We start from the raw sequence: 57,671 nt of genomic DNA on the forward strand, positions 1-57,671 counted from the left end.
GTTGTAGATCAAGGCCAGCGCCAGAATTTTAATGGCCGGAAACGCACAGAGGAACAAGATAATAATGACACCTGTCAATCCGATTGCATTTTTGACAAGCAACGATGCCGTGATCACGGTATCCGTTGCATCTGCAAATGTCCTCCCTACAACGGGTACAAAGTTTCCTGCAATATATTTGGCTGCCTTCAAACTGACACCATCCGCAACCGACCCCGAAGCTCCCTGTACCGAAATAACCCCCAGAAACATCGTCAGCAGAATGCCCAGCAAGGCTACACTGATGTTTCGCAACAGGTCAGCCATTTGTGTCAATTTGTATTTATCCGAAAGCGAGCTCACCAGATGCAGCACAGCCGAGAAGAAAAGAAGCGGGAACACCAGCAGATGGATCAGCGTACTTACGAGATGAATCATGAAAATAATTAGCGGGTGCGTCACCGAAACGGTAACGACATTACCCATCGAAGCGAGCAGTGTGAACAGAAGTGGAACCATCGCCATCATAAAGTTGATCATGCCGGATATAGCCTCTTTTGCATAACCAATCGCTACGCTGAAGCTGTTGATTGCGATGATAATGATGACCAGATAACAGATGGCATATGCAATTTTGCTAATATTGTTCTTCTCAAAAGCAGTCTGAAGTGTCTCCAGAATCATGCTCAGCACTGTTAACATCACGATCGTGACCAAAAGTTTGCCGTTATATAAAATTTCATGCAACATAAACGTGCCAATCGCCGAAAATACCGATTTCAGACTGAATCCTTCATTCCCGGGAATTAACATATCCATGAACGATGGCGTTTTGCCTTCTGGAAAAAAACCACCGTACTGTTTCATCAGTTGATCCCAATATTTCTCGACCTGATCCTTCGGAAGCTCATCAGCCTGCTGCTTTATCCACTCGTTTGAAGGTGTGGTGGCTACAACCTGTCCAATTACACCGAACATGAAACATATCATCAGCACAATGATGAGGCGCCAGCGCGGCTTGTTATGCATCAATTTCATCAGTTATCCGCCCGCCCTTTCTACACTGGCATCAGTTTCATCACGGTTTCGATAATGATGCTAATGATCGGAATCGCGAGTACAAGAATCAGCACTTTGCCAGCGAGTTCAATCTTGGAGGCGATGCTCTCTTGCCCTGCATCTCTGACAATCTGTGCACCGAATTCAGCAATGTAAGCAATGCCGATAATCTTCAATACCGTTTTCAGATAGATGCTCTCCATACCGGAATTTTCAGCAAGTCGCTTCAGCACTTCGATGACTGTGCCAATTTTGCCAATCAACAGCATAAAGATCACTACACCAGTGGCTGCCGCAATCAGAAAGGCAAACATCGGCTTTTGTTCCTTAATGACTAAAATCAATACGGTTGCAATGAGTGCCAGACCAACAACTTGAATAATCTCCACGGGTCACCACCATCCGGCTTCATGACCGATTTCATTGAAAAAGAAATATGGATTTAATCTCTTGTAGCAGGCTGTCCAGCATTCGAACAACCATGAACAGTACAACGACAAATCCGATTACGGTCACCCAGTGAGCCATATCTTCCTTTCCCATTTGTTTCAATACGGTATGAATCATCGCTATAATGATTCCAATGCCCGCAATTTGAAAGATTGCGTTCACTTCTAAATTCATGACCTTGGCACCTCGCTATCCCGGCTATTTCAGAAGATCAGTATGACGATTAACGCTCCGACAAGCATCCCCAGGCTGCGGCTCATTCGTTCGTACTTCACTTGATCGGCCTGAGCGCGGGATTCCTCATGCATAAGTTGCTGAATGGCTAACGAAATATGTTTGGTCTGATCTTGACGATCACTGGTGCCAAGGCTGTAACTCAACTGTAGCATGACCTCCCGCTCGTCTGATTTCATCGCTGATTTCCCCCATGCCTCCTCGACACCGGCTTGCAGACTCTCCCTGGCTGTAAGGCCATGTGGGGGTTCCATCTGTGTGGAGGCGTGTAAAAAAAGAGTTCTCACCGGCTCTTTGGTCTGGGCCCCCATCTTGTTCATCGCATCAGGCAGCGGCGTTAAGCCGTAATTAATCTCTGTCATCAGCCGCTGTAGGGCCGCAATCAACTCACGTAGCTGCCTTGGCCGTAATGCATATTGCCTCGCCTTGTGAAAACCAGCGAGAGTACTTGCTAGCAGAATCAGCAAGGCGCCAAGCATATTAAGCAAAGGCTTCACCTCCTGACCCGGTCTGTTGCAGTCCTCTCATCTTGCCATCGGACAGTCGAAAGCTCATGCCTCTGCCTGTTCGCTGTAGCTGCACATAACGCTGAAACATCTGCTCGGCAATCAGTGTTTTCAAGGCAGGTCTTGCAGCTAGTTCAGACAGATCCCTTGCGTGAGCCGTGGCAATGACAGAAACTCCTGCATGCAGAGCCTCCATAACTGCCTCCGCATCCTCTGGCCGACCAATCTCGTCCACAATCAGAACGTCCGGTGACATGGAACGAAGCATCATCATCATGCCTTCAGCCTTGGGGCATCCATCCATTACGTCTGTGCGCGGCCCTACATCGAAGCTAGGCACACCTTTATAGCTTCCCGCTATCTCAGAACGTTCATCTACAATGCCCACTTTTAGTCGCGGACGTATCCCATGCCTCAGTTCACCACCGGCTGTCAGTTTCGTGCCGTTACTGATCTGCCTTGCCAAATCTCGCAACAAGGTCGTTTTGCCTTGCTGCGGTGGAGATAGTATCAGGGTATGCATCACCTGTCCGTTCCTCATATCTAGCAGGTATGGAAGAATCGGGTCAGCCACGCCCTGCACTTCCCGCGCAACACGGACGTTAAATCCGTTGATATCCCGTAAATATTCTACACGCCCTCCACTGAGCACCGTCCGGCCAGCAAGTCCGATTCGATGCCCTCCCGGGATGGTGATGAATCCTTTTCGTAATTCTTCTTCCAAGGTATAGAGCGAATGATTGCTTATGAGATCAAGCAGTCTGTGCGTTACTTCTTTCAGAGGAACATATGCTTCCTCTGGTTTTCCCGTTGGTATACCTTCTGGGGTGAGAAAGTGATAGTTGTTGCCTGCATTAATTTCCAGCGGCCTGCCTTCTCGAATACGGATTTCCTCTACTTGTTCCAATAAGGCGGGCGGCATTCTGCCCAGAATGGTTCGGATGGGTTCCGGAAAAAGATCCCTCCATTTCACTTTCATGAGTAGGCTCCTCCAACTTGATTAATTTCATCTCTGATGCTTGTTCATATCTCAAGTTTATGCCTGTACATTCATTTTATGACGCTGAAATCTATCAATTCTTCAAGGACGATGAATGAGAGCCAAAACTCATAGACATCTCTTGTTCTAGGCACCTGTCTAGACATTCATGCATATAGTGCTTGCAGACAGATGGACTGTTCCACTGATAAACCAATGCTCGATCCCGAGGAACAAAAAGGAGTTGTGGGGTGTGCGTGTCGACGTTGTAGGTAATGTAAATGAAGTACGAACGATAGATATTGAAGGGCGAAGTGTGGTTGTCATTGATGTTTTGCGAACAACAAGCACAATTGTGACCGCGCTTGCTCATCATGCTGCGGGAGTTATTGCTACGGAGACTGTTCCGCAAGCCAAACAGATGTTGGTAGGAAACAGTATTCGGGGCGGGGAACGTTTTGACAAACAAATAACCGGATTCGATGCGGGTAATTCTCCCTATGAATATATGAGTGGTGACATTGCGGAAAAAGTCATTATCCTCACCACAACAGATGGTACAAGAGCTCTGATTAAAGCATCCAGAGCCAGACATATACTTGCGGGAGCATTCTTAAATGTTAGAGCGGTTGCTTCCGCTCTACTGGAATTACAACGGGATATTTTGTTATTATGTGCCGGTGAGCAGGATGAGTTTGCTCTCGAGGACGGCCTGTGTGCCGGATGTATTATTGAAGAGTTGTATCGTCAGACCCGTTCGCCACTGCAACTGAACGATCTTGGTATTATTCTGCATCAGGCTGTGTCTCAGTGTCATGACCAGCTTACAGATCTGGTTCGCACATCATCCAGTGCACGCAGACTGGATAAACTAGGGAAAATGCATGATGTTACCTATTGTTCACAATTGAATCTGCTGGATTGTGTACCAGAGATGAGGGAAGGGAACGAGCTAAAACCTTACCGTAAAGTAAGAGGAGGCAACATGTGCAAACGACTATAGTCACAGCTAAAAGAGGTGTACTGCTGCCTAGTGGCAACGGTACACCTCTTCCTAATTATACGTTTATTCTACGCATCATTTGCAATCTTATCTGCGAACTTGCGGTCCACCGATTACGGCTTGCTCAGCTGTATCCAGATCGTAAGCCGTGTGCAGAGCTTTAATCACGTCATGAAGCTTCTCTCCATCGATAACGCAGGAGACCTTGATCTCGGAAGTGCTGACCATTTTGATGCTTACGCCTTCACCTGAGATCACTTTGAACATTTTAGCAGCTACACCTGGATGGCTCACCATACCTGCACCAACAATCGAGATTTTAACCAGGTTCTCTTCGGAGGTAACTTCACGGTAAGGCAACCGGCTGTGCAGACCTTCAATGACACGAAGTGCTTTCTCGCGATCAGACAGTGCAACCGAGAAGGAGAAGTCCGCTTTGCCGTCCTGAACCCCGCTCTGCACGATAATATCGACGTCCAGTTGCTCACTAGCCAGTTCGCCAAATACTTCGGCAAGGACGCCCGGGACATCCGGAACACCCAAAATACTGATGCGAGCTACGTTTTTGTCATACGCGATTCCACTTACCACTACTCCTTGTTCCATTGCCGCTTCCTCCTTCACAACCGTTCCTTCATTATGGTTAAAGCTTGATCTTACAATCAAAGGTACACCGGAATGCTTTGCGTACTCAACAGCACGTGGATGCAATACCGCCGCTCCCAGATTCGCAAGCTCCAGCATTTCGTCGTAGGATATTTCTTTCAGTTTGCGCGCTACCTTGACGATCCTCGGATCTGTGGAATAAATTCCGTCCACATCCGTATAGATCTCGCAAGCGTCCGCTTGAATTGCTGCTGCGAGCGCAACAGCTGTTGTATCCGAACCACCGCGGCCCAGTGTAGTGATCTCGCCGTCTTCCGTCATGCCTTGGAAACCAGCGACAATAACGATATTGCCTTCAGCAAGCGCAGATTTGACACGTTCAGGACGGATATCCTGAATCCGGGCTTTACCGTGAACCGGTTCTGTTCGGAAACCGGCTTGCCATCCTGTAAAGGATACGGCCTTGCGTCCAAGTGCCTGAATGGCCATGGATAATAAGGAGATCGAAATTTGTTCCCCTGTTGTCAACAACATATCCATTTCACGAGCAGGCAAATCACTGTTTAGCAGCTTCGCCTGATCAATCAAATCATCTGTAGTATCTCCCATGGCCGAAACCACGACGACACATTGATGTCCTTCATCCGCTTTTTCTACAACACGTCCGGCTACACGCTTCATGCGTTCTGTATCTCCGACCGAGCTGCCCCCAAATTTCATGACGTACAATGACAACGCAAATCCACTCCCTACCTTGTGCAGTATGCATCAATTGATATCTTTCGTCATTATTCTCTACGAGAAATGACTTTAACCCAGTATATTACGAAAGCGTCTGATAGGCTAATCTTTTTTCAAAAAAACCCTCTGCCATATTCATGGCAAAGGGTTTTCATTCTTGCATTAAAGCTTACAGCAAGTGAAAGTTACGCACGGGAAGAGTATTTACCTTCACGTGTATCAATCAGAAGCACGTCGCCTTCATTGATGAACAAAGGAACTTGTACATTCAGACCTGTTTCCACTTTTGCGTTCTTCGTAGCGCCTTGTGCTGTGTTACCTTTAACGCTTGGCTCTGTTTCAATAACTTTCAGCTCAACGCTTGTAGGCAAGTCGATACCCAGGATTTCACCTTGGTAACTAACGATCTTCACGTTCATGTTTTCTTTAAGGAAGTTCAGTTCCCACTCCAGTTGATCACTAGTCAGTGTGAATTGATCGTATGTTTCATTGTCCATAAACGTATGCTCAGAACCACTTGCATACAGGTAAGATACTCCACGGTTTTCGATAATTGCACGGCCAATCGTTTCACCTGCACGAAATGTTTTTTCAACCGTATTACCATTACGAAGGTTTTTTAACTTGGAACGTACAAAAGCTGCGCCTTTACCTGGTTTTACGTGTTGGAAATCAAGCACGGTATAGATATCGTTGTCTACTTGCACGGTCAAACCTGTTTTAAAATCGTTAACTGAAATCACAAAAGATCCCTCCTGATATAAGTAAAAAGTGTTTGGGTATGTTAGCCAATAACGGTGAACTTTTTGTCCGATTTCGTAAGAATATGAATACCTGACTCGGTAATCACAACGTCATCCTCAATTCGTACGCCGCCAAGTCCATCAATATAAATTCCCGGCTCAACTGTAACCACCATTCCCGGTTTCAACACATCATCGCTAAGCTTGGACAGACGCGGAGCTTCATGAACCTCCATACCCAGACCATGGCCCGTGCTGTGTCCAAACTGTTCTCCATATCCATAGCCTGCAATGATATCCCGAGCAAGTGCATCCGCTTCCCGTCCGGTCATACCTGGTTTCAGGTTCTCCAGCGTATGTAATTGTGCTTCCAGTACGATGTCGTAAATCTTGCGCAGTTCAGGTACAGGATTACCTGTTGCAATCGTACGTGTCAGATCTGAACAGTATCCGTCCAGCAACGCACCAAAGTCAAACGTAATCAGTTCGTCCTGTCCAATTACTTTGCTACTTGCAACACCGTGAGGCATAGCAGAACGTTCGCCTGAAGCGACAATGGTGTCAAAGGAGGAGCTGGTCGCCCCATGCTTGCGCATGAAGAACTCCATTTCAAGATCCACTTCACGTTCAGTCATACCCGGTTTCGCAAATTGCAAAACGTGGCTGAATGTGGCATCTGCCAAATCTGCAGCACGCTGCATCACTGCAATTTCGTCAGCATCCTTGAACATCCGAAGCTGCTCAACAATGCCGGATACTGCTGTAAGTTTAACCGATTGCAACGATTCCGCATAAGAAGCGTGCGTACCAAATGTAACCGAATCCTGTTCGAAGCCAACTTCGTTGATGTTCGCTGCAACCAGCAAATCACGTACAGAATCCATCGGTTTTACACCGTGCTCCACCACGTTGAAGCCTTGCGCTTGCGTGGATGCCTGTGCCATATAACGGAAATCAGTAAGCAAATAAGCTTCCTGTTCAGTAATAAGCACATATCCTGCCGAACCCGTAAATCCCGTCATATAACGGCGGTTAATCGGATTCGTAATCAGCATTGCTTTGAGTTCACGCTCGGCCATGGCCTCACGTAACTTGTGTACTCGTTTGTTTTCCATCGGTAACCCTTCTTTCTCTCACATTCCCGGGTTCCCGGCTCAGGTTTGTTTGTCCAGATGACGCACGAGAGCCAGCAATCCCAGTTCATAGCTTACTTCGCCAAATCCGGCAATCTGCCCGATCGTTTCTGCTGCTAGCACTGAATGATGTCTGAACGCTTCGCGTGCATGAATGTTGGATAGATGAACCTCCACGGTAGGAACTTTCACGGCATTGATTGCATCCCGTATCGCATAACTGTAATGAGTAAAAGCCCCGGCATTCAGCATGATCCCGTCTGCCTCACCCATTGCGGCATGAATGCGGTCAATAATGTCTCCTTCATGGTTGGATTGATAAAAAGCGATGGAGACGCCCAATTCTTCAGCCTGTCTGCGAATTTTGTCTTCAATATCCTTCAGACTAAGCGTTCCATAGATACCTGGTTCACGAACACCAAGCATGTTCAGGTTCGGGCCATTGATCACAATAATTCGTTTCATCGCTGCTCCACCCTCTCTGCAAATAACCATCTGCTATTTTAACACAGCCGTTACCGGATTGAGAAGCTTTTTTGCGTCTAGGCTCCTGCGTGCTCTGGCTCCCGTTTCCTTTCGTCGGTGTACTCCATCGCTACGGTGTAACCTATGAACAGCCCCCAGAGGAGAAAGAAACAGATTTCTGTGAAAATTGAATCCCATGTCAATTGATTTAACGGTTTCATCATTCCGAGTTTAGGTCCAAGCAGAATAAAGAGGATCACCCACCAGACGATCCCATACACCATACCGGGAAACGGCCCTTTTAATTTGCGGATGGTAAAGGTATATAACAGTGACGCAAAGATGGAAAACACGATAAAACACAACCAACCTGTCAAGTGACCTGCCGGCGTATAAATATATTTATGCTTGAAAAAAGGCTCCGCCAGAAAACCCACGGGTACAACGGTAAAATGCAGAAAATGAAATAGCCAGTGGATTCCTCCCCAGATTAGCCCGGCAAAGAACCCCAGTTCCAGCGCAAAGGAAAACGGATTTGTGAAATAGTGCGCATCTCCCTGCCTTGGCACGGAACGCCGTTTCGTCACGTTTTCGTCACGTTCTCGCGGTCGTTGCCGATTTGTGCGCTGATCCGTTTTACCTTCGTGATTATGATTCGTTAATACGTCCTCATGAGTATGATCTGTCATCATAAACGTCCCCTTCTTCGCAAGATGATCTCGCAGGCGTGCTAGATATTTTCTCACAGTTCTAGGGCGTAGTATGTTCAAAACAGGACAATCTTAACAGCAGCACTTGCCTTTTCTCTCGTAAACTAGAAATTGCTCTCAAAATTCGATACAATAAGGATATTAAACTGCCTTTGATTGTAAAGGCTTAGAACAGAATAGGAAGGTGAATAATTTGCCTCAACAATCCAAGCCTGTCAGCTACGGGGGGCAAGCTGTCATCGAGGGCGTAATGTTTGGCGGTAAACACGTCAATGTTACGGCCGTTCGTAGAAAAGACGGCGAAATTACGTATCTGGAAGTTCCCAAGCAAGACAAGACCTGGGTCATGAAATTGCGGCGGATTCCTTTATTACGCGGAATTGTCAGCATTATAGATTCAAGTGTCAAAGGTAGCAAACATCTTAATTACTCTGCTGACGCTTATGCTGATGATGAGCTCGAACCTGAAGAAAAAGCCAAACAACAAGAGAAACAAGGAACTGGCTGGAGCCTTAGCATGATAATCGGTGTTACTGCGGTAGCCATACTTTCCTTCCTTTTCGGCAAAATTGTACTGACGTTGCTGCCTGTCGTGATCGAGGACTTCTTATTTAAAAATGTATTCGACAATCAATTTCTGCATAATGTATTGGAAGGTGTCATCAAACTGATCCTGTTACTCGCTTATCTGTGGCTAATCTCACAGACACCAATGATTAAACGCCTGTTTCAATACCACGGGGCAGAGCACAAAGTCATAAGCGCATACGAAGCTGGCGAAGAACTTACACCAGAAAATGTTCAGAAGTACAGCAGGCTACATTACCGCTGTGGTAGTAGCTTTATCATGTTGACTGTCATCATCGGTATTTTCTTATACTCCGTATTCACATACGATAATTTATGGGAACGGATGGGACAGCGTTTGCTCTTGTTGCCAGTCGTACTAGGTATTTCGTTCGAGCTACTCAAGATTACGAATTCGCTTCGTGATATTCCTGTCTTACGTTATCTGGGATACCCTGGCCTGTGGTTGCAATTGCTTACGACCAAAGAACCTACGAACGCCCAAGTGGAAGTATCCATTGCGTCTTTCAATCGCATGCTTGAACTGGACGCGAAACTTGCCAACGTTTCGACCGCAACGGAAGTTCCTGTAGCAACACTTGATCCTGTGAAAGGGTGAATGAAATGAATAAGCAGGCTATTGTATTTTGGGCATTCATTGTACTGGCTGCTCTTGGGGTTATCAGTTTTATAACTAGAGCTTCGTTGTCCAGTATTCTCATCCCTCTGATCGTGTTCGGAGTTGTGTTCCTGCTGTACAAATTCCCGCCTGCCCGTTGGTCACGAAAAGCCAAAACACCAAAGATCAAACCTTCGGCAAAAACGATGGCTAAAGTGAACGCACAGAATAATGTCAATGCAAGAAAGAGCAGTTCGTCCAAGAAACGCAAGGACTATCCTTTTCAGGTCATTCAGGGCCAGAAAGGCAAAAGCAACGAAGAGGACGTTCCCAAATATCACTGATTTGTCATTCCGGTGATGTCTCTGTTTTCTTCTCACAGTAAAATGTAAAATAAAACCCAAAAAGCAATTCTCCATCATCCGGAGAATTGCTTTTTTCACGTTTCTATATGGGAACCAGCGGCGGCGAATCCGCCTGTTTCTTCCGCATTTCTTTTCGCTGCTTTTCCAATTGCTCGTTGTACATCTTCGTATTCCATGTGGTGAAAAATTCCAGACCAGAGGCCACACCTGAGCGATATAAGTTCGTACTGTCTTGAACGGAGAGATTAAATTGTGTCGGTTTAATACCCAGCGTAGGAATTTTGACCGTACGGAATCGGTTAATCTGCTCAATGTAACGCTCATCGTGAGCTGTTAACATGGTCTCGACAAGCGCTTGCAACATGGTCAAAGGTCCTTTAATTCGTGCAGGTTCTACTTCTGTCTTACCTACCATTTTAAAACCGACTACTGGAATGATCTCTCCCCCTGATTCAGAGCGTTCTCCATCGAACAACCACAGTGGGAAGTTACTCAGTAGCCCTCCGTCCACGACATACACAAACTGATCTTGGAAAGGTAGCCCCTTGGACATCATCGGTGATTTCCGAATAATGACAGGATCGAAAAAATACGGAATGCTACAACTCATACGTACAGCTTTAGCAACCTCAAGCTTCGCCGGCTCAATACCAAAGCGCCGAATATCGTCGGGCAAGACGAGAATGTTTCCGTTAGAAATATCCGATGCGGTAATGAGCAACTTTCCAGGTGGCAAATCAGCGAAGGTTCGGATTCCTTTTTGTGCCAGCATTTTGCGTATCCATGATTCCAGTGCTTCACCTGAATATAAACCTTTTTTCAAAAACAATCTTGTTGCTGGACCAATCCAGCGTGTATTAAATATAGGCGACCGTTGCAGAAGCGAAGCAAACGGCGTACTCTCAATGATTTCTTTCATCTCCTCGGCCCGGTAACCCGCAGCCAGTAGGGCAGCAACAATCGAACCGGATGATGTGCCAGCAACTCGGTTGAATTGCACTCCGCAGTCCTGTGCTCCCTGTACAGCTCCTGCAAGGGAAACCCCTTTTACGCCTCCACCTTCAAAAACGCCATTAATTAACACAACGAAAAACCCCCGTTCTCCAGGCAGCCATACTTCTACTGCCACTGTATGAGAACAGGGGTTGGTCATATAACTATGAGTTGAAGAATCCGTGATCATTAACATAGAAAAATTAACGTTAGACTAGACCCTACAATCCATAGTAAGCTTTCAGTCGTTCAATCAAACCGAGTGGGTTTTTCGTAAGATACTGGGAACTGAAATAAATGTCTCCGCCAATAGATGGATACTTCTGATTATATGTCAATTGATCAATGATTTCTTGTGATGTCTGCCACCCAATCTCTGGCGTTCCGAGTTTATAAGGAGAATGGCCGATGTACAATTTTACATTGGTATTGGCTACCTCATTAACCCACCAATCGACGACCTTATCGTATCTTGCTGCACTTAGCGTCATGCTCCAGTATACCTGTGGTGCAACGTAGTCGATCCACCCTTGTTTGATCCATGTCCGAACATCTGCATTCATGCTGTCATAAGCAGTTACGCCTGCTTTGGTATCTGAGCCAGTCAGATCATTTGCTTTGTTACGCCATACACCAAATGGACTGATCCCATACTCTACATTAGCTTTCGCTTGATGAATACGTTGTCCAAGTTGCTGTACAAACTGATTAATGTTGTCACGGCGCCAAGCTGCACGGTCTGTTGAACCTGACGTGTTATACATTTTGTAAGCAACATCATCATTAAAGGTCACATTGGAAGGATAGAAGTAGTCGTCCAGATGCACTCCATCCACGTTATAGTTATTCACAACTTCCATAATGGTATCCATAATATGCTGCCTTGCTTCTGGAACACCTGGATTAATATATAGTTTACCCGATGCATTTACAATCCAGTCCGGATGTAGCTTGGATACATGGTTAGTCGCCAGATTGGCTGTTGTTGCTGAGTTCGTTGCCCGAAACGGATTGAACCAGGCATGAAATTCAAGCCCGCGTTTGTGCGCTTCCTCAATCATAAAAGCCAGTGGGTCATAACCTGGATCTTTCCCCTGGGTTCCTGTCAGAACACTATTCCAAGGCACCAGACTGGATGGATAAATGGCGTCTGCATTTGCTCTAACTTGTACAAATACAGCATTGATCCCCATGTCTTTTAACTGATCCAGTTGACTTGTGTACTCCTGCTTCTGTTTATCTACATTGCCTTTCGCGCCAGAAGATGGCCAGTCACCATTAACTGTAGATATCCAGGCTCCGCGCATCTCATTCGTTGCTGGTGGGGTTACACTTCCTCCTGGTTCTGCAGGAGTTGGTTCCGGTGTTGGCGTTGGTTCTGCTCCGGTGTACAGATCAATGGTTTGAGCCGCCTGATTCCAGTTCACTTGAATCCCCAAATTTTCACTTACAAAACGAATTGGAACCATCACGCGACCTTGTTTGAGTTGCACGGAAGCATCCAGATCAACCACGGTATTGTCCACTGTCGCTTGCTGACGTCCACTCGTCATCGTAATCGTTGAATCCGATTTCTGAATCGTCACCGTCCGGGTTGCCTGGGACCATAACACAGAAGCCCCCAGTCCTTCACTGATGACCCGTAACGGCACCATCGTTACGTTCACCTTGGGCATGATATAGGGTGACACATCTGATTCCAGACGCTGACCATCCAGAAAAATAGTAATCTGCTTTGAACTTGCTGCCTGAGCGGTCATACCGACTGACTGTAATCCAAGAACAAAAATGAGCAGTAGCAACAATCCTTTACGCAATTTCATCAATACAATCCTCCAACATCATTAAATTTGCGGTAAATTCTACTAGTTTAATAGACGCTTGGCATACGGGTTTAGTTGCGCAATTGACCAAATGTTGGTTGGAATTAAAATATCGAAATTAAAAATGCTCCTCGCCATTCCATTGGCAAGAAGCATCCTTTATTTATCAACATATGAATTCAAGGCTCAAGAGTCCGTGTTACTCATGATTTCCTGAATGTTTTTTAGGTCTTGCAGACGGCTCTCATCCTGACGGAAATATTCCACAAGAGACTCAATACATGTAATGGAGTCCCAGCTTAAGTGATGTTCAATACCTTCTACGTCGTTATATATGTTCTCTTCCTGAACACCGATCGTCGTTAGAAACTGCTCAAGCAGATGATGGCGCTCCATCAACCGTTTGCCCATTTTTTTCCCTTTTGGCGTTAGTACCAGCCCGCGGTACTTCTCATAGATCAGGTACTCGTCTTTGTCCAGCTTTTGGATCATCTTCGTCACGGATGAAGGATGTACTTCCAGTCCTTCAGCTATATCAGACACACGAGCATAGCCCTTTTCATCAATCAATTTGTATATACGCTCCAAATAATCTTCCATACTGGGCGTTGGCATCTGCTTCCCTCTCTTCTCTCTGACCGGTTCTACGTACCTGGTCCCTATCTTCTAATGATACATGTTATCAATGCGCATTGGCAAGTCCTACCCGATTCCGATCCGCCTTACACAAGGATTGGCAGGCGTGACTTCTCTTCATTTGAGGCAAACTAAGTCCAGTTTCGTATTGAAAGGAGTGATTCTGTGAGCACAAGCGTGGCCCAGCCCCCTGTTAGAAAAGTAAAGGGTACTAAACCCTTTATTCCCGATTTGGTGTATTTTGAACCAGGTGCGCTTGAATATGAAAAAGGAAAACGAATTATGGAATGGGTAACCTCCCAAAACATTCCTTATCAGATGACCACTTCACACAATCGAATCACCAACCTCCCCGGTGAGACAGAGCAAGAAAAATACCGGATGGCCAAGCGAACTCTGGTTGTAGGGGTACGTAAAACCTTGAAATTTGACCAGTCCAAACCATCAGCAGAGTATGCAATCCCTATCTCGACAGGTTGTATGGGGCATTGCCATTATTGTTATCTTCAAACCACATTAGGTGCAAAACCATACGTTCGCGTGTACGTAAACACGGAAGAAATCATTGAAGCTGCCAAAGGTTACATCGAGGAACGCAAACCCGAAATTACCCGTTTCGAAGCAGCCTGTACCTCCGACCCCGTCGGTCTGGAACATATCACGGAAAACCTGAGTGACCTAATTCGTTTTATGGCTGATGAAGAATACGGGCGTTTACGCTTTGTGACAAAATATCATCACGTTGATCCACTACTTAACATCAAGCATAATGGCCATACGCGTATCCGGTTCAGCGTGAACTCGGATTATGTTATCAAAAACTTTGAACCCGCAACTTCCCGCTTTGAAGAGAGAATTGAAGCTGCAGGTAAAATAGCCCATGCCGGATATCCACTCGGTTTCATTATTGCTCCGATTATTTGGTACGATGGCTGGCAAGAAGGTTATGCTGAGCTACTGCAAAAGCTGGCAGATACCTTGCCTGAAGAGGCTACCAAAGACCTGACGTTTGAAATGATTCAGCACCGTTTCACCAAAACGGCTAAAGCGACCATTGAGAAAAGATATCCAAAAACCAAGCTGGAGATGGATATTGAGAAACGGAAAATGAAATGGGGTCGCTGGGGTCAGTACAAATATGTGTATAAAGATGACCAGCAAGATGCCCTGCGCGAATTCATTACAGAACGCATTTTCGAACATTTTCCTTTAGCCAACATTGACTATTTTACCTAATTCAACTCGTATATCATCAGATCAAAAAGCAGGTTGCATGTTCCAGAAAAGTTCTGGTTCCTGCAGCCTGCTTTCAATTATTTATTCTGCTGAAGAAGAAAAATGCTTCACGTTAAGTTGATCATCCAATCGGGTGTAATTTGCTGCAGCCAGATTGTTATTTGGGTCATCTGATCCGTGAATAGCAAAATACCCATTAAGAGCATTAAAGCTCCGCCAATCTTCATCATGAGGTTTGAATAACGCAAAATCCAGCGTGTCGAACCTATAAAGAATGCTAGAACAAAAAAGGGTAAAGCAAAGCCTACCGTATAACCTGTAATCAGTGTCAGCCAAGTTGAAGGTTCGCTCGCTGCCATGGCGATAATCGCCGTCAGAATCGGTCCGATGCAAGGCGACCAGCCTGCCGAAAAACCAATCCCAAAAACAAAGGAACCTAAATACCCCGCCGGCTTCCATTTCATATCCAGTTTGCGTTCCTTCATTAAAAATTGCGGCTTGAAGATACCTAACAAAAACAGTCCCATCAACATAATTAAAATCGCGGACAGTTGACGAATCAAATCCCGGTTATCATTGAAAAATTGTCCAAATAATCCTGCACCCAGACCCAGCGAATAAAATACTGCAGAGAATCCGAGAATAAACGCCAGTGTATGCGTTAACGTCTTCAAGCGCACCTCTCGCTGATTCCGATCCTCTTTCAACTGTTGTACAGTCATTCCCGTGATGTATGAGAGATACGAAGGATATAGCGGAAGACAACACGGTGATATAAAAGAAGCGAGGCCAGCAACAAAAGCCAGCCATACATTAACATCAGGCATGAAGCAATGTCTCCCTTCCTGGTGCTCACTTGCTCTTAAGTACTTGTTTTCAAACGATAAGTGTAGTAGTCAGAGATCAGGCTCGGAACCCTTTTTTGGCAATCATCGTTAGGATCAGCATACCAATGAGCAGTAACACAATGGTTGCTCCAGGTGCCAGGTTCCAGATCCCCGCTGTAACTAGTCCAATCACAACCGCAATCTCTCCGATGACCACCGACAGAATGATGGCTGATTTGAAGCTTCGAGCCATGAGCAGGCTGACGGCGACAGGAATGGTCAACAAGGCGGATACAAGCAGAGCACCCACGATCTTGATCGCCGTACTGATCACCAATGCTGTCATCACTGTAATTAACATATTCAGCATTTTGACTGGTAATCCAGTCACTGCAGCTGCGTCCTCCTCAAAGCTGAGCAGGAAAAACTCTTTATGTAGGAAGCCCACTACAATAACAACGATTAGGGTCACGATACCCACCAGCTTCAGATCCGCCACGTCCAATGTGTAGATGCTGCCAAACAAATAGCTCATCACATCCGCATTGTACCCTTTTCCCAGTGTGAAAAACAGTGAAGCCAGCGCTACGCCTCCAGACATAATGATCGCAATGGACAACTCAGCATAGCTCTTGTAAGCTTTACGCAACTTTTCAATAGCAAACGATGCGAGTACCGCAAAGATCAAACCAACGCCGATCGGGTATACCTCAATCAGAAAACCAAGCGCCACACCTGCGATCGTTACGTGTGACAAGGTGTCTCCGATCATCGAGAGTCTGCGCAGTACAAGAAAAAGTCCAATCAGCGGAGCAGTGATACCGATAAGCAAACCACCTGCAAGTGCACGCTGAAAAAAATCACTCCATAATATTTCCAAAACTAACACGACTCCTTCGGCCTATCATCTAATGGCCCACATACATAGCTAGCGTACCTGCGCGGTAGTATGCTGCAGGTTGGTTTCTGCACAATCCTCGATCTCATGCGAATGACGCACATGGAAATGAATCTTGCCATTCGTGAGCGCCGCTTCCGCGCCAAGATAACTCTCCATGCGATCCATATCATGTGACACCATGAGAAACGTCATCCGATGATGTTCATGCATATGGGTAATCAGTTCGAAAAAACTGGCTTGTGACTCTGCATCAATCCCCACGGTAGGTTCATCGAGAATCAATAGATCCGGGTGATTAATTAACGCACGGGCCAAAAAAACACGTTGCTGCTGACCGCCGGACAGTTGTCCAATACGTTTGTTTGCGATATCCTCGATTCTCATAACCTTCATTGCATCGATGCATTGTTGCTGACCTTGACGAGAGATGCGGCGGAACATGTTTTTGTTGTTATACAGCCCGGACATAACAACCTCACGAACGGTAGCCGGGAACAACGGATTAAATGCATTTTTTTGTGGCACGTACCCGATCCGGTTCCAATCCTTGAATTTACGAATCGACTCTCCAAACAACTTGATATCCCCCTGCGCAGGAGGAAGTAGTCCTACCAGCATACGAAGCAACGTTGTTTTCCCTGCTCCGTTTGAACCGATAATACCTACAAAGTCACGTTGTTGAACCATAAAATTGAGATCTTGAATCACGCGCTGATCCCCGTAGGAAAAAGACAAATTCTCGATCTGGATAATCGGATCATGACATAATGGCATGATTTGCTGCATGGCAAAACCGCCCTTCATAATAAATAAAAATACGTAAATATCGTGCTTAACATTCCAAAAGTCTTCGCCGATGGAACAGCAAAGACTTCTGGATGTTTACCTTCATTCTTCTTATTTTAATGCGATCAGCAGATTTTGCAAATTTTTCTCCATCAAGGTGAAATAATCATCTTTGTTCTTCACCTGTTCCTGCGTCAGACCCTCAACCGGGTTCAACACCATCGTTTCTACCCCTGCTTCGCTGGCAAGTGTTTTGGCTAATTTGTCGGATACAAGCTCTTCAAAGAAAATGTACTTGATACCTTCATCTTTAACCAGTTTAGCCAGTTTTACAATATCCTGTCCAGTTGGTTCTGCATCCGGGGACAGTCCCATGATGGCATGTTGCTTCAAACCATAATCACGTGCAAGATAACCGAACGCTTGGTGTGACACTACAATTTCCTTCTTTGCTACGGATGCTAATTCATTCGTGAAACGCTGATCCAGTGCTTCAAGTTTGGTATGAAGCTCCTTATAACGTTGCTCGTAACCTGCTTTATGTGTAGGGTCAACTTCAACTAAACTGTTCTTGATATTTTCCGCCATGATCATTGCGGATTTGGGGCTAACCCATGTATGAGGATCGATATGATGGTCGGCTACTTGTTCCTCATTGCCACTCTCGTCTGCATGGTCATCGGCATGTTCATCCTCATGCTCTTCACCATGTCCGTGACCATCGTCTCCTTCTGCTGTTAACAACTTGACACCTTCGCTGACAGCCACGGATTTCACTTTTGTATCACTGTTCAGTGATTTCAAAAAGTTCGGCACCCATCCTTCCAGACCCGCACCATTGTATAAGAAAAGCTGTGCCTTGGACGTATTCACAATATCCTGGCTCTTCGGTGTCCAATCGTGCGGCTCTACTCCCGTAGGCAGCAAGTTAATAACATTGGCATCCTCTCCGCCAATCGCTGCAGTAAACGCATATACCGGATAAAATGTGGTCACCACATTAACTTTGCCTTCAACAATTTTGGCTGTATTCTCGTTGTTTTGCCCACATGCAGACAATACAAGCAAACTAAGTATGAGCAGACCGCTCCAAAGTAGCTTCATTATACTCCGTTTGCCAAGTTTGCTAGATCGATCTAATCGTGCCTGTCTCTTCTTTTGAATAAATGTCATATATAATTCACTCCGCATCACTTAATCGTAAATATTACTGAAAGAATTATAGGTAACCTGCTCCTAATTGTCAAGGCTCATGTCCTATTCATTCTTTCCCGAAGTGCGGAGTTCATAACAATATATGCTTGTTCTTCAGTTATCAGCTCTTTTTTCAGCATAAAAAAGCGGTCCGAATCACTTCGGACCACCCTTGGTTCAAACTTGTGACAATCTCTGTACGATTGAACACCCTAGTTGCTTGTCTTACACTTAAAAACTGTTTATTTCACTTGCGCGCCATTTGGCATACTGTCCGGTACGGTTGCCAGGGTTAGCTGATCCCCATGAGAAGCTGCCAGGATCATGCCTTGGGACAGCTCTCCACGCAGTTTTACTGGTTTGAGGTTGGTCACACAAATGACTTTACGTCCAACCATCTCTTCTGGCGAATAAAACTTTGCGATACCAGATACAACCTGACGTTGCTCATAACCAAGATCCAGTTGCAGCTTAAGCAATTTATCTGCTTTTTTAACAGGCTCACAAGCGATGACTTGTGCCACACGTAGCTCAACTTTGGCAAAATCATCAATACCGATCTCTTCCTTGCCTTCAGGTGCTGTTACCGTTTCTGCTGAAGCTGGAGTAGCGGCTCCTGCTTCTGCCTGGCTTGCATCGGACTGTGCTGCTTTTTGTCCACCTGTCATCGCTTCAGAAATATAAGCAATTTCCTGTTCCGCATCCAAACGCGGGAAGATCGGCTCGCCTTTGTGCAATGCGTTACCAGCAGGCACGATGCCCCATTGTTTCGCTGAATCCCAAGCTGTCAGCTCACCTTCTTGAATACCCAGCTGTTCCCAGATTTTGCGCGGCGCACGAGTCAGGAACGGCTGTAGAAGAATGGAGGCAATACGCAAGCTTTCAATCAGATGGGACATTACAGATGCCAGCTCATCCCGGTTCGCTTCATCACGAGCAAGAGCCCATGGTTGTGTTTCGTCGATATATTTGTTGCTACGGCTAACAAATTGACTGATCGCTGTAAGCGCCACAGAAAACTGCAAGTTCTCCATTGCTTGCTCTACTTTTTCCACCGTTGCATGCCCTGCTTCTTCCAGCGAAGCATCAAATTCCGTTACATTGGAAGCAAACGCAGGCGCTTTGCCTTCAAAGTATTTGTCGACCATCGCAACGGTACGGTTCAGCAGGTTGCCCAGATCGTTCGCCAGATCAGAGTTTACACGCTCTACGAAGCTTTCCGGTGTAAATGTACCATCGGAACCAAACGGTACTTCACGCAGCAAATAGTAACGAAGCGAATCCAGGCCGTAACGATCGATCAGGGTTACAGGATCTACTACATTTCCTTTGGATTTGGACATTTTTCCATCTTTCATCAACAGCCAGCCATGTGCAAATACCTTTTTCGGTAATGGCAGATCCAGCGCCATGAGCATAATTGGCCAATAAATCGTATGGAAACGAACAATTTCTTTACCCACCAGATGAACATCCGCTGGCCAGAACTTGTCGTACAATGAAGCATCCGAAGAGCCGTAGCCCAGTGCTGTAATGTAGTTGGACAACGCGTCAATCCATACGTAAACGACGTGTTTCGGATCGCCTTTAACTTTGACACCCCACTCAAATGTGGTACGGGATACCGCCAAATCCTCAAGACCCGGCTTGATAAAGTTGTTGATCATCTCGTTTTTGCGGGATTCCGGTTGGATAAAACCAGGATTCTCTTCGTAATATTTCAACAAACGATCTGCATATTTACTCATACGGAAGAAGTAAGATTCTTCTTTGACGAGTTCAACCGGGTGTCCGCTATCCGGACTTTTAGCCGAGATAATCTCGCCTTTCTCATTTTTTTCAACATCCACCAGCTGTGTTTCAGTGTAATAAGTTTCATCCGGGATGCTGTACCAGCCTTCGTACTCACCCTTGTAGATATCACCCTGCTTCAGCAAACGATCAAAGATATCTTGTACGACGGTTTTGTGACGCTCCTCAGTTGTGCGAATGAAGTCATCATTGGAGATGTCCAGCTTGTTCCACAGTTCCTTGATGCCTACGACAATCTCATCGATAAAGGCCTGTGGAGACAATCCTTTCTCCTGAGCCTTGCGCTCAATCTTCTGGCCATGCTCATCGGTACCTGTCAGATAGCGCACCTCGTATCCACGCAAGCGTTTGTAACGAGACATTGCATCACCTGCTACTGTTGTGTACGCATGCCCAATATGTAGCTTGTCGCTTGGATAATAAATCGGCGTTGTTAAATAAAATGTTTTTTGATCCGTCATGAATGACTTCTCCTCCTTCAATTGTTCTAACGAATACATACCAATCGCTCGAATGGAACCATCTTCCTGATCCGAAAATGAACACAAAAAAACTCCCGCCCTGTATGGGACGAGAGTATCTCTCACGTGTTACCACCCAATTTCCCCGCATTTTTCACAAAACGCAGGCTCTTCCGGTCCTTCGACCGCCCATTAACGCTGGATCACGCCTCAGGCTTACGACAATAGCGACAAGTCGCTGATTGCACGCTCGAAAGAGGTTCCTCCGGGACCATCTTCCATCCTCCTCCCAGACCGGTTCTCAGCTTCTCCGGCTCTCTGCACTGGGGGTGTGTCTGTACTTATCCCTTCACTGGAAAATCATATACAAAAAATATACTGAAATGCTGACCTTGTTGTCAAGTATACCACCGAATAGAACCAAGCTTCTGGGTTCCAGCTACCTGCTCTATAACACTTTGATCAGCAAAAATGAACATCAGCTCTTCTGCACATTACGGTTCGGATATCACTACATTTTTCTCCACCTTAGGCGGAACCAAATCTACACCGCCCGGATGAAACGGATGACATTTGGCAATCCGTTTCGCCGCTAGAAGGGAACCTTTGAGTGCACCATGCACTTCAATTGCTTCCATCGCATACGCCGAACACGTAGGATAGAATCGGCAGGTCGGCGGTTTTAATGGAGAGATATAATTGCGGTATACCCGGATTGGAGCTTGCACGATTCTACGCGAAAGTTTCATCTTCAATTCTTCCCGTGGCTGTGTGCATGCTGATGTGTAGATGACTTCTTCGCTGGAGCATGTTCAGCACAATCCTTGCAATATCCGAATACTTCAAACTTGTGATCCACGACCTGAAATTGCTCGGGAGCATCAGCAAGTTGCATCGGACAAAAAACGATCGGGTAGGTCTTCTGACACTTCAGGCAGATCATATGATGATGATGGTGGCCTTCGCTGCAATGTGCTCTGAACTTCACTCCATCTTCAAATATAACTTGCTCCAGCACGCCTAGTTCCTGCATTACACGCAAGTTTCGGTACACCGTGTCAAAGCTTAATCCGCTGTAAGTCTTACCCATATATTCGTAGACGTCCTTGGGTGTAAGATACCCCGGAGACTCGGCAAATAACCGTGCAAGTGTCTTGCGCTGATCAGTTATACGAAGTCCCTGTGAGGACATAGTTGATATAATCTCTTCCGTCGACAGCATGATTTACAGCACCTCCTGTCATACAAACCTTTTGCATTTTCATCATGCGACAAAATCTTTTGGCAAAAACCGTTGCTTCTGCTCTTTTTGTATACCTCTAATAATGCATGAAATGAAGAACAGAGTCAACGGAACCCTACACGCAAGTATAGGCGTTTTGCTTAAACTAAAAACTTAAACTAAAGACAAAGGACCCCATAAGTATGGAGTCCTTCGGTTGACGGTTCAGAATATAGGTCATACAGGTGACTTTTGGGGTGAACGGGTATATAAAATATAAGCTTTCACTCCAAACCGTACGGTTTGATTCACTAGAATATTACTTCTCAGCTGGAAGTGGGGTAAACAGAATGTTTACCGGCAAGTTGCTACCAGGGGCAGCAGAGAAAACAATGGTAACACTCTCACCGTAAGAACCTGTGCGATACAGCACATTTTGTTCATTCGGCGCACTTAGAGACTGGCTGTTATTCGACAACTGTACCAGCTGTCCATTCACAAGTGCTGAACCGTAATACTTTCCTCCGCGAGGATTAAACGAAATCAGTGTACGCGGAGCAACATTGTTCAGGGTGATTTTGTACAGTACACCGAAGTTACCAGCGTTAGAAGCGCTTGTGAAGGCCATCGGGTCTGTGCCGTCGAGATTCGGATCACTTGCATTATCCCCGAGTGGCAAACGGGAAGGCTTCGTGCCAACTTCCTGATCGTACGTAATGATTCGTGTTGCGTTTGGATAAGTCCCACGGTTATGAACGCCGTCACGGTCCAGAACTGGCAATGAGGACAACACGGCCATCGGATCTTTATTTTCTTCGATCATTACAATGTTGTAGTCAAGAGTATAATCACTGAAAGCGTCGGAATAAAGGGAGATGACCTGCCCTTCTTTCATCGGAATTTTGTTCAGTTCCGTCAGAATCAATTTACTTTCTCCTGGCTGGATGTATACTCTCTTCGAATCTGCTCCTGTTTGTATGGATTTGAACCAGTTATCGATGGACAATTTACCCGCAACGGTTGCAAATGGCGTCGGTCCTGCAAAGCCCATATTTTGCTGGTCGAATACTGCTGTGTATGGATTGTTATTGGTAGCAATCACGTACATTTTCACTCTTTTGCCCGTATTATTGACATGGTGAATCATGAAACGCGTCTGTCCAAAGGAAGATTCCTTGTAGACGATGCCTTCCTGGTTAACTGTCTCCGGACTGTTACTACGAATAAGCAAGCTTGGCTCATCCGTGTACGTAAACGGTACTTTTTCCATAGCAGGAACTTCCCCGCCGTTGAATGTAAATTTGTCCCCTACCGGTACGAACAATTTGTTGAAATCAGACTGATTATACAGCGTTTCGCTTGTGATCATAATCTCTTTCGTATAGGTGTTGCTCAGACCATGCTGATCTGTGACCGTAAGTGATACCGTCTTCGGTCCCGGAAGGAAAAATGCGAGTGCATTGTTGCTCCAGTCTCTTTTGATGATCGCATCCTCATCATCTGTACTTTGGTCGGTGTAGGAGATTTTTTCACCCATTTTGTATTCTTCCTTGTCTGTAGTAAACATCGCTACTGGGGGAAGATTCGGACGCTCCACTTTGATCGTAAGCGTATAAGGGTTACTCCACTGGCCACTGGAATCTTGAACCGTATAAGTCACCGTATAAACGCCTGGCTGATCAAAGGAATCTTGACGTCCAGTCCACTGCTCATCCACAATCGGAAGGCCGTTCGGCGAACTGTTTTTAGTCGTGTAGATCACTTGATCTCCTGCAAAAATTTCCTTTTGTACCGTAAAGCTGGCTACAGGTTTAGTGTTAAGCTTCAATACTACCGTCTTCGCAGGCTGATTAACGGTATATGTGATGTTCAGCGCTTGTGTAATGGACGTCAATGGAATCATGAACGTGTTTTTTTCTTGATAAGCGGGGCCTTTCATCGTTCTGGATTCTCCGTTAACGGTATACACTTTGCTGTTTGTTTTGAAACGAAGTTCGTCCGTACCGCTTAGAATGATCGTTTCTTTGGTTTTGTTATCATATTTTACGTCGTAACCTACCCGATCAACCAGAGCACGAATGGCTACATAGGAGACACCATTTTTTACAGCCATTGGCTGTCCAGCCAGATACGTTTTCCCATCCTGAACCATCTTGTTGCTATTCATATAAAGTGTCAGGTCTCCGGCAGATCGCACAGTCGCAGCTGTTCCACCAGTCGTTGGTTGCTCTACTTCAGCAGGTGTTGGTGTGTTTGGTGTGTTTGTTTCTTCACCTGTTCCTTGTTCCCCGTTTGCTCCTGTTGCCGGATTTACAGGTGTAGCTTCTGTTCCAGAAGGATCTGTTGTTCCCTGATTGGGTTCTATGGCGCTTTCATTGTTGGCAGGTTGTGAGTTGTTTGATGGATTGTTAGCAGGATCAGTCGTTGCTCCTGATTTTACTTCAGACTCAGCAATTGGCTGTTCTTTCTTTACAACCTCAACGGATTTCACTTTTGCGGTATTCACTGGCGTAGCTTCGCTTGAATCTGCTGCTTGTGCATTCGCAGGAATAACTGCAAAGGCCTGAAAAACAGCAAAAGCGGTGAGTATGGACAACTTCTTTTTCAAATTCATTCTTTGTCTTTGGCTCCTTCTGCTCCCATTTTATTAATATCCCCTCTAAAAGTCATATGATTAGACGCTCACAAACGGGAAAAGTTGCTAAAAATAATGAATAAGAATTGTAAACTTTTAATAGAAGTGAAAAACTATGAAAATAGTTATCTGTTAAAATAAACAAGCTGTATGGGTTAATCTAAAGATTTACCTAGCTCCAGTTGCAGAAGCATTTGTTCTAACCGTTGAGAGTAAAAAATAAAAAAAACAACCTCTACGAAATAATATTCGTAAAGGTTGCTTGTGAATAGATGTTCGCTTACCGCTTACTTTCCTGAACAAATGACGCTGGCTGTTTCTGCACGACCTTGCTCAATCAGGCGATATGCCCGTTCAACTTCTTCTTCGGTTGGAGAAGGTACGCCATCCAGCGGATAAACTTTACCCAGTGCTTCCCATTTGTAAATTCCCATTTGATGATAAGGAAGAATTTCGAACTTCTCTACTCCATTTAGCGTACCTATGAAACGCCCGAGATTTAACAAATCCTCTTCCTGATCATGAATACCAGGCACGTATACATGTCTGATCCACATTTTTCGACCATGATCGGATAACCATCTTGCTGTCTTCAACGTACGTTCATTGGATTTACCTGTGAGTTTGATGTGTTTCTCGTCATCGATATGTTTCAGGTCGAGTAATACAAGATCGGTATGGTCAAGCAGATCATGAATACGATCCGGTTCATTAAACCCGTTACTATCCAGTGTCGTATGAAGTCCCCAGCGACGTTTGACTTCCTTGAATATTTCTGCGACAAAGTGAGCTTGCAGGGTAGGTTCTCCGCCAGATATGGTAAGTCCACCGCCAGAGCTACGATAGTAGGACAGGTACGGCTGTATTTCAGCCAGTACCTCCTCTAATGTCATCTCTTTTCCACCATCCAGTGCCCACGTGTCAGGATTGTGACAATACTGACATTTGAGCAGGCATCCTTGCATAAAAAGCACGAAGCGGATACCTGGGCCGTCAACCGTCCCGAAAGTTTCGAGTGAATGAATATGTCCGTTAACCATGTTGCCTCTTCCTTTCTTTTCGCATCCGCTATGCGTTCATTTTTATGTTGAATCAGAATACTTGACTGGACTACTGGAAAAGTAACTTACATCGAACCGTGGAACGTACGATTGATAACATCCAGTTGTTGCTCACGCGTCAGTTTAATAAAGTTAACTGCGTAACCCGACACCCGTACAGTTAATTGCGGATATTGTTCCGGGTGATCCATTGCATCAATCAGTTGCTGACGATCAAATACGTTTACGTTCAAGTGATGTGCATTTTGACCAAAATATCCATCCATCATCGCAGTCAGATTGGATTTGCGTGTAGCATCTTCTTTACCCAGTGCTTTTGGCACAATGGAGAAGGTGTTGGAAATACCATCAAGGCTGTGTTCATAAGGCAGTTTTGCTACAGAACCGAGCGATGCCAGTGCACCTTTTTTATCCCGTCCATGCATTGGGTTCGCCCCTGGTGCAAATGGTTCGCCTGCTTTACGTCCATCTGGTGTTGTTCCTGTTTTCTTACCGTACACCACGTTGGAAGTGATGGTCAGTACAGATTGCGTTGGCATTGCGTTACGATAGGCTTTATGCTTGCGAATCATGCTCATGAAGCTTTCTACCAGCTCTACAGCAATGCTATCTACACTGTCATCGTTGTTGCCGTAACAAGGGAATTCACCTTCAATTTCAAAATCAACGGCAATGCCTTGTTCGTTGCGAATCGGTTTAACTTTGGCATATTTGATGGCACTGAGTGAGTCCGCTGCTACCGACAGTCCCGCGATACCACAAGCCATCGTACGTAGAATGTCACGGTCATGGAGCGCCATTTCAATCCGCTCGTAGCTGTATTTATCATGCATGTAGTGGATGACGTTAAGAGTGTTCATGTACAGTTTAGCGAGCCACTCCATCATCGGTTTGAAGCGTTTCATCACTTCATTATAATCCAGTACCTCACTTGTAATGGCAGGATACTCCGGACCAACCTGTGCTCCCGATTTTTCGTCACGTCCACCGTTGATCGCATACAGTAATGCTTTCGCCAAGTTGGCACGTGCGCCGAAGAACTGCATTTGTTTACCGATCTTCATTGCAGATACACAGCAGGCAATACCATAATCATCGCCATAGATTGGACGCATCAGATCATCATTTTCATACTGGATGGAGCTGGTTTCGATCGATACTTTACTGCAATAATCTTTGAAAGCTTCAGGTAACTTCGTGGACCACAGAACAGTCAAGTTCGGCTCTGGAGCAGGTCCCAGGTTGTGCAGTGTGTGCAGGAAACGGAAGCTGTTTTTGGTTACACGTGTCTCGCCGTTGACGGACATCCCGCCGATGGACTCTGTTACCCATGTTGGGTCACCACTGAACAATTCGTTGTAATCCGGCGTGCGCAGGAATTTGACAATCCGCAGTTTCATAACAAAGTGGTCAACCAGTTCTTGAGCCTGTTCTTCAGTCAGGATACCTTCTTGCAAATCACGTTCAATGTAGATATCCAGGAATGAAGATACACGTCCCAGGGACATTGCAGCACCGTTCTGTTCTTTGATCGCTGCAAGGTAGCCGAAGTACAACCATTGGAATGCTTCTTTAGCCGTTGTTGCTGGTAATGAAATATCGAAGCCATGCATCTCGCCCAGTTGTTTCAGTTCTTGCAGTGCACGAATCTGTTCGGATAACTCTTCGCGCAAACGAATGACATCTTCATCAATAACATCAACTTCAAGTGCATTGAGCTCACCTTTTTTGTTACGAATCAGGAAGTCTACTCCGTACAAAGCTACCCGGCGATAGTCACCGATGATCCGGCCACGACCGTAAGCATCCGGCAAACCTGTGATAATACCCGCTTTACGTGCTGCACGCATCTCGGAAGTGTAAGCATCGAATACACCTTGGTTATGCGTTTTACGAATATTTGTAAATATATCAATGACACCTTGTGGCATTTCGAACCCGTATGCTTCACAAGCATCAATCATCATGCGAATTCCGCCGAATGGCTGAATGGAACGTTTGAACGGAGCGTCTGTTTGAACTCCGACAATCTGCTCTTTGCTTTGATCCAAATATCCCGGTTGGTGGGAAGTAATTGTTGCAGGCGTATTCACATCAACGTCAAGCACCCCACCGTTATCCCGTTCTTTTTTGGTCAGGTCGGATACAATATCCCACAATTCTTTAGTATTCTGGGTTGCACCTGCAAGGAACGCCTCATCGCCATAGTATGGGGACAGGTTATGTTCCAGAAAATCATTCACATTAACCGTCTTGGTCCATGTTCCTTTGGTAAAGTTTCTCCAGCCTGTTTGTTGTTTAACATCTTTTTCGATCACCGACATCGTAATCCCTCCGCTTATTTGGATTTCTGGACACATTATATTGTTGCAATAGACGTATCATCATGTGTCCAAAGCCGCGATTTATGTGAATTGTTTCACATGATCCGGAACACGTTCTCTCTACTGGGGAACCGGAACCGCGGAATGAATGTTTTTCTTATATTTTCAGTATACGTCGAGCAAGTCACACCATCTGTGATTTTTATCACAAACTTTGGATGTTGTCTTATTGCACTGCGCCACGGTTGTTCACACTTGACCACTCCGCGGGCAGAACAACTTCAGATCGCCGTTATCCCCGGATTTTTTCGATTCACTTTTCCAAAGTGAAAATCCGGTGATAAATGCGAACGCTTCGCTTCTTCCGTCTGTCCTGCCCGCTCCGTTATCGTGTGAACCTCTCTGTGCAAACAGCCACCTCCCCCTTTGTTCCTAGCATTTTGGGGAACCATTGCTCCGCTATGCTCGGAGCAACCAAGGGCATGATATAGGTTCCTGAAAAACGGACGCTTCGCTTCTCCGTTTTTCTGCCCATTTTTGTGCTGCTTACGCGGGTATCAATTTGCTACAACTCTACTGGTACGTTCTTCGTGTGACCTCGTTCATTCATGGGACTAGATCGCTCCTGAAAAACGGACGCTTCGCTTCTCCGTTTTTCTGCCCATCCTTTTTCTACTGCTTACGCGGGTATCACTTTGCTACAACTCTACTGGTACGTTGTTCGTGTGACCTCGTTCATGCATGAGACTAGATCGCTCCTGAAAAACGGACGCTCCGCCTCTCCGTTTTTCTGCCCATTTTGACTCTCTGCGATAACTTAGTCTACACTGTGCCTGTGGACGGTCCGCTTCGACCTTGCACAAGACCTGTCTAGCGGACTGATAAATGAGGGCTTCGTTTCTCGTTTCTCTGCCCTCTTTGCCTCACCTCCTTTCCTATCTCTCCGTTCTTTCCTTCGGCTATGCAACTATACAGCAATCGGGGCTCCCCAATGTGGAGAACCCCTGAATCAATTGCTTTAACTTGAAGTGCTAAGTTGTAATTTATGTTGCTTGTTATTCAAATTTGCCATAGAAAGCGTTGCGATACACATCGGCAAGTTCAGTGACCAGCGGCAGTTTTGGATTCGCTGTTGTACATTGGTCTTCGAAGGCACGATCTGCCAAGTAGTCTACACGCGATTCGAAGTCTTTCGCGTCAAATCCGATTTCCTGGAACGATTCCTCGATGCCCAGTTTTTTGTTCAGATCACGGATGGCTTTAATCAAGCTGTTCACGCCTTCTTCGGTTGTGCGTGCTGGTAATCCGAGAATACGTGCGATTTCGGCGTACCGCTCATCTGCCACAAAGTGCGAATATTTCGGGAACGATGCAAATTTCGTCGGTTTTTTCGCATTGTAACGAATAACGTGTGGTAATAGGATAGCATTGGTGCGTCCGTGTGCGGTGTGATATTGACCTCCCCATTTATGCGCCAAGCTGTGGTTAATGCCCAGGAACGCGTTGGCAAAAGCCATACCAGCAATCGTGGAAGCATTATGCATTTTCTCGCGTGCCAGTTTGTCACCTTGCAGTGACGATTGCTCCAGGTATTGGAACACCAGTTGGATGGCTTTGATTGCCAGACCATCTGTATAGTCATTCGCCATAACAGATACGTACGCTTCAATCGCATGTGTCAATACGTCCATACCGGTGTCGGCTACTGCCGTTTTTGGCAAACTGTATACGAACTCAGGGTCTACAATCGCCACATCTGGTGTCAATTCATAGTCAGCCAGCGGATACTTGGTATTACCATGCTCTTTATCTGTAATAACCGCAAACGATGTAACTTCCGAACCTGTACCCGATGTTGTCGGGATGGCTACAAATTTTGCTTTCGATCCGAGTCTTGGGTATTTGTAAATCCGTTTACGGATATCCATAAATTTTTGTTTCAGGTTGTTGAACTCTGTGTCAGGATATTCATAGAACAACCACATCGCTTTGGCAGCATCCATTGGTGACCCGCCACCGAGTGCGATAATACAGTCTGGCTGGAAGCGTTCCATCATGGCTGTACCGCGGTCTACTGTTGTTGTTGATGGATCTGGCTCAACTTCTGAGAAGACTTCAATCGCTACCGGTGTCTGACGTTGACGCAGGTAATGCTCTACTTTTTCCACATATCCGAGTTTGACCATCATGGCATCTGTAATAATCGCTACGCGAGTAATGTCCGGCATTTTGGCAAGGTATTGAGTTGCCCCTTTTTCGAAGTAGACTTTGTTCGGCACTTTGAACCATTGCATATTCACGGTACGGCGAGCCACCCTTTTCACATTGATTAGGTTCACAGCAGTTACGTTGGAAGATGTCGAGTTACGTCCGTACGATCCACAACCCAGTGTCAACGATGGCATGTTGGTATTATAGATATCTCCGATTGCGCCATGTGTTGAAGGGGAGTTCACGATAATCCGTCCGGTTTGCAGGCGATCCGCAAATTGATTGATCACTTCTTCATTGTTCGAATGAATGACAGAGGAGTGACCCATACCACCAAAAGCAACCACTTCTGCCGCACGCTCAATACCATCTTTTGCAGATTTAACTTTGTAACATGCCAGCACCGGACTCAGTTTCTCAGCAGACAATGGGAATTTGGTGCCTACACCTTCAATCTCGGCTACCAGAATTTTAGTACCTGCCGGTACTTCAATACCGCACATTTTGGCAATGTTCACAGCGGACTGACCTACAATGGTCGGGTTAACCGCACATTTCTCTGCGTTGATTGCACCTGCTGTCAGTTTGGCTGCCTCTTCTTTGTTCACAAAGTAACAGCCGTTCGTAATCATTTTCTTTTTCACTTGATCGAAGATGGGTTCTTCAATAATGACCGCTTGTTCGGACGCACAGATCATACCATTGTCAAAAGACTTCGACAGAATCAAATCCGTTACCGCCTGGTTGATATCTGCACTTTTCTCGATAAAGCAAGGCACGTTACCTGGTCCTACGCCCAGTGCCGGTTTACCACAGCTGTACGCTGCACGCACCATCGCTGATCCGCCAGTCGCCAGAATGAGAGCAACATCATTGTGGTTCATCAGTGCGTTGGTACGATCCATGGATGGATCATCAATCCATTGGATACAGTCGGCTGGAGCACCGTTTTTCACAGCAGCTTCAAGCAAAATTTTCGCGGCCTCGCGGCTACAGTTCTGTGCGGAAGGGTGGAAACCAAAGATGATCGGGTTACGTGTTTTGATGGCAATCAGTGCTTTAAACATCGTTGTTGATGTCGGGTTGGTTACCGGTGTGATCCCCATGATAATACCAACCGGCTCCGCAATTTTCTGGAAGCTGTCATATTCATTGTCTTCGATAACGCCTACTGTTTTTTCATATTTAATGCTGTTATAAACATACTCTGTTGCGAATATATTTTTAATAATTTTATCTTCATATACACCGCGTCCCGTTTCTTCCACGGCCATTTTGGCGAGCATCATATGTTTATCCAGTCCCGCAAGCGCCATTGCCTGCACAATCCGGTCTATTTGCTCCTGATCCATGGACATGAATGCTGCATGTGCTTTGTTCGCTTTATCAATTAACGTTTGAATATACTGACCTGCTGTCGGTTCTTTTGTTGGGGCGACTTCATTTTTTACAGCCATCTCCCTCATCCTCCTAAAGGTTCGTATTGGTTTGTCTCTCTTCTTTACATGCACATCGTAACACGGGGAAAAGATATATTATGTGATTTTTTTCACAAAGTATGACAAATTTTAGTTAAGTTTTTAACCTCCCCTTAGAAGTCATATTTCAGTTTCTATTTAAAATAGTAGACCAACAGCCTCATCCTTCCCCTCGAAAAGTGAATTTAATCACAATGTTTGAAATTTCGCCATTTTTAAATGCTTTCCATGCCCCTCAAACGGTAAGATTAGGTATATACTGAACTTAAAAATTGAACCACCGCAATTTGTACCGTACCTCCACACGGCCGAGATGCCCAGATCAGGATGGCACAGTTTGCGGCGAACCTCGGGGGCAACATGTAGCTGCACTCGCCAGACCGGGGAGATAAAGGGGAGATCAACGTATGGGAGAACTAACAAACGTACTGGAAAAACGCGGAAACACCAACTGTTTCTCGGAAGTGAATTTTAATCATCTGCTCGTAACGATGAAAGACCGAACCTACCCGGAAGGAACACATCTGTACTGGGAAGGTGACGTCTCTGACAAACTTTATTATATGAAACGGGGACGTGCACAGATCACGAAATCCACCGACGAGGGCAAGGAACTGATCATGTACATGTACCAGACAGGCGATATGATTGGTCAGGCCGATCCGTTCTTTGGCTCCAGACACAGCTTCTCGGCGGAAGTACTGGAGGACAGCGAGATTGGTGTGCTGGAACACAAGGACCTGGAAATGTTGATCTGTCAGCATTGTGACTTTGCGATTGATTTCATGAAGTGGATGGGCATTCATCATCGTTTAACCCAAACAAAGTTCCGGGATTTGATGTTGTACGGTAAACCTGGGGCACTCTGTTCTACCTTGATCAGGCTATCCAATTCGTATGGAGAGGCGCACGGAGATCATGTGATGATTCATAAAAAAATTACCCACACGGATCTGTCCAATATGATTGGCGCTACCCGTGAAAGTGTAAACCGCATGCTCAGTGACCTTCGCAAAAAAGATGCCATTGAATATGACAATGGTATGATTGTGATCAAAGACCTGAAAATGTTGCAGGGCATTTGCCACTGCGAATTGTGCCCGAATGAAATTTGCCGCATTTGACGTCATGTTAAATGAATAGCTTGACCTCAGGTAGCGGGCCTTTCACTTGCTGTCACGACTGTTTAAAGAGTTCATCATACAGTAAAAAGCCCAAATTTGATTATTATCAACATTGGGCTTTTCGTATTTCCTTGTATGTGCTCAGGATGCGTTGACAAGTTCAAGCTTCACCGCATCCCGTGGATTTAATTTCATATCCAATCCATTCTCCATTAACTCTTTATCATTGACCTTGATTACCCAGCGCTGATTCGTCCGAGGCATAACATTCTCAACGGCAACAACAAACTTGTTATTCTCCGACAGACGCACAACTCCACTGGATTTTAATACGTCACGAACAGTGCATTCTTGCACATAAATACCGGCATACTGCCGATTCAGATTTGGTTCCACGCTACCACCGCTCACTTTAAGCAGGGTTGTCTGATATGCGACACCTTCTCCCCCGCTGTCAGCAGCTTTGACGTATATAATGACTTCATCCTTAGCATGAAGCTCGGTATCCCACTTTTCTGGAGCAATATCCTTACCGTTCAGCTTCACTGCCCAACTCAGAGACGAATCAAGAGAAACCTCACCCACAGACTGGATCCGTTTTCCGTCTGCCGTAAAATCAACCAGCCCGCTGTTCAGCAAAGCTTTTTTGAGCGTCAAGCCTTCACTGAAATCTCGTTTGATGGACTTCGTCGCATCAGGTAAAAAAGTACTGCCATCAATGGCAACCGTAATCGTATTGGCTGAATCTTTCTCTGAGACAACCGGCTGTTCGGAAGGCTGTGTCTCTCTGGTACACCCCGTCAAAATGACGAGAACAATCATACATAGACCTATGTAACCGGGAATTTTCTTCATCATGTAGGTAACACCACCCTGCGTAAAATCATTCACCCTGTTGTCCATACCCTTTATTATGGCACATTCTTTGATAAAAAACAGTGTCAAAGCCGTTACTTTTGTCCTTTCCCTGTTTACGCACCTACCATCAAAAAAGGGAGAGCCTGCAAGCAGACCCTCCTTATACTGCATTAGCCATACGTTTGACCCGACCACTATTGAACAAAAGCCTGCATGTAGGTACGACCTCCGTCGCCGTCCTTCACATAGGGATTAAGGCCAAACGTCTGAGTATCGGATACAAAAACACCAGTAAGCAAACGACCTTCAAGTAATGCACCGTCTACCTGTACGCAGCAGGACGGAGCATCTACGTATTCCTGATACAACGGAATATGACCGTAGGGCTGATGAATTTTGAACACTTTGCCCTGCTCATGCAATGGGCGATCCGAGAAATACGTCGGAACAATATATCGTGCAATAACTTCCAGTTCTTCCGCAGTGTAGAACGGCTCATCACCAAGCCAAGGTGCAAACATACGGATTTTTTCGTATTGTGACCAGACAACGGCCTGAATGAGCATTTCGATCTGAACCAATTTCCCGTTTCCGGCCTTCAGACAGAGCCGGTCGTTGTAAGTTTGTTGTTTTGCATGAGACACACGATCTGGTAACCGCAGTTCACAGCCGATACATTTCCAGCCACTAGGCGCTTGGATCCATTTTTGCAGCACCGCCGGAGACGATCCTGAGCCAGCGCTGTTCATCCAATCCACGTCTGTGTGGACAGGATTATTACTCCCCGAAGGTGAATCAACCGAGCGTTTGAACAGTTCTGCCGTTTTCTGATAAATCAGATGAACCTGAATGGATGCGCTCTCAAGTTCTGCAATATCTTGTTTGCCGTAGCGTATTTCACGGGATAAGCTTTCTTCTCTCATGACAAGTGGCCTCCTTCGCTCCGGCCGTCTGCGGCCATTTTCTATAGATTATACTACATCTGATGACAACATGTGCAACGGATAAGCGAAAAAGTCCCATGTAAGCTGTCACAGAAGACAAAAAACTCTTGATTTCACTGGAAATCAAGAGTTTCTGTACTTTCTGCACACAGCATCAGCTGGTTATTCCACCCAGTGTTCGGCCCAGTCTTGAATTTGACTCATTACAGGCTGTAACGCCTTGCCCTTCTCGGTCAACTCATACTCAATTCGCACTGGCGTTTCCGGGTACACATGACGCACCAGAATACCTTCGCTCTCCAGGTCTTTCATCCGTTCAGACAACATCTTGTCGCTCATGGATGGTATCAGATTGGAGATGTCTTTGAATCGCTTTGAACCACTCATTAACGTTTGAATAATCAACCCATTCCAGCGCTTGCCCAAAAAAGAAAACGCCGTCTCAAAGCGCGGACACATCCGCATATCTTGATCTTCCACTTTTATCACCTCTTTAGAGATCACTCAACTTACGTTTTGTTAGTATATTTCATAATAACACATTTGAGCTTTAAAGAAAACGTCTGCCGCAAAAAACTTTACATTAAAAAAACAAAACTCAATACTATCGATACAGTATACCTTCAGTATACAACACGTTATGGCAGGTAACCATGGGAAATATCGTTTAACAACTGATATCCTTATATTACCCAAAAAGAACCCTTCTACCACAGTCAGACGACCTGGAGAAGGGTTCCCGGTATTACCATATTACCTAATCAATTTTAATGATGAATGTCCATGAGTAAAGCTAAAGCTTCTGCGGCTTAGACCAGCACGCCACCAATTGGTCTTACGGGTTCGCTCTTGCCGTATTGTGGCTTCGAACTTCGGGCAGGGTAGGCCCATTTTACAGCGTTGCTGATCACTTTCAAGATTTCCGGATTGTAATACGTGGGGTACGTTTCATGTCCGGGCCGGAAATAAAAGATTTTGCCTTCGCCACGACGGAACGTGCATCCACTGCGGAATACCTCTCCGCCTTGGAAATTGCTCACGAACACCAGCTCATCCGGTACTGGAATATCGAAGAATTCACCGTACATCTCTTCTTTTTCCAATACGATCTTGGCGTCGATGCCTTCCGCAATCGGGTGAGACGGATTGACACACCACACGATCTCCTGCTCATCTGCTACACGCCACTTGAGATCACAGCTTGTGCCCATTAACGCTTTGAAAGGCTTCGAGAAATGACCCGAATGGAGCACAATCATACCCATACCGTTCAATACACGTTGCACTACCTTCTGTACAATCTCGTCGCTAACGCGATCATGTGCCATATGTCCCCACCATATAAGCACATCTGTGGAATCCAGTACCTCATCACTCAAACCGTGTTCAGGCTGATCCAATGTAGCTGTACGAATCGCAAATCCCTCGCCGCCAAGTCCGTCAGCAAGTGCACGGTGCAGACCGTCCGGATATACTTCTTTTACTTCATCATGTATTTTCTCATGGACAAACTCATTCCAAATGGTGACGTTAATCATATTCAATTTCCCCCTAGTATAGCTCTAAACCCACCACATATCGCCCAGCGGTTCCTCGATCAATACTTGCTGGAGATTTTGTACGGCTTTAGAGAATCCTTCTTCAACCGACATCAGACCGTCTTCATGTTCAATACTTACCACATAATCATATCCAACCAGACGCAGGGCACTCATAATGTCCGCCCACGTTTTGTTATCATGTCCATAACCCACGGAGCGGAACTGCCAAGCACGATCTAACATGTTCGTGTAATCCTGCATATCTGTTACCCCGTGTTTATTCACGTTCACCGGATCAATCGTTGTATCTTTGGCATGGAAGTGATGAATTGCATTTTCACGACCCAAAATGTGAATCGCTTGAACCGGATCAATGCCTTGCCACCACATATGGCTTGGGTCAAGGTTCGCACCAATGACTTCGCCTGCGGCTTCACGCAGTCTTAGCAACGTTGCAGGTGTGTGCACGGAGAATCCACCGTGCAGCTCCAAACCTACTTTTACGTTACGATCCGCAGCGAATTTGCCCCACTCCGTCCAGTAAGGGATCACTTTGTTTTCCCATTGCCATTTCAAAATTTCTTGAAAATCATTAGGCCACGGTGCCACAGGCCAGTTTGGATACTTCGCATCCTCATGGTCTCCCGGACAGCCGGAGAATGTATTCACAACAGGCACTTCCAGCTTTTCAGCCAGCTCTACCGATTTTATGAAATCATCATGGAAGCCTTTTGCAATGTCTTTTTGCGGATGCAACGGGTTGCCGTGGCAACTCAGAGCGCTGATCGTCAGACCGCGTGATTCCACCGCATTTTTGAAGTTTTTAAGTGCTGTAGGATTGCTTAACAATTCATCTGGCTTACAATGAGCGTTCCCCGGGTGTCCACCTGTTCCAATCTCTACTGCTTTAAGTCCCTTGGAAGCTACATAATCAAGGGCATCCTCTAATTTACGTCCACCGAATAGTACCAAAAATACGCCGAGTTTCAAGTGCAATTCCTCCCTGATTTAGATAGTGTATGATTGCTGTGTTTGCTCTCCTATATATGTTGAACCAAATCTTTACACGGAGCACTCCGATGACAGAATAACCTGGAGAGTAGCTGTTATCCCCAGATTTTTTTGATTCCCTTTGATAGGGAAAAATCCGGTGATAAAGGCGAGCGCTTCGCTTTTCCAGGTTTTTTCCGTCCTCTCCGTTGCTGTGTAAATAAAATGTTCAAACGATATAGTTTATCAAACCTGTCGCTGTTGCATTTTTGCTCCGTTCTCATGCTTGTTTAGTTATTGTGGAAAAACAAGCATGATTCTATCCCGAAAATTCACGTTGTCACTCATGGATCTTCAAACTGGAAGCTCCATTATCCATTAATGAGATTCAACTGTTTCATTTTCGGATGGACTGGCATTGGTTGTTACAACGCTGTCATAGGTGCTCTCCAGATGAATGTGCTTGCCTTCAAGAGAAGAACGCTGAAATGCATGCATGGCTTCAAGCACATGATATGCCAGCTTGCCACTTGCTTTATGCTCGCGTCCGGCACGAATGGACTCCACCATCTCGGTTAGTCCAATGCCCCTCTCATTGTGCCCACTTTCGAAGGCCGGCTGAACCGTCTCCCATGTGTCTTGACCATAACGGCGAAGCTTGACTTCTCCATTGAAAAAGTTAGGATCAGGGACACTGAGCGTGCCTTCCGTGCCATAAATTTCGATACGTGGCAGATCAGAAGCGCCGCGGATATCAAAGCTTGTAATCATCGTTACGATGGCTCCATCCGCAAAATCGATCGTTCCAGCCAAGTGGGTTGGTGTTTCGACACGAAGCGTAGTTCCCTCTTTGGGACCTGAACCAACCTTGCGATCAGCAATCTGAATACCTGCGGACGCGCTGATCCGGCGAATCGGGCCAAGGAGCGTAACGAGAGCCGTCAAATAATATGGCCCCATGTCAAACATTGGCCCGCCCCCTGCCATGTAAAAAAACTCAGGATCAGGGTGCCATGCCTCCGGCCCCCCGCCCATAAAGAAGGAAGTAGCCGCAATCGGCTTGCCAATCAAACCTTCTTCAATGGCTTTGCGAGCAGTCTGGATGCCTGATCCAAGGAACGTATCCGGCGCAGAGCCAACGTACAGTCCCTTTTCCTCGGCAAGCTCCACTACTTTGCGTCCATCTTCCAGCGAAATGGCCAGCGGTTTCTCGGCATACACATGCTTGCCTGCTTCCAGAGCAGCCAGATCAGTCATCGCATGACTGCCCGGAATCGTCAGGTTCAGCACAAGCTCAATCTCGTCATTTTGTAACAACTCATCTACATTGTAAACGTTTGCGATATTAAATTCATCTGCCCGTTCCTGAGCACGCTCACGGATCAGGTCAGCGACCGCAACAACCTCGATATAAGGATTTGTTTTAAGATTTTCTAAGTAAATCGCACTGATATTGCCGCAGCCAATGATGCCTGCTTTCATTTTTTCCACGATGATGTTCATCTCCTTACGCATGTAAGAACCATGTTCATTTGCTTAAAATGCTTGTTGAAACCATAGTTTGTTTATGTTGCTCAACTCTAAGTCTATGGTATTCTGTTTGCGCTTCAATTAAAATGAATAATATGATTGAAACATGAACTATCTGGTCATAATTTTCTAATTCACACAAGGAGTATACCTATGCCAACAGACTTTTCCTGCCAAGTTCTTACAGCTGGCTTTTCATTCCACCGTAAACCTTACAGCATGGTTCAACTGGATGGGGTAAAAAATTACTTGATGCGGCTTCAAACGGATGGACGCTGCCGTGCTCGCATTGATGGCTCCATGTCCAGGGTTGACGCAGGAGACTTGCTTCTTTTTGAACCGGATGAACCTTATGAACTGAGAATAGACAACGAGTACAATCCTATGGGGGAGCGGCTTGTGGAGAGTGGGGACTATCATATTTTCTTCAACGGTTCCTGGGTGGATGAGTGGTGGAAACACCATAAACGGCCGACTCGAATCAAGGTGGAATTGTCCGAAAGCTTATTAACTTTATTCAGACAGTTGATTCTGGAGCAACGTCGCCTTTCCAATCCTTACCCCGAGATTTCGAGTTATTACATGCGTATATTATGTTTGGAAGTGGATCGATTGTTATCCGAGCATCCAACCCATACGAAAACCAATTATGTTGCTTATGAAATTAAAAATTATATCGAGGAAAATGCTTCTTCTCTATTCAAACTGGAGGATGTGGCAACGCATCTGGGCATCAGCGTCTCACGAGGGGTGCATCTTTTTAAAGAAACGTTTGGCAAAAGCATTATGCAATATACGCTAGATGTGCGTCTTAATATGGCCAGAGAACGGATTATTTTTAGTCCAATGACCCTCGAACAAGTCTCTGAATCATCCGGTTTTAACAATTATACATATTTCCATCGTGTATTCCGTTCCCGGTTTGGCATGTCACCAAAAGAATTCCGCCTGATTCACCGGGAACAGATGTAATGATGTCGTTAAACGCTGTTGAATGTCAAATTGGTTACCATTTTGGTGATTCAGTAGTATACGTCTTATAAACTTATTTGCGCGCGGCGATGGCCTCGGACACAACCATAGCGAGGTCTTCGTTGCCAAACATGGAGAGTACACCAAGAACCGTATCGTCTGGAATATCTCCAGCTTCCTCTTTGGATACAATCAGCTTCTGTACCTGTTGCAAACGCTCATTGCTCTGTTGCTCGGGATACGCTTGTCGGTACATCTCTTCCGGGTCCAGCTCGTTATTTACACACCACTGAGCAAAGACCAAGATCATCATTTCTTCTTCCTGCTTATAAGACTCAATGACGGCTTCCTCAATCTGTTTGTTGCGTTCCTTTTGATACTCATCCATGCTTTGTTAGCACTCCTTTACTTTACCTCATTCAACTGTACACTGTATTTACTTATCCGGTGATCAGCTTCTCAGCCAGATCATGACTGTCCATAACATAACTAGCACTGATCTGGCAGTCATCGGGTGTATCCAGACAGGCAAGGAAATGATCTACAGCTCCGGCAAAACCTCTGCGTGCCAGCACGGTATCCCAGCTTCCAAATGTCTCTTTTGTATCCAGTTCCCCTTGTTCTGCATAGTAAGCTGTATCCATATTCACGACTTCTACCGATCTTCCTCCGCCGTGCATTTCTACCTTTTCTAGATCAGCGCCTGCGGCACGAATCATTTCGAACCGGGCGAGTGCCGTTTTACCTTGCTTGGCTGTTCCAGCCGCGTGTAGCAAACGATCTTGATCATCTCGGCGAAGCCACTGATGTACAAGCTGTACATCGTTATCTGCGTACCATAACATCAGATCGAGCATATGAATGAGATCATCATAGATGGTCTCAGCGGCTGGGCGATCTTGTAGACCTGTCCGATGTTTGGTCAGGGTGAGTGTTTCGTACCCCTTTCCGCCCTGCATCCATTCTTTTGCCTTTAGATACATCGGTGCGAATCTGCGGTTAAATCCAACAGCGAGTAGCAAGCCCTGTGCTTCTGCGAATGCAGTCATCTCTTCAGACTCCCGCAAGGTATAGGACAATGGCTTGTCTACATACACGGCCAGTCCCTTCTCCAGACATGCCATCACAATCTCGAAATGAGATTCTGTTGCCGTATGTACAAATACCGCATCCAAATCCCAGGACAGCAGCTCTTTCAGATCGGTTGTGCCCCGCTCAATGCGATGCGCCTGACCAATCTTCTCTACTGGTTCAGGTGACCGGTTCATAATACCAACAATCTCTACTTGCGGATGGGCCGTGAGCAGTGGCAAATATACTTTACGTGCGATTCCCCCGAGTCCGATGATTGCAATTCGGGTGCGCTTGATCGTTTCCATGATGAGCATTCCACCTTCAGCTATATTCATTCGTCAGCCTTCATTTGTAATCCGGCCTATGACTTTCTCCGTCCTATAGTGTAACCTCTCCGCCTCTAACTTGCCAGTGATCCGAAGTAATAGCTGTCTACATTGTTCACAAGATGGCCTGTCGTGGTAAACTTATAAAGGATAGCAGAACCGGATGAGACTCTGAGTCTCCAAGGATCTGAATTGAAAGGAGCGTTTGGCTTTTGCGAAAATGGTTATGGCTCCTCGTTTATGTTTTACTTGCCGGAGTCACGTTTATTTACAGATATGAACTGCTGGCATGGGCAGAGGATCATCAGTCCATTCCGCTTTTACTTTCCTTGGCAACACTGTTTGCCCTTGTACCTGTTATTCCCTACAAATTTGTTATTATTGCTTTTGGGTACAGCTACGGTATAACCATGGCTGCATGGATATGCTGGCTCGGCACAACGCTTGCGGCAATCCTCGTCTATGCTGGAGCAAGAACTATTTTTCGGGAACAGTCTCGGGGTTATCTTGCACGTATCCGTGGATTGAATCGGTTTACAGCCTGGATGGAGGCACATCCGTTCATGGGCGTGATGACGATGCGTTTACTGCCCGTGGTTCCCCAGATGGCTGTTAACATCTATGCCGGCATTACGTATACCCCCTTCTGGGTGTTCTTGGCCGCGACAGCGATTGGCAAAATGCCTGCAATCTTTGTATTTGCCTACGCAGGGGCACAGGCCGGTTCATCGATCTGGCTGAGTTTGGGAATACTGGCGGGATATATGATTGTTATGGCTATGATTTTCATGTTGTTCCGCTATCGGTCACGTAAAAAGGCTTGAGGCTGTACTGATACAATTTTTCCAGTCTGATTCATGCCTACTTGGCGCGATCCCGCTTGGTTGACTTGACCATTCGGGATATAATAGAAGAGTAAGCCTAATATTCATATTTAGAAATTCAAATATAACGATGATTGCTGGAGCAAAATACAAGCGCCAGATTCTTTCATCAGAAATGGAGTGAATATAGCATGGAACAACAGTCATTGGAAAAAGCAACATTTGCAGGCGGATGCTTCTGGTGTATGGTATCCCCGTTTGAAGAACTGCCTGGTATTCATAAGATCGTTTCAGGCTATACAGGTGGACATACCGAAAATCCTACGTATGAGGAAGTATGCTCGGAAACAACAGGTCATGTGGAGGCGGTGCAGATCACGTTTGATCCATCCATTTTCCCATATGAGAAACTGGTTGAGCTCTTCTGGCAGCAGATTGATCCAACAGATGCCGGTGGACAGTTCCATGACCGCGGATCATCTTATCAGACGGCTATCTTTTACCACAGTGAGGAGCAACGCCAGATTGCTGAAGCTTCCAAAGCCGCACTGGAACAGAGCGGACGTTTTGACAAACCGATCTTCACCCCAATCCTGCCTGCCAAACCGTTCTATGAAGCAGAAGAACATCATCAGAACTATCACCGCAAAAACCCTGCTCATTACAAACGGTACAGCAAAGGCTCAGGCCGTCAGGACTTCATTGAGCGCAACTGGTCGGGTAGTGTGGACAAAAGCGGATTGAAAGAGCGTCTGACTCCGCTTCAATATGAGGTAACACAGAACAATGCCACAGAACCCGCGTTCCACAACGAATTCTGGGATCATCACGGGGACGGCATCTATGTGGATATCGTATCGGGTGAGCCGCTGTTCAGTTCTACCGACAAATACGATTCGGGTTGCGGCTGGCCAAGCTTCACTCGTCCACTCCGAGACTACAACGTGAAGGAAAAAACAGATCTCAGCCACTTCATGATCCGTACCGAAGTTCGCAGCCGTGAAGGGGATTCCCACCTGGGGCACGTATTCCCGGATGGCCCTACGGAAGCAGGCGGATTGCGTTATTGCATCAACTCCGCGGCACTTCGTTTTGTACCGAAAGAGGATCTGCAAAAAGAAGGCTACGGCGAATACCACGTTTTATTCGAATAAGTCTGGGCAGAAGCAATAAATGTAGCAAAAGTACCCTCTTACTAAGCCAAAAGAGCAATGGGTTGATCCCTTTGCTCTTTTTTTATTTTAATTAACATATCGGCTTCGAAACCTTCAAGCCACAGTGTGCGATCACCTTTTTAGTTCACCATTATTCAAAATATTCTGATCATTAAACTGAACTCTTAAACCCGGAATTATGCTCAGAAGCATGATGATGACCGATATCACATACACAAAAATCAAGGAAGTCTGATTCATGATCACACCCGCGAGTGAGGAACCAATCAGCATCGTTCCCATAAATAAGGGCATAATGGTTCCATTCACCCTGCCAATGACGTGTTCATCAATCCGGCTGACCATATAGGAAGAGATAATGATGTTAATAAAAGCAAGACTTATGGAGCTCAGGAACGTCAGACCCATCGTTAACCAGAGCCAACTGGATAGCACCTCACCTAACATGGTAACAGCCACACACAACAGCCCGATTATTAATGTTTTCGTTTGATTCAACTTGTTGCTGACAGCCGCAGCGATCCCCCCGCCAATCAGCAAACCAAGCCCGGATGCTCCCGACAGAAATTGTAGTGCGGTTTGTTCCAATCCCAACCGCTCCGTAACCAGGAAAATGGCTAGTGGATTGATCAGGCCTGCGGATAGGCCAACACAGCCAAAAACCAGACCCAACATGCGAAGTGAACGAGACTGAGTGACATAATTCCATCCTTCTTTAATATCAGCGAAGAGAGAAGTACCGGTTTCCCGCTTGGCTTGATCCTTGGGCAGAAACGTTAGCAAAATAGCAGAAGCGACAAATAAGATGAGCAACACCGTCATGGATGTCTGAATGCCCATAGCAGTATATATAAAAGTACCTACGATTGGCCCCAAAATGAGGAAAAGGGAGTTTGCACTTTGCGTTACGGCGATCGCGGACTGTACATTCTCCTTTTTGACATTCCGTCTAACTATTTTGACAGATGAGGGCTGAGAGAACTGGCTGACGATGGAGGAAACGAGGGTTGCTGCATAAAGAACCTGCCAGTATCCCGAGCTAAGAATACCCATGATGATGACAATCGATATAGCACTTAGAATGTCTCCGATAATCATCGTTCGTTTGGGATTCCACCGATCTGCAAGCGCACCGCCTATGATGGAAAATATAAAAATTGGAGCATATTCCAGTACAGTAATGAGGGAGATTGCCACCGGATTGCCTTGCGTCTGATCCATAATGTAATAGAGGATTGCCATATTGCGTATCCATATCGCAAGGTTTTGCAACAAATCTGATCCGGTGATGATAAGAAAAGCTCTGTTTCTGAATAACGTATTCATATTCCATCTCCCTTTTTTAAACCGACTGTCCGGTTTATTATTGTTTAAAAAGAAAAACTGATATTTCATCAGTTTTTTCTCATTAACGTTGCTGAATGCCTGTCAGCAGGCTACTTATTCCGATATGGTACAGGCGCCGGATTTCATGTATATCTTTTTCGAAATAAAGTGTACTCAATCCACTAAGCAGGCCGTAAATAATATGCATCATGTCCTGCGGGTTACCCTTTTTAAACTCTCCAGCTTCGATACCTTCCGATAAAATACGCTCGTAGGTCGCATACGGAATCCGAATCAGAGCAAGCATCTCATCCATCATCTCTTGGCTAACCACCTGACCAGAGACAAATTCATTAATCGCATGATTCAGCGGATTCGCCATGTCATCGACATAATGATCAGCGAGTCCGTACAACTTCTCTGTAGCGGTCTTATATTGAGTCTCCTTCTCAAGCCATTCGTCCATCCAGTCCTCATTGTTCAGCTTGATCAGGTACATAAATAGCTCTTCTTTGCTTTTGAAATGATAATAAATGCTACCTTTGCTTCGATTGTTAATCGTACATATGTCTTCCATCGAAGTGGCTCCATACCCCTTCTGGGCAAAAAGCTCTTTGGTATTACGTACAATATCTTTTTTTATCTGAGCAACGTCTTTTCTCCGTTTGACTTCGATAAATATACCCTCCCTACAAAAAACCGACTATTCGGTCTAATAGTAGCACGCACCCTAATTTCTGTCAATCGATAGAAGTAAGGCATCCCTTCTCACTCATTCGTAAGCACTGTGAAAAAATGATCACATCATACTTACGATCCAGCCAATCCAGTAGGCCAGAGGAATCAACAGTAACTGCGCCACCAGTGTGCCAAAAAGACGCGAGATCAGCATGCAGCCATAAATTTGATTCATGCGATTCAGCCGGATTTCACCACGCAAAGATCGGTCACTCAGGAGTGAAATCCGCGGGTCGACCAGAATCGTAAGCAAAATGGTTGCCATACCGTTAATCAATCCTGTCGACTGAGATGCAGCCACAGCCTGATCCGGGTATAGATACGCTGCGTATAAACTGGACAAAACACCTGTAGTATAGATGGCAGTTACGGCTACATTGAGCAACATTAACCGTCTTGGCATGCCGTGTTGTACCAAACGTTTGGCCATTTCCCAAGAAGGTGGAGTAATATAATACGTTGCATTTCGAAGCTTACTCCGCTTCAGAAGTTGCCGGATCATGCCAGGAATGGAACCTGCCGCTTCAAAATGCACAACCATTCTGGATGAGAGTTTGACCATTGTCGGGAAACAGAATATGGCTAATGCCGTTCCTACTGTTGCTGCCCCCATCAACCAATGCAGTTGTGCTGCAAAGTGCGGGTTGGCTCCACGGGTTGCGGCGTCCACCAGACTACCGATCATGGGGCCTTGTGCCATATTGGACGTACGAGAGACGAGTAGCAAAATGCCTGCGAGTGATATCGCAAGAGCAATCCGGCGCGTACGCAAGCCGCCAAGACGAAGTGCATAAGATAGACTATCTGTTGCATGGATCAGCATCGTGAATATCATTGGAAGAGCGAGACTTAAACTGAACATATGTACGTTCTCCTTTATATTGGTTCTAATGTTTGATTTCATCCAATTTTTATCCCCAACGTATTATACGCCTTATGTCCCCCGAAGTATAGAAAAGGAACGAGAACCCGTTTGGCGTTTATCTGATATGCCTGGGGGTAATATACTACTAACCCATACTATTTCAGGAGGGATAACGTATGCCATGGAATAAAAGCGACTACCCGGTATCCATGAAAAATCTGAAGCCACGCATTCGGCATAAAGCCATCGACATTGCCAACGCTCTGCTTGATGAAGGTTATGACGAAGGACGGGCAATTGCCATCGCAACGGCCAAAGCGGAGGAATGGGATGAGAATCACCCTGATCATACGGCGTCAGGCTCTGATTCGTCTTCTCGTACATCATCAAAAAAACCTGACGAGTCTTCTTCTTCAGAATCTTCTTCTCGGAATCGGCGCCACTCCGAACCTGTCTCCTCATCCAAGAGCCATCACAACATTCATGTTGTACCGACCGAATCGGGCTGGGCCATTAAACAAGAAGGCACATCCGATTACCATTCCACCTACGATACCAAAGTGGAGGCTGTTGATGCCGCTAAAGCATGGAGCACCAAACATCATATTCGAGCCATTATTCATAATCAGGATGGACAAATTGCTCGTTCTCTTAAATCCTAATGTGCATCTATCACACTAATGTTCAAGGACATTTATTTAAAAGCATTCCTAACGCATAACAAAAAATCCCTCTTGTTGCAGAGTCTGCAGACAAAAGGGATTCCTCTCTAAATCAGAGCTTGCTTCAAACCAGTCAAAGCTTAATGAAGCTCGAATACTTTTTATGCCATATAAGCTATGGGTTATTCTGAAATGCCTGCTCAATTCGTTACGCCTTGTGCCACGGAAGTCCGAGTTGTAGCTGCATTGACCGCTTTGGCGGCAACCGATGGAATCGGTAATTTTACAGCAGATGTTGTAACCACTGTACCGCGAGCCGGAATGCCGACCACATACGTAATCATTTTGCTGGCAATCCATACAGCCAGAATTGTATATAAAGTTTCTTTTACCGGAAGAAAGAAGAGTGACAATCCCAAAACGAACGCATCACTGACAAAGAAAACCGTTCCCAGTTTCCATCCCTTCCAGCGGCTGACGAGCACAGCGAGAATATCGTCTCCACCTGTCGCTCCACCAAAGCGAAGTACAATTCCCGCACCAACCCCGGTCAATACACCGGACAGTACTGCAGGAATCCACAGGTTTCCGTTAAAATTCATCACCAGTGTGGAGTAACGCTCAAAGCCGTCGTAGAATAGGGAAAATGCACCCACACCAAGCAGTGCTTGGATCATGAATTTCCAGCCCTTGATGAACCAGGCCAGGATCATGACAGGAATGTCGAGTAGCAACATGCCGATCGCCGGCGATAAACCCGTTGCATATTTTCCGAGCAGGGCCAGACCGACAAATCCGCCCTCCGATAAATGATTCTGAAAGTTAATGTGATAATAAGCAAATGCCAAAATAAATGTACCAAGTAACATAATTGCAAACTTGATCGCTTCTGTCTTAACGTGTTGTACGGTTAACGATGTTCTCTTCATACAGGTTCCCTCGCAGTTTGTAGTTGGTTTTTTAGACCGACCGTACCCTGCAAAAGGTAAGCCTGGAAGAAATCATCGTGTACGTCCTTCGAATATTCATCCCAATCCCCTCTTTCGCAGAGTCAGCCGTTTTGTTGAACCGGTTGGTTTACTCTACAAGGGGCGCTATGTGTATGAGAGATCGTAACGTTTCCAGATTGTCCTTGGGGAGATTGTCCTTCGGGGACTCATGGTATCCTGATCCTTTCTGTGTTTTGTGGTTAGCTGTGCTTGGTTAAATTGAACAATATAATGATGCAGAAGGTTGAACAGGTCGCTTTACACTTACCACTTCGGTTGCAGTACCCTCTTTCGATCGCTGGGATTTTTTTGATTCCTTTTTTCAAAAGGAAAAATCCTGTGATAAACGCGAGCGCTTCGCTTCTACAGATGGGTTCTGCATTCTTCGTTAACGTGTAAAAGGGAGATTCAACTCACAGCATTTTATTTCATTCAATTTAAACACCAAAGCTAACTTGCTTGTACTTCTATTATATAACACCAATGTGACCGGGTCTAAACAAGCAACCCAGCAAAAACACGCATAAAACAGCCTTTGGACTGCTCCAGCCGCCATACAGGCACACCCGTATCAGCAAAGCTAACGAATGGTGCTACCTGCTCCTTTATTCTATGACCGAAGCTTTCAAATATAACAGTGCAGTCACCTAACTGTGACAATTAAGGGCTTTTTTTTATTTTCTGGTCGTTAGCAAAGGAATCCTTTTCCTTATGCACATACACTATAGCGAACGGTATCATCCATACAATTCAAACGTTTCCAGACTTACTCTGCTTTTTATGGTATAATATAACAATTGAATCCCATTACCGTTTAAGCGAGGCGGAGTGATGAAAACGTTAAAGCCGAGAGTCTTTATTGGCTGCTCGCTGGAAGCGAAGCCGATTGCAGCCGCTGTACACGAAAACTTGCGTTTTTCAGCCGAAGTCACCCCGTGGTACTCGGGGGTATTTAATCCAAGCAGTTATACCATGGACGATCTGGAAGCTGAGGTACGCACAACGGACTTTGCCATTTTTATCTTCCATCCGGATGACATATCCAAAATTCGCGGGAAGTACTACGCATCGGTTCGGGATAATACAATGCTTGAAATGGGTCTATTTATGGGCCGTCTGGGACGAAAGCGTATTTTTTTCATTCTTCCTGAAGATATTACGGACATCAAGGATGCTGCCAAAGTCGAAGGATTGCGGATGCCCACCGATCTGCTGGGATTGAATCCGCTGGTATATGAGATTCGTTCTGACGGAAAATGGGCTCCCGCCGTATCTGTAGCCTGCTCCAAGATCGCAGACAGCATTGAAGAGCAAGGACGCTGGAGTGATCCCGAAGCTGAGCGTATCATCGAGAATCATAAACGCTCCGAAGATCAGGCAAGATTACAGTTATTCAAACTGCTGCGTTTCTTTAGGGAATTGCTGCGTACACGCAAAGCAGATGCCCAGATGCTCGAACGCATGAGTGACGCACTGCGAAGTGCCTTTGTTTCACATCCACCATTCACTGTACGCGGCACTGCGATCTATCGTACAGATGGTAATGGTTACATTGAGCAATTATGTGGTAATGTTGGAGAACCCGGCAGAAAATACGACTTGTCCGCCAATGATGACAAACCGCCGGACGATCCCAAACGCATTCTTGTTGTCGATTCATATCAAGAAAACAAAATCAAAGTAAATCTGTACGACGATTACCTTGAGAAAGAGTATCTGCTGTGCTATCCTGTAGCCAAGAGGTATGTAATTACCGTTCACATTATTGGTCATATTGAAGCGGATGAGGCGGTGTTTCAGCACATTGACTTGCAAAATCGTCAACTGTTTAACGCCATCAACGATCTGTTAGGAGGCGAACCGGAATGAGACCGGAAATGAAAAAAATAAGCAAGCGCTGGGGCAGCGAGAAGAAAGTTCGCCTTAGTTCTGCGCCTGATTCATCACGACCGGTTCCGGAACCCAAGGAAGAGGATCGTTTCCACAAACCGGCCGTACCGCTCGTTACCATCGGCCCATCACTGAAGGGCAAGGAGCGGCCTTACAAAGTCATTTTAGAAAAAGAAGCATATTACGAGAAACCTCAATATCTTGCTTAAAATTGGGTAACAACCTGCTGCAGACTTTAGTTTTAGTTGTTTATTTACTGTTGAAGATGCTTCTATTTTATTCCATTACACATCTAACATTTAGACTGCCGCTGTATCGGCAGCATATACTCAAGGCCCCGCCGCCCAAGGCAGGGCTTTTTTGATGCTCGTTTTGTCAATTCCTCAATGTGTTCTTTCTTTGTTATATCTAATTACAATATTCGCATATAAGGAACGTTAGCTCTGAATATATGTTTTACCAAGTTGATGTTGCTTTTGACCTTAGGTTTCCTGCAAAACCCATAAATTATACCTAAATTTTGGAGTCAGCTTGTCCGTTCTTAGCAAGTATTCACCCATCTGAAAACCACAAACTTCTCAATTTAACACCATCATATATGTTGTAACGCAAATCATGTGCTCTTACTTGGCAATTAGACTTAATTGAGATGAATGATGCATTCGCTTTACTTCAAACTTAGGTTTCTATATAAACGATTAAAAATGGAGAACAAACTCATTTCCATTATTTCTCGGTTGTATAACGATTATCTTTTGCATATATTGATTATAATATAGGAACACTTGTTCTGTAAACATTAAATTCCAATTATAGACTAAGGAAGTGAATTGCCATGACATCCTCTTCTACTTCCGCCCCCACCCCTTCCGATGAAGATCACCGCCTGATCAAAGGCATGGTCGTACGCACCCTTTTGCTGGATGTACTGGAACGGGATATTCGAACACTGGATACGCTGCTTCTGAAAATGCCTGAGGTCTATATTCTCTCGCTCACCCGTATTCAGAATGAGGTACTTAAGGAGATGCTCGAACTGCGCAAACAGATGAGAACCCGCGGCGTGAAAGTTCTGGAGGAAACGCGGGGAAAGGATGGCATCGAAACCCTTTATTTGTGCAGGGGATACGGACAGCGGTTCTATATGCTCTGGACATTTGCACGTAATGAGGTTAAAAAAGAGCTAAGTCGCCATCTTCAGATGGATCTGACCCAAACTTAAGTATGATTGGTTTCCGAGGTATGGAGGCGCGATTGGTTCCCAAGCCAGCAGATGAAAGAAGCAAGGCTCTGCCGAGACTCCATATCCCAGGCAAGTGACTGCTGAACAGGTTGACCATTGCGTGCTCTGTCATTAAGATGGAGAAGACATATCCAACCATTCCAATATGGGAAACGGATATATCTTAAACGTCTTTTCAATCAAGGAGCTGTATTTATGGATAGAAGTTCAAATTCGCATTCACCTTCATTTTTGAAAAATAATACAAATCCACATCCGCTCGTAGCCGCAGATGTGACAGAACTGATCGGCCAGACCCCTGCGGTTCGACTCATCAGGCTCACAGGCAGTGACTCCGCTGACGTGTTCATCAAGCTAGAGTATTTCAACCCAAGCGGCAGCGTCAAGGATCGTGCCGCCTACAACCTGATTGCTCAGGCTGAACGAGATGGATTGCTGCAGCCTGGGGCAACCATTATCGAACCGACCAGCGGTAATACCGGAATTGGCCTTGCGATGAACGCCGCCGCCAAAGGATACAAAGCGATTCTGATCATGCCGGACAATATGTCCAAGGAGCGGATTAACATTTTGAAGGCATATGGCGCAGAGGTTGTACTTACGCCCGCTGCGGAGCGGATGCCTGGAGCGATTCGCAAAGCGAAGGAACTTCACGCCGATCTGCCGGGCAGCTTCATTCCCCAGCAGTTTGAGAATCAGGCGAATCCGGATATTCACCGAATCACGACGGCGCCCGAAATTATAGAGCAGATGGATGGCAGGCTAGACGCCTTCATCGCTACGGCCGGAACCGGCGGCACAATCACCGGAACGGGCGAAGAGCTGCGCAAGCAGCTTCCCGCCCTCCGCATCTATGCGGTGGAGCCGCAAGGTTCCCCGGTGCTGTCCGGCGGCGAGCCCGGGCCGCACAAGCTCGTCGGTACAAGTCCGGGCTTCATCCCGGACATCTTGAATACCGACGTATGGGATGGCATCATCCAGGTGTCCGATGAGGACGCACTGGATACGATGCGGCAGCTTGCTGCCCGGGAAGGGCTGTTGCTCGGCCCTTCCTCTGGCGCTTCGGTGTGGGCCGCCCTTCGCATCGCGAAGGAACTGGGGCCGGGGCACCGGGTGCTCTGCATTGCGCCGGATACCGGGGAACGGTATCTGAGCATGGGTATTTTTAACAAGGCCGAAGGCAACGAGCCATAACCCGACAATCTATTATTTCTCTGCATCATCCCTTCTCAAGCTCTACGTCCATATTGCATAACAAAATCGAGAACCAAATGAATAACCGAATAGAAAATCAAAACAAATAAGCCCCTGCTCACCTCGGATCATGTATCCCGGTGAACAGGAGCTTATTTTTATTTTCCTATGAAATCTATATGTGATCTACATCGATTAATGTGCCAAGGTTGTCCATTCCACACCTTCCGGGAGCAGAGCCGCAATGCGGTCTTTGGCTTCCTTTTGGGTATAGATCGACTCATCCAGAATCGCCGCCGAACCGGAATCACTGCTCGTGCGAATGAGACGTCCAAGACCCTGCTTCACACGCAGTAGCATATACGGCAGATCGATCTCTTCATATGGCGAAGCCGATGCATTCCGTTTGGCATTGAACACGGGGTCCTGCGGTGGGTACGGAAGTGACCAGATCATCACGTTGGACAGAGATGGCCCCGGCACGTCGAGTCCTTCCCACAGATTAACGGAGCAGAGCACACTCTCCTCATCCTGCTGGAATGCCGCAATCAGATCACTGATCTCTCTATCTCCCTCGTACATAAAGCGTAATCCTTCTGCTTCAGGGACATGGACGATGTCCTGCTTGAACGCGCGCAATTCCTCCATCGTACGGAAAAGGATCAATGCCCGACCGCCGCTCTCTTGGAGCAAAGCCGCCGCATCACGCAAACGGTTTTCGTTCTCTACATGACCTGGTAAGACTTGCTCAGCAATTTTCATCTGCATTTTATCTGCGTAATCATAAGGAGATGCAACCGAGAACGATACGAAATCGTCAATCCCGAGACTATCCGCCACATAGCGGAATGAGTTGTCTACGGACAGCGTAGCGGATGAAAAGACAATCGGAATACCCGTGTTGAACACACGCTCGTTCAGAATTTCTTTTACCGTACGCGGCATGATCGACAACGTGGTCTCTTCCTCGCTCTCTTCCGCCCAACAGATGTAACCATCTTCCTTGCGGAACAGAGACAATGCCGTCTGAATCATATCGAGATGTTCTTCCACGACACGCATCTGATACCCATCCAGTGAGAATAATCCACTCTCAAATACCAGCTCTTCGCCGATTGCATCAAGCACACTGTTCAATCGTTCGATCTCTTGCAGCAGCGGCGCTTCTACGCGCACTTCCTTCCGCTCCGAGCCCGGAATCGCCACCGTATACGTATCCAGCAGGCGGAACAATCGCTCACTGCTCTCGATTGCTTCATCTACACGCTCGGCAAGGGTTTCACGAATCTCCCCTTCGAGCAGACGTGTGACCAGTTCCTCGAAGATGCGGTGTTTCAATTTGTAACTCAAGGCGTTCAATGCGGCTTCTTCCAGCAAATGCCCTTCATCAAATACAACCGAGCTGTGGTCAGGCAATAATGGCAATTGTCCTTCACGTTTGCGCGCTTCATAGGTCCACACATGCTCCATGTAATAATCATGGGAACAGATGATGATGTCTTTGGAACGACGGTAATGATCACGCGACAGCGTCAGGCCGCAGCGTTGTCTTTTGGGACACACGAAACAATCCTGGAACGGGTCCCAGTTGATCTTGTTCCACTGGCGGTCGTTCAGATGCGGATACTGTTTGCGGTCACCATACGGATGGAAAGCCTGAAGTGTTCCCGGCGTGTTCACGAAATCCGGCAGGCTCTCATACACCTCTTCAATCACTGGCGCATCCTCATCGGCGAATCGGACGGCACTCAGCTTGTTCAGACAGACGTACTGATCTGGCGACTTGCCCAGACGTGCATCCACTTGCAAATCCAGATGTTCAGCGAGCTTCGCGATATCTCCGCCCGGCTTCACCAGCTGTTCAATCAAAGACTCGTCGGCACAGGCGATCACCGCCGGTTTGCCCGTATAACGTGCATAACAAACCGCGTAGAGCAGATAAACGAGTGTTTTACCTGTTCCTACGCCGGCCTCGGCCATAATCGTCTTTTTATCTCCATAGGCCCGTTCGAGCTGGTACGCCATAAAAATCTGTTCGTCCCGTACCTCGAAGCCGGACTCTGGCAAAATATCATAAAACACATCGGCAACCCACTCTCCCAGACGGGATACAAAAGGTTCAGCCGGATCATATGCAAAAGGGTAACGTTGTGTAGACAATCCTGGGTCAGCCTCCATTCTTAGACAAAGCGGTCCAATTTCTATTTTCCGTTTCAAAAAAGGCCGTTGGGCAAAAGTTAATTATCCCATAATGTGAATCGCATGACAAGATTTTTTTGTCGAATCATGAAGTAACATTGGCTGGTATAAATAGAGGTTGAACGATGACTCACGCGATTATACCTCACTTCATGGGAACTTGTAGAGATATAAGTCTTTTAGCAAACATAAAGTTCAAGGCTTGGAGGTTCATCCAGGTAGATAATAGATAATTTTGGTGCGAAAAGGGGAAAAACAACCGACCAATTTACGTTCATTTCGGACGATACTTCGTTAAAAAAAGGCGATTAGCCAATGTTCGGATTACATATTGCCTATGAATGGGATGGGATCGGGAGCAGTCATGCCGCTCTGCCAGCCTTAAACGCAACCTGATCAAATGATTATTGATGATAACGTTTACAACATTTACCATGAAGCTGTGTCCGGGTGGATACCCTTTAGCTAGCCGGGCGGTAGGACGAAGCACGTGACGTACCATATTCTGTTCCCATTGAAGGTACGCTCTGTTCTGCTCTGTTCGGCCCATACTCGGTTGCCGCCCGCCGCCAGCTCGATATTTTATTTCAATTAACCAAGGAGGCTTGCATCATGAAATTATTCCCTTCCACATCTACTCATGCATCTGCACGATCCCAGCGTTCCCTGAAATCCAAAATGACTAACATCTGTCTCAGTGCTGCGTTCCCTCTATTACTGCTAAGCGGTGGTTCCGTGGGTGCCGCAGAACTTTTGGAAGGCGGATTGCCTAATACCTCAGAATCAGAGTCAGTGGTGAACAGTTCCAATATCACACTGGCTGCGGGCGATTTGTATGTGTCTCCTAACGGTTCTGCCAGCAATCCAGGAACGATCAATAGTCCAACGTCACTGGCTAATGCTCTGACCCAGATCGCCCCAGGCAAAACAATCTATCTGCGCGGCGGAACCTACAGCTTCTCGCAAACGATTACCATTGAACGTGGTAACAGCGGCACTTCCTCACAACGTAAAAATCTGGTCGCCTACGGATCGGAAAAACCTGTCTTTGATTTCTCGGCTCAAGCCTTTGCTTCCACGAATCGGGGATTACAAATGTTCGGAGACTACTGGTTTGTGAAAGGACTTGAAGTCAAGGGTGCAGGCGATAACGGCATATTCATCGGAGGCAGCTACAACCGTCTGGAGCAGATCGAAGCGCACCATAACCGGGATACCGGCATTCAGATCGGGCGTTATGCTTCCACTGCTGCCAAAAGTGAATGGCCTTCATATAACGAAGTCATTCGTTCCTACTCCCACAACAACTATGACCCGGATGACGGCGAGGATGCAGACGGTTTTGCCGCCAAGCTGACGGTCGGTCCAGGGAACGTCTTTGACGGCTGCATTGCCGCCTATAACGTAGACGATGGCTGGGATCTTTACAGTAAAACAGACACAGGCGCCATCGGTGCGGTCACGATTCGTAACAGCATTGCTTACGGCAACGGCGCCACCGCTGACGGAACCTCCACTTCGAACAGTGATGGTAACGGCTTTAAACTGGGCGGCGAGAAAATTGCCGTGAATCACATTGTCGAGAACAATATTGCATTTAATAATAAAAAGCATGGCTTTACCTATAACAGCAATCCAGGTTCGATCCAGATGACCAACAACACCTCATGGAACAATGGACAAAGCAACTTTGCTTTTGACAAAGGTACCCACATCTTCACCAACAACCTGTCCTTCCAGGGCGGCGCCAGCGATAAAACCAGTGGAACCGATGTCAGCAGCACCAACGTCTGGTGGAAAAACAAAAAAAGCGTCAACGACAAAGGCCTGCTCGCCAGCGCAGCCGACTTTGTCTCCCTCGTGCCTTCGGTAACCCGTGCCGCAGACGGTACGCCTGTATTGGGTAATTTCTTGAAGCTAGCGGGTGGCAGTGATCTGATTGGGTCGGGAACGCCAGCGGGTAAGAATATTGGAGCCCGGTAGGTATAGGCTGGTAAGATAAAAGAATAATTCATAAAGCAAAGTCCCCTCCCCCATGCCAGCCTGATCGGTGGTAATGGAGAAGGGGATTTTTGAATTGCTGTGTATTGTCTGTTGGCTCATAAGGCAGATAGATACTCACGGTTTGGCTAGAACCTCAATCATCAGTCTGCCGCCTGTACGAAAACCCTGCTCAAACGCCGCTTCCACATATATGGATGTGGACTGTCCGATCAAGTCGATCAATTGCTCCAACGCATCGTAGTCTGTATCTGGGAGCTTTGTTTTGTAGTTTTGCATGATGTCCGATATTTGGCGGTTAATTTCGTAATACTCGGCCTGTTCAGGATGAATCGACTCGTCCAATCTTAGGTTTCCATGAAACAAATCTTCGATCAGGTTTGACATATTATCCCCACCTAGTCTTTTTACCAACTATTCTAATTATACTTTAGCGGATTTTCCGCTAAAAATCAATAGCGGATAGCGCGCTAAGATATGATATTAGTGAGGTGATGATCATGTATGCTCGTATACGCAATTTGCGTGAAGACAAAGACTTATCCCAGACACAAATTGCAGCCTATCTCGGCTGTAGTCAACGTGTTTATAGCAACTATGAACGTGGTGAATTGGATATTCCCACAGCTATATTAATAAAGCTGGCTGATTATCATCAGACCAGCACAGACTATCTTTTAAACCGGACGGACATACGGAAACCTTATCCTTAGAACTGACTCACTTCTTGCCTTTCCAAATAACTTTATAAACATTGGTATTTAAATAAATAAAACTAAGCTATTATTCGTATCTAGCTTGCATAATCTTTTTAACCCAATTTGTGAGTCTACCTGATTTATTTTCGGCAGCATACCACTTACCGTTAACGGTAACAACTGCACACTCGTCAGTCAACAAATAAAACTTATTTCTTTCAAAAGTAGTAAGTCTCTTTTCTGAGAGACTCTTAATAACATCTTCTAGTTTCACACCTTTTTTAGACAACCATTGTTGAAATTCTAATTCTTCTGTATTGAGCTCTTGATGTGAGCATAACCAAGTTATTATAAACCATTCTACCTCGTCAAGTTCTGCGGGCTTCCACTCCCAAAATAGCGGTTCATGATTTAATCCATCTTTAGGGATATAGATAGAATTGGTCTCCCAACCTATTTTATTGTTAATTATTTTAGCCTTAGCCCGCAGAAAAGGATGAAAAGCTTCGAAATTAAGATCTTCACCAAAAATATCATTGCTAAGGTTATATCTATAACTTAGCTTTGTCCAAACGAATTCTAGAAGTATTAAAAATGGATTATGTGTTGTTGAACCATAGAAGTTCCAATTACCTTCTCTATCCAAAGGACTTATATAAGGCATAGCATCTAATTTTGCTAAGACACTGTTATTACATATAATAAGATCAGGAAAGATAGTTGGACTAAACCCGCTAATACCTGAGTTT

At 45.9% G+C, this 57,671-nt stretch carries 55 protein-coding genes (2 of these 55 running past the window's edge); 15 read left to right on the top strand and 40 right to left on the bottom strand.

Annotation, left to right across the window (positions count from 1 at the left end; genetic code table 11):
* The 5 genes in view from spoIIIAE to spoIIIAA are tightly spaced (at most 31 nt apart) and all read right to left on the bottom strand, a layout consistent with a single transcriptional unit that may run on beyond the window.
* Positions 1–1,017: the 5' portion of a stage III sporulation protein AE gene (spoIIIAE, locus tag MKY23_RS18175; protein WP_221788516.1), read on the bottom strand. The gene continues 174 nt to the left of window position 1, outside the view; the window shows 1,017 of its 1,191 coding nt (coding positions 1–1,017); its start codon is at positions 1,015–1,017; its stop codon lies off the left edge, out of view.
* A 20-nt stretch (positions 1,018–1,037) separates the two neighbouring features.
* Positions 1,038–1,427 (bottom strand): stage III sporulation protein AD, encoded by a 390-nt coding sequence (spoIIIAD, locus tag MKY23_RS18180; RefSeq protein ID WP_090922532.1) that lies wholly within the window; start codon positions 1,425–1,427, stop codon positions 1,038–1,040.
* 31 nt (positions 1,428–1,458) lie between these two features.
* Complete coding sequence (gene spoIIIAC, locus MKY23_RS18185; protein ID WP_017687585.1) at positions 1,459–1,662, bottom strand: stage III sporulation protein AC; 204 nt, start codon at positions 1,660–1,662, stop codon at positions 1,459–1,461.
* A 29-nt stretch (positions 1,663–1,691) separates the two neighbouring features.
* Complete coding sequence (gene spoIIIAB, locus MKY23_RS18190; protein WP_154888439.1) at positions 1,692–2,210, bottom strand: stage III sporulation protein SpoIIIAB; 519 nt, start codon at positions 2,208–2,210, stop codon at positions 1,692–1,694.
* A complete protein-coding gene (gene spoIIIAA / locus MKY23_RS18195) occupies positions 2,203–3,207 on the bottom strand; it encodes a stage III sporulation protein AA (RefSeq protein ID WP_339831278.1) in 1,005 nt (334 codons plus the stop codon). The genes spoIIIAB and spoIIIAA overlap by 8 nt, the downstream gene beginning before the upstream one ends.
* Positions 3,208–3,460: 253 nt before the next feature.
* Between spoIIIAA and MKY23_RS18200 the strand changes: the two genes are divergently transcribed.
* Positions 3,461–4,210, top strand: coding sequence for a 2-phosphosulfolactate phosphatase (locus MKY23_RS18200; RefSeq protein WP_339831280.1), 750 nt, complete (start codon positions 3,461–3,463; stop codon positions 4,208–4,210).
* 87 nt (positions 4,211–4,297) lie between these two features.
* Here the strand turns inward: MKY23_RS18200 and MKY23_RS18205 are convergent, their stop codons facing one another.
* The 5 genes from MKY23_RS18205 to MKY23_RS18225 form a co-directional block, all read right to left on the bottom strand.
* Complete coding sequence (locus MKY23_RS18205) at positions 4,298–5,551, bottom strand: aspartate kinase (protein WP_090922538.1); 1,254 nt, start codon at positions 5,549–5,551, stop codon at positions 4,298–4,300.
* A 191-nt stretch (positions 5,552–5,742) separates the two neighbouring features.
* Positions 5,743–6,300, bottom strand: coding sequence for an elongation factor P (gene efp / locus MKY23_RS18210; protein WP_090922540.1), 558 nt, complete (start codon positions 6,298–6,300; stop codon positions 5,743–5,745).
* 41 nt (positions 6,301–6,341) lie between these two features.
* Positions 6,342–7,415 carry a Xaa-Pro peptidase family protein gene (locus tag MKY23_RS18215; RefSeq protein WP_090922542.1) on the bottom strand — a complete coding sequence of 358 codons (1,074 nt, stop codon included), beginning with the start codon at positions 7,413–7,415 and terminating at the stop codon, positions 6,342–6,344.
* A 39-nt stretch (positions 7,416–7,454) separates the two neighbouring features.
* Complete coding sequence (aroQ, locus tag MKY23_RS18220; RefSeq protein WP_090922544.1) at positions 7,455–7,898, bottom strand: type II 3-dehydroquinate dehydratase; 444 nt, start codon at positions 7,896–7,898, stop codon at positions 7,455–7,457.
* Positions 7,899–7,975: 77 nt separating this feature from the next.
* Positions 7,976–8,590 carry a YqhR family membrane protein gene (locus tag MKY23_RS18225; protein WP_253493202.1) on the bottom strand — a complete coding sequence of 205 codons (615 nt, stop codon included), beginning with the start codon at positions 8,588–8,590 and terminating at the stop codon, positions 7,976–7,978.
* 211 nt (positions 8,591–8,801) lie between these two features.
* Here MKY23_RS18225 and MKY23_RS18230 point away from each other — a divergent pair, with 211 nt between their 5' ends.
* Together MKY23_RS18230 and MKY23_RS18235 are read left to right on the top strand one after the other, a co-directional pair.
* The gene (locus tag MKY23_RS18230; RefSeq protein ID WP_090922548.1) at positions 8,802–9,794 is read left to right on the top strand and encodes a DUF1385 domain-containing protein; all 993 of its coding nucleotides are present in this window, start codon (positions 8,802–8,804) and stop codon (positions 9,792–9,794) included.
* Positions 9,795–9,799: 5 nt separating this feature from the next.
* Positions 9,800–10,138 carry a hypothetical protein gene (locus tag MKY23_RS18235; protein ID WP_339831287.1) on the top strand — a complete coding sequence of 113 codons (339 nt, stop codon included), beginning with the start codon at positions 9,800–9,802 and terminating at the stop codon, positions 10,136–10,138.
* Between the two features lie 103 nt (positions 10,139–10,241).
* Here MKY23_RS18235 and MKY23_RS18240 read toward each other — a convergent pair whose 3' ends face one another.
* From MKY23_RS18240 to mntR, 3 genes are all read right to left on the bottom strand, one after another.
* Positions 10,242–11,243 carry a patatin-like phospholipase family protein gene (locus tag MKY23_RS18240; RefSeq protein ID WP_339839537.1) on the bottom strand — a complete coding sequence of 334 codons (1,002 nt, stop codon included), beginning with the start codon at positions 11,241–11,243 and terminating at the stop codon, positions 10,242–10,244.
* 130 nt (positions 11,244–11,373) lie between these two features.
* On the bottom strand, positions 11,374–12,975 hold the full coding sequence (locus tag MKY23_RS18245) for a family 10 glycosylhydrolase (protein ID WP_154957665.1): 1,602 nt from the start codon (positions 12,973–12,975) through the stop codon (positions 11,374–11,376).
* 186 nt (positions 12,976–13,161) lie between these two features.
* Positions 13,162–13,590: a transcriptional regulator MntR gene (mntR, locus tag MKY23_RS18250; RefSeq protein ID WP_090922556.1), complete on the bottom strand. Its 429-nt coding sequence runs from the start codon at positions 13,588–13,590 to the stop codon at positions 13,162–13,164.
* Positions 13,591–13,776: 186 nt separating this feature from the next.
* On the opposite strand from mntR, the gene splB reads away from it, so the two are divergent.
* Entirely contained in the window at positions 13,777–14,847 is a 1,071-nt protein-coding gene (gene splB / locus MKY23_RS18255) for a spore photoproduct lyase (RefSeq protein WP_154957666.1), read from the top strand.
* A gap of 107 nt (positions 14,848–14,954) precedes the next feature.
* On the opposite strand, the gene MKY23_RS18260 is transcribed toward splB, so the two are convergent.
* The 12 genes from MKY23_RS18260 to adhE form a co-directional block, all read right to left on the bottom strand.
* Positions 14,955–15,674 (bottom strand): cytochrome c biogenesis protein CcdA, encoded by a 720-nt coding sequence (locus tag MKY23_RS18260; protein WP_090922559.1) that lies wholly within the window; start codon positions 15,672–15,674, stop codon positions 14,955–14,957.
* Between the two features lie 76 nt (positions 15,675–15,750).
* On the bottom strand, positions 15,751–16,554 hold the full coding sequence (locus MKY23_RS18265) for a metal ABC transporter permease (RefSeq protein ID WP_090922562.1): 804 nt from the start codon (positions 16,552–16,554) through the stop codon (positions 15,751–15,753).
* A 48-nt stretch (positions 16,555–16,602) separates the two neighbouring features.
* A complete protein-coding gene (locus MKY23_RS18270) occupies positions 16,603–17,361 on the bottom strand; it encodes a metal ABC transporter ATP-binding protein (protein WP_090922564.1) in 759 nt (252 codons plus the stop codon).
* 111 nt (positions 17,362–17,472) lie between these two features.
* Entirely contained in the window at positions 17,473–18,465 is a 993-nt protein-coding gene (locus MKY23_RS18275; RefSeq protein WP_253500025.1) for a zinc ABC transporter substrate-binding protein, read from the bottom strand.
* A gap of 332 nt (positions 18,466–18,797) precedes the next feature.
* The gene (gene metG / locus MKY23_RS18280; protein WP_339831291.1) at positions 18,798–20,867 is read right to left on the bottom strand and encodes a methionine--tRNA ligase; all 2,070 of its coding nucleotides are present in this window, start codon (positions 20,865–20,867) and stop codon (positions 18,798–18,800) included.
* Between the two features lie 455 nt (positions 20,868–21,322).
* Positions 21,323–21,577, bottom strand: a complete 255-nt coding sequence (yidD, locus tag MKY23_RS18285; protein WP_090922569.1) for a membrane protein insertion efficiency factor YidD — start codon at positions 21,575–21,577, stop codon at positions 21,323–21,325.
* 2 nt (positions 21,578–21,579) lie between these two features.
* Positions 21,580–22,050 (bottom strand): Fur family transcriptional regulator, encoded by a 471-nt coding sequence (locus MKY23_RS18290; RefSeq protein WP_090922571.1) that lies wholly within the window; start codon positions 22,048–22,050, stop codon positions 21,580–21,582.
* Positions 22,051–22,369: 319 nt separating this feature from the next.
* Positions 22,370–24,664, bottom strand: a complete 2,295-nt coding sequence (locus tag MKY23_RS18295) for a stalk domain-containing protein (RefSeq protein ID WP_154957668.1) — start codon at positions 24,662–24,664, stop codon at positions 22,370–22,372.
* A gap of 308 nt (positions 24,665–24,972) precedes the next feature.
* Positions 24,973–25,725 (bottom strand): pyruvate formate-lyase-activating protein, encoded by a 753-nt coding sequence (gene pflA, locus MKY23_RS18300; RefSeq protein ID WP_090922575.1) that lies wholly within the window; start codon positions 25,723–25,725, stop codon positions 24,973–24,975.
* An 86-nt stretch (positions 25,726–25,811) separates the two neighbouring features.
* Positions 25,812–28,070, bottom strand: a complete 2,259-nt coding sequence (gene pflB / locus MKY23_RS18305; protein WP_090922577.1) for a formate C-acetyltransferase — start codon at positions 28,068–28,070, stop codon at positions 25,812–25,814.
* A gap of 281 nt (positions 28,071–28,351) precedes the next feature.
* Positions 28,352–28,480 carry a hypothetical protein gene (locus MKY23_RS18310; protein WP_260510846.1) on the bottom strand — a complete coding sequence of 43 codons (129 nt, stop codon included), beginning with the start codon at positions 28,478–28,480 and terminating at the stop codon, positions 28,352–28,354.
* Between the two features lie 645 nt (positions 28,481–29,125).
* The gene (gene adhE, locus MKY23_RS18315; protein WP_154888415.1) at positions 29,126–31,738 is read right to left on the bottom strand and encodes a bifunctional acetaldehyde-CoA/alcohol dehydrogenase; all 2,613 of its coding nucleotides are present in this window, start codon (positions 31,736–31,738) and stop codon (positions 29,126–29,128) included.
* A 428-nt stretch (positions 31,739–32,166) separates the two neighbouring features.
* Here adhE and MKY23_RS18320 point away from each other — a divergent pair, with 428 nt between their 5' ends.
* Positions 32,167–32,883: a Crp/Fnr family transcriptional regulator gene (locus MKY23_RS18320; protein ID WP_090922581.1), complete on the top strand. Its 717-nt coding sequence runs from the start codon at positions 32,167–32,169 to the stop codon at positions 32,881–32,883.
* A gap of 141 nt (positions 32,884–33,024) precedes the next feature.
* Here the strand turns inward: MKY23_RS18320 and MKY23_RS18325 are convergent, their stop codons facing one another.
* The 6 genes from MKY23_RS18325 to MKY23_RS18350 all read right to left on the bottom strand — a co-directional run bounded on the left by MKY23_RS18325 (position 33,025) and on the right by MKY23_RS18350 (position 38,707).
* The gene (locus tag MKY23_RS18325) at positions 33,025–33,741 is read right to left on the bottom strand and encodes a hypothetical protein (RefSeq protein ID WP_154888413.1); all 717 of its coding nucleotides are present in this window, start codon (positions 33,739–33,741) and stop codon (positions 33,025–33,027) included.
* A 194-nt stretch (positions 33,742–33,935) separates the two neighbouring features.
* Positions 33,936–34,664, bottom strand: coding sequence for a hypothetical protein (locus tag MKY23_RS18330; RefSeq protein ID WP_090922585.1), 729 nt, complete (start codon positions 34,662–34,664; stop codon positions 33,936–33,938).
* A 183-nt stretch (positions 34,665–34,847) separates the two neighbouring features.
* Positions 34,848–35,165, bottom strand: a complete 318-nt coding sequence (locus MKY23_RS18335) for a helix-turn-helix domain-containing protein (RefSeq protein ID WP_276326752.1) — start codon at positions 35,163–35,165, stop codon at positions 34,848–34,850.
* A gap of 329 nt (positions 35,166–35,494) precedes the next feature.
* A complete protein-coding gene (locus MKY23_RS18340) occupies positions 35,495–36,223 on the bottom strand; it encodes a ThuA domain-containing protein (RefSeq protein ID WP_145413147.1) in 729 nt (242 codons plus the stop codon).
* Between the two features lie 24 nt (positions 36,224–36,247).
* Positions 36,248–37,216, bottom strand: coding sequence for a sugar phosphate isomerase/epimerase (locus MKY23_RS18345; protein ID WP_221788506.1), 969 nt, complete (start codon positions 37,214–37,216; stop codon positions 36,248–36,250).
* 378 nt (positions 37,217–37,594) lie between these two features.
* Entirely contained in the window at positions 37,595–38,707 is a 1,113-nt protein-coding gene (locus MKY23_RS18350; protein WP_154888409.1) for a Gfo/Idh/MocA family oxidoreductase, read from the bottom strand.
* 192 nt (positions 38,708–38,899) lie between these two features.
* On the opposite strand from MKY23_RS18350, the gene MKY23_RS18355 reads away from it, so the two are divergent.
* Entirely contained in the window at positions 38,900–39,718 is an 819-nt protein-coding gene (locus tag MKY23_RS18355) for an AraC family transcriptional regulator (protein ID WP_154888407.1), read from the top strand.
* Positions 39,719–39,791: 73 nt separating this feature from the next.
* Here the strand turns inward: MKY23_RS18355 and MKY23_RS18360 are convergent, their stop codons facing one another.
* Both MKY23_RS18360 and MKY23_RS18365 read right to left on the bottom strand, forming a co-directional pair.
* Positions 39,792–40,106 (bottom strand): hypothetical protein, encoded by a 315-nt coding sequence (locus tag MKY23_RS18360; RefSeq protein WP_123062290.1) that lies wholly within the window; start codon positions 40,104–40,106, stop codon positions 39,792–39,794.
* A 52-nt stretch (positions 40,107–40,158) separates the two neighbouring features.
* A complete protein-coding gene (locus MKY23_RS18365) occupies positions 40,159–41,097 on the bottom strand; it encodes a Gfo/Idh/MocA family oxidoreductase (protein ID WP_154888405.1) in 939 nt (312 codons plus the stop codon).
* A 233-nt stretch (positions 41,098–41,330) separates the two neighbouring features.
* On the opposite strand from MKY23_RS18365, the gene MKY23_RS18370 reads away from it, so the two are divergent.
* Complete coding sequence (locus tag MKY23_RS18370; protein WP_339831301.1) at positions 41,331–41,942, top strand: VTT domain-containing protein; 612 nt, start codon at positions 41,331–41,333, stop codon at positions 41,940–41,942.
* A 191-nt stretch (positions 41,943–42,133) separates the two neighbouring features.
* A complete protein-coding gene (gene msrA / locus MKY23_RS18375) occupies positions 42,134–43,096 on the top strand; it encodes a peptide-methionine (S)-S-oxide reductase MsrA (protein WP_090922599.1) in 963 nt (320 codons plus the stop codon).
* Positions 43,097–43,228: 132 nt separating this feature from the next.
* On the opposite strand, the gene MKY23_RS18380 is transcribed toward msrA, so the two are convergent.
* From MKY23_RS18380 to MKY23_RS18390, 3 genes are all read right to left on the bottom strand, one after another.
* Complete coding sequence (locus MKY23_RS18380; protein WP_221789120.1) at positions 43,229–44,443, bottom strand: MFS transporter; 1,215 nt, start codon at positions 44,441–44,443, stop codon at positions 43,229–43,231.
* An 82-nt stretch (positions 44,444–44,525) separates the two neighbouring features.
* Entirely contained in the window at positions 44,526–45,119 is a 594-nt protein-coding gene (locus tag MKY23_RS18385) for a TetR family transcriptional regulator C-terminal domain-containing protein (protein ID WP_339839541.1), read from the bottom strand.
* Between the two features lie 123 nt (positions 45,120–45,242).
* Positions 45,243–46,043, bottom strand: coding sequence for a lipid II flippase Amj family protein (locus MKY23_RS18390; RefSeq protein WP_339831305.1), 801 nt, complete (start codon positions 46,041–46,043; stop codon positions 45,243–45,245).
* Between the two features lie 179 nt (positions 46,044–46,222).
* On the opposite strand from MKY23_RS18390, the gene MKY23_RS18395 reads away from it, so the two are divergent.
* Positions 46,223–46,708: a DUF2188 domain-containing protein gene (locus tag MKY23_RS18395; protein ID WP_339831307.1), complete on the top strand. Its 486-nt coding sequence runs from the start codon at positions 46,223–46,225 to the stop codon at positions 46,706–46,708.
* A gap of 200 nt (positions 46,709–46,908) precedes the next feature.
* Here the strand turns inward: MKY23_RS18395 and MKY23_RS18400 are convergent, their stop codons facing one another.
* Entirely contained in the window at positions 46,909–47,637 is a 729-nt protein-coding gene (locus MKY23_RS18400) for a YitT family protein (RefSeq protein ID WP_154888393.1), read from the bottom strand.
* Positions 47,638–48,528: 891 nt separating this feature from the next.
* On the opposite strand from MKY23_RS18400, the gene MKY23_RS18405 reads away from it, so the two are divergent.
* The 4 genes from MKY23_RS18405 to cysK all read left to right on the top strand — a co-directional run bounded on the left by MKY23_RS18405 (position 48,529) and on the right by cysK (position 52,024).
* On the top strand, positions 48,529–49,566 hold the full coding sequence (locus tag MKY23_RS18405; protein WP_090922612.1) for a nucleotide-binding protein: 1,038 nt from the start codon (positions 48,529–48,531) through the stop codon (positions 49,564–49,566).
* Complete coding sequence (locus MKY23_RS18410; protein WP_090922613.1) at positions 49,563–49,796, top strand: hypothetical protein; 234 nt, start codon at positions 49,563–49,565, stop codon at positions 49,794–49,796. The genes MKY23_RS18405 and MKY23_RS18410 overlap by 4 nt, the downstream gene beginning before the upstream one ends.
* Positions 49,797–50,422: 626 nt before the next feature.
* Entirely contained in the window at positions 50,423–50,809 is a 387-nt protein-coding gene (locus MKY23_RS18415; protein WP_221789110.1) for a hypothetical protein, read from the top strand.
* 216 nt (positions 50,810–51,025) lie between these two features.
* Entirely contained in the window at positions 51,026–52,024 is a 999-nt protein-coding gene (cysK, locus tag MKY23_RS18420; protein ID WP_339831310.1) for a cysteine synthase A, read from the top strand.
* Between the two features lie 195 nt (positions 52,025–52,219).
* On the opposite strand, the gene MKY23_RS18425 is transcribed toward cysK, so the two are convergent.
* A complete protein-coding gene (locus MKY23_RS18425; RefSeq protein ID WP_339831312.1) occupies positions 52,220–54,184 on the bottom strand; it encodes an ATP-dependent DNA helicase in 1,965 nt (654 codons plus the stop codon).
* Between the two features lie 651 nt (positions 54,185–54,835).
* Between MKY23_RS18425 and MKY23_RS18430 the strand changes: the two genes are divergently transcribed.
* Positions 54,836–56,206: a right-handed parallel beta-helix repeat-containing protein gene (locus MKY23_RS18430; RefSeq protein WP_221789108.1), complete on the top strand. Its 1,371-nt coding sequence runs from the start codon at positions 54,836–54,838 to the stop codon at positions 56,204–56,206.
* A 135-nt stretch (positions 56,207–56,341) separates the two neighbouring features.
* Here MKY23_RS18430 and MKY23_RS18435 read toward each other — a convergent pair whose 3' ends face one another.
* Positions 56,342–56,611 carry a DUF6809 family protein gene (locus MKY23_RS18435; RefSeq protein ID WP_221789107.1) on the bottom strand — a complete coding sequence of 90 codons (270 nt, stop codon included), beginning with the start codon at positions 56,609–56,611 and terminating at the stop codon, positions 56,342–56,344.
* A gap of 113 nt (positions 56,612–56,724) precedes the next feature.
* Between MKY23_RS18435 and MKY23_RS18440 the strand changes: the two genes are divergently transcribed.
* The gene (locus tag MKY23_RS18440) at positions 56,725–56,937 is read left to right on the top strand and encodes a helix-turn-helix transcriptional regulator (protein ID WP_221789106.1); all 213 of its coding nucleotides are present in this window, start codon (positions 56,725–56,727) and stop codon (positions 56,935–56,937) included.
* A 70-nt stretch (positions 56,938–57,007) separates the two neighbouring features.
* On the opposite strand, the gene MKY23_RS18445 is transcribed toward MKY23_RS18440, so the two are convergent.
* Positions 57,008–57,671, bottom strand: the 3' portion of a protein-coding gene (locus MKY23_RS18445) for a DUF6602 domain-containing protein (protein WP_221789105.1). 626 nt of this gene lie beyond the right edge of the window; 664 of the gene's 1,290 nt are visible here — the last part of the coding sequence; the start codon falls outside the window, past its right edge — the gene reads right to left on this strand; the stop codon is at positions 57,008–57,010.

It is taken from the genome of Paenibacillus sp. FSL R7-0272 (genome assembly GCF_037969905.1).
Taxonomy (GTDB): domain Bacteria; phylum Bacillota; class Bacilli; order Paenibacillales; family Paenibacillaceae; genus Paenibacillus; species Paenibacillus polysaccharolyticus.

What these genes read in the sequence shown, in the direction of transcription:
- spoIIIAC (WP_017687585.1), bottom strand. Translation starts at nt 1,662, where the DNA reads ATGAATTTAGAAGTGAACGCAATCTTTCAAATTGCGGGCATTGGAATC.
- spoIIIAA (WP_339831278.1), bottom strand. Translation starts at nt 3,207, where the DNA reads ATGAAAGTGAAATGGAGGGATCTTTTTCCGGAACCCATCCGAACCATT.
- MKY23_RS18215 (WP_090922542.1), bottom strand. Translation starts at nt 7,415, where the DNA reads ATGGAAAACAAACGAGTACACAAGTTACGTGAGGCCATGGCCGAGCGT.
- aroQ (WP_090922544.1), bottom strand. Translation starts at nt 7,898, where the DNA reads ATGAAACGAATTATTGTGATCAATGGCCCGAACCTGAACATGCTTGGT.
- MKY23_RS18225 (WP_253493202.1), bottom strand. Translation starts at nt 8,590, where the DNA reads ATGATGACAGATCATACTCATGAGGACGTATTAACGAATCATAATCAC.
- MKY23_RS18235 (WP_339831287.1), top strand. Translation starts at nt 9,800, where the DNA reads ATGAATAAGCAGGCTATTGTATTTTGGGCATTCATTGTACTGGCTGCT.
- MKY23_RS18245 (WP_154957665.1), bottom strand. Translation starts at nt 12,975, where the DNA reads ATGAAATTGCGTAAAGGATTGTTGCTACTGCTCATTTTTGTTCTTGGA.
- mntR (WP_090922556.1), bottom strand. Translation starts at nt 13,590, where the DNA reads ATGCCAACGCCCAGTATGGAAGATTATTTGGAGCGTATATACAAATTG.
- MKY23_RS18260 (WP_090922559.1), bottom strand. Translation starts at nt 15,674, where the DNA reads ATGCCTGATGTTAATGTATGGCTGGCTTTTGTTGCTGGCCTCGCTTCT.
- MKY23_RS18270 (WP_090922564.1), bottom strand. Translation starts at nt 17,361, where the DNA reads ATGCAGCAAATCATGCCATTATGTCATGATCCGATTATCCAGATCGAG.
- MKY23_RS18275 (WP_253500025.1), bottom strand. Translation starts at nt 18,465, where the DNA reads ATGAAGCTACTTTGGAGCGGTCTGCTCATACTTAGTTTGCTTGTATTG.
- metG (WP_339831291.1), bottom strand. Translation starts at nt 20,867, where the DNA reads ATGTATTCGTTAGAACAATTGAAGGAGGAGAAGTCATTCATGACGGAT.
- yidD (WP_090922569.1), bottom strand. Translation starts at nt 21,577, where the DNA reads ATGAAACTTTCGCGTAGAATCGTGCAAGCTCCAATCCGGGTATACCGC.
- MKY23_RS18290 (WP_090922571.1), bottom strand. Translation starts at nt 22,050, where the DNA reads ATGCTGTCGACGGAAGAGATTATATCAACTATGTCCTCACAGGGACTT.
- MKY23_RS18295 (WP_154957668.1), bottom strand. Translation starts at nt 24,664, where the DNA reads ATGAATTTGAAAAAGAAGTTGTCCATACTCACCGCTTTTGCTGTTTTT.
- pflA (WP_090922575.1), bottom strand. Translation starts at nt 25,725, where the DNA reads ATGGTTAACGGACATATTCATTCACTCGAAACTTTCGGGACGGTTGAC.
- pflB (WP_090922577.1), bottom strand. Translation starts at nt 28,070, where the DNA reads ATGTCGGTGATCGAAAAAGATGTTAAACAACAAACAGGCTGGAGAAAC.
- adhE (WP_154888415.1), bottom strand. Translation starts at nt 31,738, where the DNA reads ATGGCTGTAAAAAATGAAGTCGCCCCAACAAAAGAACCGACAGCAGGT.
- MKY23_RS18320 (WP_090922581.1), top strand. Translation starts at nt 32,167, where the DNA reads ATGGGAGAACTAACAAACGTACTGGAAAAACGCGGAAACACCAACTGT.
- MKY23_RS18325 (WP_154888413.1), bottom strand. Translation starts at nt 33,741, where the DNA reads ATGATGAAGAAAATTCCCGGTTACATAGGTCTATGTATGATTGTTCTC.
- MKY23_RS18330 (WP_090922585.1), bottom strand. Translation starts at nt 34,664, where the DNA reads ATGAGAGAAGAAAGCTTATCCCGTGAAATACGCTACGGCAAACAAGAT.
- MKY23_RS18340 (WP_145413147.1), bottom strand. Translation starts at nt 36,223, where the DNA reads ATGATTAACGTCACCATTTGGAATGAGTTTGTCCATGAGAAAATACAT.
- MKY23_RS18355 (WP_154888407.1), top strand. Translation starts at nt 38,900, where the DNA reads ATGCCAACAGACTTTTCCTGCCAAGTTCTTACAGCTGGCTTTTCATTC.
- MKY23_RS18360 (WP_123062290.1), bottom strand. Translation starts at nt 40,106, where the DNA reads ATGGATGAGTATCAAAAGGAACGCAACAAACAGATTGAGGAAGCCGTC.
- MKY23_RS18365 (WP_154888405.1), bottom strand. Translation starts at nt 41,097, where the DNA reads ATGGAAACGATCAAGCGCACCCGAATTGCAATCATCGGACTCGGGGGA.
- msrA (WP_090922599.1), top strand. Translation starts at nt 42,134, where the DNA reads ATGGAACAACAGTCATTGGAAAAAGCAACATTTGCAGGCGGATGCTTC.
- MKY23_RS18380 (WP_221789120.1), bottom strand. Translation starts at nt 44,443, where the DNA reads ATGAATACGTTATTCAGAAACAGAGCTTTTCTTATCATCACCGGATCA.
- MKY23_RS18390 (WP_339831305.1), bottom strand. Translation starts at nt 46,043, where the DNA reads ATGTTCAGTTTAAGTCTCGCTCTTCCAATGATATTCACGATGCTGATC.
- MKY23_RS18395 (WP_339831307.1), top strand. Translation starts at nt 46,223, where the DNA reads ATGCCATGGAATAAAAGCGACTACCCGGTATCCATGAAAAATCTGAAG.
- MKY23_RS18400 (WP_154888393.1), bottom strand. Translation starts at nt 47,637, where the DNA reads ATGAAGAGAACATCGTTAACCGTACAACACGTTAAGACAGAAGCGATC.
- MKY23_RS18405 (WP_090922612.1), top strand. Translation starts at nt 48,529, where the DNA reads ATGAAAACGTTAAAGCCGAGAGTCTTTATTGGCTGCTCGCTGGAAGCG.
- MKY23_RS18410 (WP_090922613.1), top strand. Translation starts at nt 49,563, where the DNA reads ATGAGACCGGAAATGAAAAAAATAAGCAAGCGCTGGGGCAGCGAGAAG.
- MKY23_RS18415 (WP_221789110.1), top strand. Translation starts at nt 50,423, where the DNA reads ATGACATCCTCTTCTACTTCCGCCCCCACCCCTTCCGATGAAGATCAC.
- cysK (WP_339831310.1), top strand. Translation starts at nt 51,026, where the DNA reads ATGGATAGAAGTTCAAATTCGCATTCACCTTCATTTTTGAAAAATAAT.
- MKY23_RS18430 (WP_221789108.1), top strand. Translation starts at nt 54,836, where the DNA reads ATGAAATTATTCCCTTCCACATCTACTCATGCATCTGCACGATCCCAG.
- MKY23_RS18435 (WP_221789107.1), bottom strand. Translation starts at nt 56,611, where the DNA reads ATGTCAAACCTGATCGAAGATTTGTTTCATGGAAACCTAAGATTGGAC.
- MKY23_RS18440 (WP_221789106.1), top strand. Translation starts at nt 56,725, where the DNA reads ATGTATGCTCGTATACGCAATTTGCGTGAAGACAAAGACTTATCCCAG.